Consider the following 57450-nt stretch of genomic DNA (forward strand, 5'->3'; position numbering starts at 1 on the left):
TTGTCCCAGTTTTCTTGTGGTTAGCCGTGCGATAAGCTAAAAGCCAACACAACGGCTTTACAATGCATTTACAAGGGTTAATTCAGGTTACCATATTCATGCTTCTCTGTATTACATTTCAGTCGAATCTTCTATTCCGCAAATGCCATTGACACAATAGTCCTTCTCTCATAAGACACGGACAAAAGAATCTGCGATATGCCGTTTTTATCTGCGATCTCTTTTATTCTTCCATACAGAGAAACAAATAGAATACCATTTGAGTCTGTCAAGATTTCTATCTCTTGAAAGCTTCGTATACCCTCAAATGTATGTAAACTTTTGTATACTGCTTCCTTTAATGAAAACCTCTTAGCAAAAGCAATATACTGATTTTCCTGTTTCAGAACTTCTTCAATTTCCTTTTCTGTAAACTGTCTTATGAATCCCCGCATTTGACTATCTACCATTGGCTCTACTCTTCCAGTTTCAAGAATATCAATTCCTATACCCTTCATGCCAAATTAACTATCATCATATCTACATACATGTTAATCTATTGCTTATTGTATTTTAAATACCAAAAAAGGCCCCGGGAGCATTCATCTCCCAGGGCCAAGGCATCTATTTCTCACGCCCTGAAAAACACCCATTTCCAGGCCGTGATTCCACTCAACTTTCCTTCAGAAACCACCACATCCTGTGGTCTTTTTCATCATATCCTCTCAAATACCACAACCGGCATCTAAACTGCCGCAGCTTAATGCCGGTGCATAGAAAACGCATCCATGGGATACTTTTTCAGATTCTCCAGCACATTCCTCTCCTCAGCTGAACCAATCAGCTGATCCCTGGCTTTCTTGGCTTCTACCTCGGTTTTGTGTCTGCTGGGACCGCCTACGCAGCCTCCCACACAGGCCATTCCCTCGATAAAGTCCTCGGGAAGCCGTCCTACCTTTAAGAGCAGCAGGGCTTTCTTGCACTCTGCAGCGCCGTTGCATCGGTTTACCTTGATATCTGTGTTTTCATCCATCTCCTTCAGGCACTGAAGCACGGCTGCGGTAACGCCTCCGCCATTGCCAAAGCGCTTGCCGAATACGGAGCTCTCCTGATAGTCGTTCTCCGCCGGCTGAAGTTCCACGCCCTTGGCGCGCATCATGGCGCGGATCTCGCCAAAGGTCATGGCATAGTCTGCATTTCCCTTAACATTAAGGTCCAGGCTCTCACTCTTCTTTGCAATACACGGTCCGATAAACACAGTGATGGACTCCGGATCCTGGCTCTTGATCATTCTGGAAACCGCACACATGGGGGAAACCGTTGTGGACATGTTCTCCAAAAGCATGGGGAAATGCTGCTTGATCATGTTCACAAATGCAGGACAGCAGGAGGTGGTCATCTTTTTGCCTTCCTTGTGTGCCTCAGCCCACTCCTCGGCCTCGTAAGCAGCTGTCATATCGCCGCCCAGTCCCACTTCCACCATATCCGCAAAGCCAAGCTGTTTTAAGGCGATCCTCCAGCTGGCCATGGTCACATCCGGGCCAAACTGGCCTTCCGTGGCAGGCGCCACCATGGCCACGACCCTCTTGCCGGCCTTGATCAGGCGGATGACATCCACCATAAACGTCTTGGAGCCAATGGCGCCAAAGGGGCAGCTGTGGATACAGGCGCCGCACTGGATACATTTCTTCTCATCGATCACACAGATGCCGTACTCATCATAAGTGATGGCATCCACGGGGCAGATCTTCTTACAGGGGCGCTCCAGATGTGCGATTGCATTATAGGGGCATGCCTGTGAACACTTTCCGCATTCCTTACACTTTGTCGGTTCAATGTAAGCGCGCTCCCGCCCCATGCTGATGGCACCGAAATTACAGGAATTCTGACAGGCCTTTCCCATACACTTGCGGCAGTTGTCCGTCACTATGTAGGAAGCAATGGGACACTCCTCACAGGCTGCGTTGATGACCTGCACCACATTGGAAGTGTCCTTTCCTGCCGGACATTTCCCCTCTGCAAGGCGTACCCTCTGCTTGATGATCTCCCTCTCCTTATAAATACAGCAGCGGTAGGTTGCCTGGGGTCCGGGGATCATGGTATAGGGAATCTCCCCGCGTTTTTCCTCAAGATTCCCTTCCCATGCAGCCTTGGCCACTTCGTACAGAACATCATGCTTCAAGCGCAGGATCGTTGCATCATTGGTTACCATTCTCTTTTCCTCCTCGTTATGAGCACTTAGAGACCGTATTTGGGTTTCTTACGTGCGATACATGTCATCTCCACTTGGTGAGGTCCTAAACGAACCTAGTGGAGTGGCTCGTTATGAGCACTTAGAGACCATATCTGGGTCTCTAAGTGCAGTGAAATACACCTCTATATCCATTCCATCCATGATTGTTAATAATATATCAACAACTGAAAATCTACTATATTTATGCGGAAAAAGCAAGTATTTAATGAGATACAAAGTTAATAATATGTAACGACCACTTTTTTACCCATCTCTTCGATCACACGTCCCAGCTGTTCCACAAGGTTCTGGCGGATACCCAGATCAAAGGGAAGGCCCGGGTTCTGATAGGCGCTGTTGATCGCTTTTCCAACATATAAATGCACTTCCGTACAGTCCTCGATCAGCACTTTGGCTACCATGGAACCGCCGTTGGGCTTATCCAGCTCCTGGAAGAATTCCTCGGACACGGTTTCATTCTTCACATACCTGCGCAGCAGCTGCAACACCCTGTTCAGGGTCAGTACACCCTCTGTCACCAGGTCCACGCCGTCCATATAGGCGATAGGCGGGATCTCCGGATCCACATAATCCAGGGAAACATCCAGCTTTTTCCCCAATACCCTGGACACAATCGTGGCGCTGGTTCCGCCGCACACAATGGTCTTGGCATTGGGATCATCCAGGAATTCATGGACCATGCGTACATCATCCTCCGGGTTGCGGGCAGGTCCGGTCATAAGGTGCACCGGCTTGCTGTCAATGATCCGCATGCATGCAACCGTGGTATCATCCCCCGGCCTGAACTGATAAAGCTCATCACAGGCCCTGCTGATGGATGCGGCCAGACGCATGGCTGACACGGTCATGGCATACTGGCGCACCGCATAGTCCGCAATGTCCTGCCACAGCCATCCAAAGTTTAGAAGCTCTCCCACTCCCGCATGGATAGTACCATCGCTCATAAGGATCAGGGCATCTCCCTTTTGGACCTTAAACCTGTACTCATTGATCTCCTTGCCCTGGATGACGCGGACATTCTTAGGAATCTTCATGAGCTTGCCGTCACGTATGAAAATACACCCCGGATTGTCATACTCCACCAGATAAGCATCGCCGTTGTGGTATACCTGCAGGATGCTGAAGGTGGAATATGCCACCTGCCGCACCTGGCAGATGGGCAGTGTCTCACTGATGGTGTCCACGCACTCTTCCAGGGTAGCGCCGTTTAAGAACATGGTTCCCAGTATCTTGGACGTCAGGGTGGAAAGGATATTGGCCTTGACGCCGCTTCCCATGCCGTCAGCCAGAATCATGATGTTGGAATCCGCGGTCTGCAGCAGTTCCACCTTGTCCCCGCAGAGGATCTCGGTGTATTTATTCAGGCTTTTATAAGCAACATCCACTGTAATTCCCATTATCTACCTCCGCTGCCGCCTGGTTTTTTCAAATCAGAACTGCTCAGATGGACATACCCCGTCTTTTTGCCTGCGGGAGCAGCGCTTCCTATATGGACATACCCTTTGGAGGCTTTCTCCTTAGGTGCCGCCCCGCTGCTGACTCCGGCTTCAGAGGCATTTCGGGCATCAGCTGCTGCAGGCGTCCCGGACGGTGTCCCGGATGTTGTACCGGACATTGTCCCGGATGTTGCACTGCCTGGGCTGGTACTTCCCGCGCCTGCACCGCCTCCCAGGTTTCCGGGTGTCATGACCCCGCTCAAAGGCACTGCGCCGCTTCCCAGCTGCACATTGGGGATATCCCGGTCCTCCTCACCCCCTGCATATCCTGCATCCGCCCCATCCTCCAACAGGGAATGGCACAGCTTGGTCAGGGTGGTCTTTGTCTCAGCCGTTGTCTCGCCTAAAAGTCCGGCGATCTCCTGGGCCACCATCATCTGCTTGTGGATGATCTTCTGAGCCAGGTCAATGGTCTCCAGCTTTTTCTCGTACTCTTCCTGAGCCAGTTCTTCCTCCCTTGTAATGTCGATAAAGGTGGCCAGAACTGCATTTTCCTTCTCTATGTATACAATATTCTGAAGGGTGGACAGCTTGTACTCAGGATAATTCACCCTCTTGCCGTGAATGTTCTGGTGTGTGTCAAATACCCACTGGAAATTCACTGGGTCAATGAGTTCGTACAGGTACATCTGCAGTGCCTCAGACCTGGTCTTTCCAAAATACTTCTCCCCCACATCCGAATATTCCAGAATGCGCATATCATCCCCCACGATCAGCACAATGTTAGGGGAGGTCTCCATTACCAGGTTGGACATGGACTCCGCCTTCTCATGCATGAATGGAATACACATGCTCACCTCTGCCTTGTGCTGGAATACGGCGATCGCCTTCTCCCTGCAGGTAGGATAACCGCAGGCGCCGCAGTTCAGTTCGTCCTCGGGTTTTAACTTGTTGGTCATGCGCAGGATCTCACGTATCTGGTCTTCGGTAGGCTGCGGATCCTTTGGCGCGTGGTCCTCAAACCGCTTGCCAAAGTTTACGTTCTCCCACACAGGCTGCATCCGGCTGGCCTCTGCCGGCTCCCTGCCTATGGTCTCCTCCATATCCAGCTTTACCTTGAATCTGGAAATAAATTCATCATTCACAGTCGGCCCCTTGATACAGCCGCCGGAGCACATATTCATCTCAATAAAACAGCCCTTGATCTCACCCCGGGACATGCTCTTGCACAGATCAATACAGTTGGCCACTCCATGGACATAAAATTTCCTGTAGCCATCGCTCTCCTCCTCGGTGGCCAATACGGAGTTCACCACGCCGTTGGTCACGGGATAAAGGCGGTTGACCCTTGGGTCAAATGCTGTAAAGGGCTGGTCCTCACAATCCTCAATGACTATGTCCTCTTCCTCCAGCCACTTGTTGATATCATTGAAATTAAGCACCGCATCGATATAGGTGTCATGCCTTGGATCCCTGGATTCTTTTTTCTTTGCAATACACGGTCCCAGGAACACCACCTTCACATTCCGGCCCAGCTCCTCCTTCAGAAGCTTGCCATGGGCGATCATGGGCGATACCACGGGAGCCATGTAAGGCACAAGCTGAGGATAATATATCTCGATCAGGTCATTGACGCTTGGGCAGCAGGTGGTTATGATATTGTCCATCCTGTGCTCTTTCAAAAGCTTTGCGTATTCCGCTGTCACGAATGCGGCCCCCTCTGAAGTCTCCCTTACATCCTCAAAGCCAAGGCGCATAAGCGCCCCCCTCACCTGGCCGATCGTCTTATATTTTAAAAGTCCCATGTAAGCCGGTGCAATGGACACCACTACCCGCATGCCTTCTCTTATAAATCCCTTCACCATATCCAGATCGCTTCGCAGCGTTTTGGCTGACTGGGGACAGATCTTCAGACAATGTCCGCAAAGGATACATTTGTCCGACATGATCACCGCCCGTTCGTCCTTGACCTGGATGGCTTTAACTTCGCAATAACGGACACACTTATAGCAGTGTTTGCACTTTGTGGCTTTGAAATCTATGATTTCCATGCCCATAATCAAAGTCTCCCCTTAATCTCATTTTCAAAGAATTCTTCTGTGTCTTCCGGTCTCAGGGAATACAGCTCGCCTTCCACCGTCACGCATACCCCATGGTCACAATTGCCTGTGCAAAACGCACCGTTTAAGTCTACCTTGTCGGACAGTCCGTTCTCATCCACCAGTTTCTGAAGCTTGGCGATAATCTCACGAGACCCCTTTAAATGACAGGCACTTCCAATACAAATCGTTACTTTCATCCTTATTCCTCCACTATCTGCGTGTATTATGGGCTCACCCCAAACCATGCCTCCATTATCTCATATTGTGATATTTATATCAATAATATTTCTCAAATATTTTATAGAAAACAAGGGCTTGTTGTGCTATAGTAAAGGATATTTATGAGAGGAGCGAATGTATTATGAAAAAGTCGATTTTGTTACTGATCACAGCCGTTATGGGTGCATCTCTGGCCCTTGGAGGATGCAGCGGCGCCTCCGGTTCATCCCCTTCCGCAACAGCCGGCCAGGCGCAGACGGAGGCCCCGGCCTCCACGGAGATTTCCTCCCAGTCTGCCGAGGAATCAGCCGCAGCCGAAGAAGGATCCACGGCCGAGAGCGCATCCGGCCAGGAGGATCCGGAGCTCACCTGCCAGGCCGGCGTCCGTGTGGGCTCCCTGAAGGGACCGACCTCCATGGGTCTGGTATCCCTGATGGACAAGGCCTCCAAGGGAGAAACTGCCAATGTCTACGAGTTTACCATGGCCGGCAAGGCGGATGAACTGGTGGGCAAGATTGCAAACGGAGACCTGGACATTGCCCTGGTCCCGGCCAATGTGGCAAGCGTCCTTTACAACAAGACCCAGGGAAATGTAACGGTCCTGGACATCAATACCCTGGGCGTGCTGTACGTGGTGGCATCCGATGATTCCATCACCTCCATGGCCGACTTAAAGGGCAGGAGCATTTACATGACAGGAAAGGGCACCACCCCCGAGTATGTAATGAATTACCTGTTAAAGGGAAATGGACTTTCAACCTCTGATGTGGACCTTCAGTTCAAGTCCGAGGCCACTGAGGTGGCATCTCTCCTGAAAGAAGATTCAAGCGCCATCGGCGTCCTTCCGCAGCCATTTGCCACTGCGGCCTGCATCCAGAACCCGGATCTAAAGACAGTTCTGGACCTGACAGAGCAGTGGAACCTGCTAAACAAGGATACCGGCAGCATGCTGGTCACCGGCGTCACTCTGGTTCGCAGCGATTTTCTCAGGGAGAACCAGGCGCCTGTAGCTGAATTCCTGGAGGAGCATGCCCAGTCTGCCCTCTTTGCCACAGAGCATGTAGAGGAGGCCGCTGAACTGATCGCGGCACAGGGCATTGTTGAAAAGGCCCCCATTGCCCAGAAGGCCCTTCCCTATTGCAACATTGTGTGCCTCACCGGTCAGGAGATGAAGGATGCCCTAAGCGGCTATTTATCCACCCTGATGGAGCAGGATCCCAAGTCCATTGGCGGACAGCTGCCAGGAGATGACTTTTATTACATGCCATAATTCGGCATTCCGGAGACACGGTTCATGAAGCAGAATACCCGATTAAGAAAATATCTCATATGGCTGTTCTGGATTGCAGTATGGCAGGCCGCCAATATGCTGATACACAATAACATCATATTTGTAGGACCCATGGACATGATCCTGGCCCTTATGGAGCTTGTCCGGAACAGCTCTTTCTGGGCCTCCATCTTTAATTCCTTTGCCAGGATCAGCATCGGATTCCTGGGCGCATTTGTCCTGGGGATCCTTCTGGGAAGCCTGGCCTATGTGTCCGGCCTGGTAAAGGAACTGCTGGAGCCCATCATGCTGTTAATCAAATCCGTGCCTGTGGCCTCCTTTGTCATTCTTGCTCTGATCTGGATCGGCTCCCATAACCTGTCCGTGTTCACTTCCTTTCTGGTGGTAGTACCCATGATCTATGTGAGTACACTCTCGGGCCTGGAACACACGGACCGGAAGCTGCTGGAGATGGCCAGGGTCTTTTCCATGCCCCTGTACAAGCAGGTGCGGTATATCTACATTCCCGGTCTTCTTCCTTACCTGATCAGCGGATGCAGGACCGCCCTTGGCATGAGCTGGAAATCCGGCGTGGCCGCGGAGGTGATCGGTATCCCGGAAGGCTCCATCGGCGAACAGCTCTATTACTCCAAGCTTTATCTGGACACTGCAGGTCTGTTTGCCTGGACCTTTGTGATCATCATTGTCAGCGCACTGTTTGAGCACCTGTTCCTGTATCTGTTAAAGAAAGTACGGCATTAAAGGAAAATGCGCGACAAGGAGGCAACAAATGAAGATCGAACTAAAGCATATAGCAAAATCCTTCAACGGGCTGCCTGTTCTCCGGGACATCAATCTGACCTTCAGGGACGGCGGCTGTTACTGCCTTATGAGCCCCTCCGGTTCAGGCAAGACCACCCTGCTGCGCATCCTCATGGGACTGGAACAGCCGGATGAGGGAACACTGGAGGTTGACATTGAACCAGCCGCCGTATCCGCCGTATTCCAGGAGGACAGGCTGTGTGAGTCTTTCTCGCCCGTGGAAAATGTAACCATGTGCACAGGCCGTTCCATGAAAGCATCCCGCGTAAGATGGGAGATGGCCAAACTGCTTCCCGAGGAATGCCTAAGCCGCCCGGTATCCACTTTAAGCGGCGGTATGAAGCGGCGGGTGGCAGTTCTCAGGGCTTTGCTCACCCCTTCCCATGTCCTGCTGATGGATGAACCCTTTACCGGAATGGATGAAGATTTAAAGCGCAGCGTCATCGCCTATATCAGGGAAAAGCAGAATGGCCGTATCCTGATACTGTCTACCCACCAGGAGGAGGATGTGGAGCTGATCGGCGGGGAACTGGTACGGCTGACGTAGGAACAGTGCAGGTAGCGGATACCTGCACTGTTTTTGTGTTCAATGGATTTCTTTCAGCAAATCTACTGCTGGCAGGGATTGGACTGCATATCAAATTCAGGGTTAAATGCATAGAAATTCCTGCTGTCCAGCTTATCCTGGGTAATCCTCAGACATTCACCAAACCGCTGGTAATGGACCACTTCCCTGGCCCTGAGGAACTTAATGGGTTCACAGACATCATAATCCTTCACAACGCGCAGGATGTTGTCATAGGTACTTCTGGCCTTCTGCTCAGCTGCCATATCCTCGTGGAGATCCGTGATCACATCGCCCTTGGACTGGAATTCGCACGCATTAAAGGGGATACCGCCTGCTGCCTGGGGCCAGATACCTGTGGCATGGTCAATGTAGTAAGGGCCGAAGCCCTGTTCTACCAGCTGGTCTGCCGTCAGGTTCCTGGTAAGCTGATGGACAATGGTTGCAACAATCTCAAGGTGGGCCAGCTCTTCCGTTCCAATATCGGTGAGGGCTGCCTTGCACTCCTTGTAAGGCATGGTGTAGCGCTGGGACAGGTAACGCATGGACGCGCCCATCTCGCCGTCAGGGCCGCCGTACTGGCTCATTATAAACTGCGCCATCTGAGCATTGGGTTCTTTGATATTAACAGGGAACTCCAGTCTTTTTTCATATATCCACATATCAGCACCCTCCTTCCCATGGCCATGGATCATTGACCCAGGACCAGTACGCAGTATCATTGTTAGCGGATGCGGTCAGCGGCCCGAACTGTGCTTCAAAGGCATCTGCCGCACTCCGGTATGCCTGTGCCATCTGATTATAATAATCAATGGCTGCAGCATCACAGGGGTGGGTGTCTAAATAGAGGTTTGCATCAACCACGGCAAAACCAGCCTCGTCTACCTGACGCAGCATGGCTTCACGGGAAGTTCCAAAATCAAAGTTTGTCATCTGCTGCACCTCCCGTAGTTAAATTGAAGATCCAGGTCAGGGAAAATCGTTCCCTGTACCAGCCCCCTCTCCGGGGCGTAGGTGGTCTGCCACTGCTGCCATGGCACATATGCCATTGCAACCGGGAACTGCTGTTCCAGACAGCCCGGCTCTGTAGAAACACATACCATCTGATTCATATTAGGATATGTCTGATCCATATCCGGATATGTCTGATCCATATATGAATATGAAGGTACGGTGTTGTTGTCGCTGACGGCCCAGGGTACTGTATTCATATCCGGATAATCCGGCTGCCAGTAAGAGCCGCTGTCATTTTGGCTGGAAGTGTTACAGGACACATGTCTGCAGCCGCACCCGCAGCACTGTCCGCTTACATCTGTATAGGAATCCATAGGATGGATACTCCTTCCAATATCTTTTCTTTTATTATAGTTTATGACACAGCCAACAGCCCGTGACAGAAAAGTCATGAAAGAAAAACAGTAACACTTTGTCTGCGCGTCCCATATGATATAGTACAAACCAATAAAAAAGGAGAGTGCGATATATGTGTTGCTTTAGATTTGGATGTGGATGTGGTTGTAGATGTAATCGTTGTTGTTTTGGCTGCGGCGGTTTTGGCTGCGGATGCGGCAACAATAGCTGCGGCAATAATAACTGCGGCAATAATAGCTGTGGTTGTGGAAACAGCGGATGTGGATGCGGCAATAACAGCAATAGCTGCGGATGCCGTGACATCTGTGCAGGCGCCAGGCGCCAGGCATACCGCGAAGGCTTCCGCAACGGATACTGGCAGGGCTTTAATGATGCCAGCTGGGGCAGGCCAGGCGGCTTTCCTCAGCCCCGGGCTGCGGAAGCAGAATCCGATGGCTGCGGCTGCGGAAATTAAATTATTAATATAGATCAGGCAGGACCCCAATGGGCCCTGCCTTTTTCTTTTCCACCATTGACAACCTGTATTTTCCTGTTATATAGTGTTTACATGCTAACAAACAGGAGGGACCAGCCATGAACAACCCGCAGGAACTGGAACAGATTCGAGAATTTTTTGCAAAGGACCGATTTGCCACGGACAATGGGGCCACAATCGAGGAAGTGGATGACGGATATGCAAAATGTTCGTTGGAAATACAACCCCACCACCTGAATGCAGCCAATACTGTCATGGGCGGAGCCATCTTCACCCTGGCAGATTTTGCCTTTGCAGTTGCATCCAACTGGAATAAACCGCTTCATGTATCCACCACCTCACAGATCACATACCTGGGAGTTGCCAGAGGCAGCCGCCTCATTGCCCAGGCACACAGGGTAAAGGAAGGCCGCAGCACCTGTTACTACCTGGTGGAGGTGACCGATGACCTGGGCAATGCGGTAGCCCATGTCACTGCCAGCGGATTCTCCAAGGGATAGGGAACGCGCCAGGTGCACATACAAAGGATAACTATACAAAGGCCAGCTATACAAAGGCCAGGCACCGCGCAAAGGGCCGGGTATCAAAACCCCGGCCCTTTTTGTATATCCGTTTACCAGCACATCTCCTCATTGCTATAGAGTACCAGCCCGCCATCTGTAATGGCCTTTGCGGCTGTCTCACCATCGGAGGCTTTTACGATCATAGCCCTTCTGTTGGCAGAAGCCAGCGCGTACATATACTCGATATTAAGTCCCTGGCCGCACAGGGTGTGGGTCATCTTGTGAAGCTCACCCACATGGTCCTCCAGCTTCACGGCCAGAACATCTGTCAGCATGGCGGAAAAACCTTTCTCCCTCAGACCGTTCCTGGCCTTTTCCGGATCGGATACGATCATTCTCAGCATACCATATTCCGTGGTGTCAGCCATGCTCAGCGACAGGATATTAATGTTCTCCTCCTTCAGCACTTCTGTTACCTGCTCCAGCCTTCCCTCACGGTTTTCGATGAATACAGACAATTGCTTTACAAACATAAATGTACCTGCCTTTCCTAAATCAGTGTCCTTTTATCAATCACATGTTTTGTCTTGCCCATGCTGCGCTCAATGCTCTTTGGCTCCACCAGCTTCACCTTCACTGCCAGGCCGATGGCCTCCTGGATCACGTGTGCGATCTTTCCTGTCAGATTCTCCAACTCACGGATCTCATCGGAGAAGAATCTCTCCTCCACCTCCACCTGCACCTCCAGGGTATCCAGGTTGTTGATCCTGTCCACAATGAGAAGGTAATGGGGGGTGGTCCCTCCCATTTCCAAGAGAGCCGACTCGATCTGGGATGGGAATACATTGACGCCGCGGATGATCAGCATGTCATCCGTTCTTCCTGTGAACCGTGCGATCCTGGCCGTGGTCCTGCCGCATTCACAGGGACCGTGCTCCAGGCTGGTCAGATCCTTTGTGCGGTAACGGATCAGAGGCAGTCCCTCCTTGGTAAGCGTGGAGATAACCAGCTCGCCTTCCATACCGTCCCGCAATGGCTTTAATGTGTGCTGGTCCACGATCTCGGGAAGGAAATGGTCCTCATGGATGTGGAGTCCCGTGTGGTACTGGCAGTCCGTTGCCACGCCCGGCCCCATGATCTCGCTGAGGCCATAGATATCGTGGGCATGGATTCCCAGCTGACGCTCGATCTGGGCCCTCATCTTATCGGTCCATGGCTCCGCACCATTGATGGATGCCTTCAGCTTGATCTGATCCCTTACCCCCATCTCCTCAATGGTCTCCGCTATATGCAGCAGGTAGGAGGGGGTGCACATGATGCCTGTCACTCCGAAATCCACCATCATGGTAACCAGCTTCTTTGTATTTCCAGTGGACATGGGAACCACAGTGGCCCCCATCTCCTCCGCCCCGTAATGGGCTCCCAGGCCGCCGGTGAACAGACCGTATCCGTATGCCACCTGGATGGTGTCATCCCGGCCCAGGCCCGCCATGGTGATACACCTTGCCACACATTCGCTCCAGACATCGATGTCCTTGCGGGTATAGCCCACCACAGTTGCCTTTCCCGTGGTGCCGCTGGATGCATGGATACGGGTGATCTGTGAATTGGGCACTGCAAACATACCGAATGGGTATGTATCCCTCAAATCGTCCTTTGTGGTAAACGGCAGTTTGTCCAGGTCCTCGATCCCCTTGATATCACCTGGCTCCAGACCCACTGCCTGCATTTTCTTCCTGTAATATTCCACATTGTGGTATACCTTATCCACCAGCTTTGCCAGCCTTGCGCTCTGCAGGTTTGTCATCTCATCCCTGCTCATACATTCCTTTGTCTCATTCCATATCATCTGACTGTAAACCCTCCGTATCTATAAAAGTCCTTCTTACAGTGAAAGCGCGTATCCGATCTCAAATGCCTGCTTATTCACCTCTATGGTCTTAGGCGGAACCGTTGTTTCGATCACGCTCAGCCAGTCCTGTTTTTCAAAGCCCATGTGCCTGGCCGCCGCCCCCAGCACTATGATGTTAAATGCCTTGGGAGCCCCCAGCTTCTTGGCCTCGGCCGTGGCTTCCACCACAATGGTCTTGCGCATCTCTTTTAAAGTATCAAGCACATTCTCGGGATAGGATGCCACTCCTGTAACCACTGTGATCGGGTCAATACGCCAGTCATTGACAATGACCACCCCGTCCTTTTTAAGGAAATGCAGATACCGCAGTGCCTCCAGACGTTCAAATGCAATGAGCACATCCGCCTGTCCTTCCTCCACAATGGGTTCGCTTACCTTTTCCCCATAGCGGACAAAGGTGACCACGCTTCCGCCTCTCTGGGCCATGCCGTGGACTTCGGACAGCTTTACATCATATCCCGCGCCTGTTGCAAGCTTTCCAAGGATACGGCTGGTCAGAAGGGTTCCCTGTCCGCCCACGCCTACGATCATAATATTCTTACAAGTCATCTTATTCACCCACCTTTATCTGCTCAATGGCATCGAATTTACACAGCTGCATGCACAGGCCGCAGCCATTGCACATGGTCTCGTCAATGGACATCAGTCCGTCCTCATTCTTTGTAAGGGCAGGGCATCCGGGCCTCAGACAGGCGCCGCACTTTTTACATTTATCCGGAACCGGTCTGCATTTGTTGGGGAACTTGATCCCTTTAAGCAGGGCACATGGAGCTTTTGTGATGATAACGGAAACAGCCTCCCTGGCCACCTCCTCTTTGATCACCTTCTCCAGCTCTGCCTGGTCAAATGCATCCACCTCGATCACATGCTCAATTCCCAGGGATTTACACAGGCCGAAAATGTTGATGGCCGGCACTACCTGCCCCTTTAATGTCTTACCCGTTGCTGCATGCTCCTGGTGTCCTGTCATGCCGGTGGTGGAGTTATCAAGGATGATGACGGTCCCCGTGGCCTGGTTATACACCATGTTCATCAGGGAATTGATACCTGTGTGCATAAAGGTGGAATCTCCGATAACAGCCACCCAGTTATGGATGTAATCCTTTCCCTTGGCCTTCTCCATTCCGTGAAGGGTGCTGATGCTGGCTCCCATACAGATGGTGGTGTCTATTACGCTTAAGGGTGCAACCGCGCCCAGTGTATAGCAGCCGATATCTCCTGCCGCATGGATCTTTAATTTGTTCAGCACAGTATACACACTTCTGTGCGGACATCCGGGACAGAGAATGGGAGGCCTTGCAGGTACTTGGGCAGCCTTATCCATTTCCGGAGTCTGTCCTAATACCCGTTCACGAATAAGGTTGGCGCTGTATTCGCCCTGTACCGTGAATATTTCCTTGCCCACTGCCTTGGTGATCCCCCATGCCTTTACCTGTTCTTCCACCACCGGCTCCAGCTCTTCAAATATGTAAAGCTTATCCACCTTTGACGCGAATTCCTCGATCAGTTTTCTTGGAAGAGGATTGACAAGGCCCAGCTTTAATACGGATGCTTCCGGCATGGCCTCCTTCACGTACTGGTAGGCAATGCCGTTTGTGATAAATCCCACGGACAGGTCGTTGTATTCCACCCGGTTGATGGGAAGTTCGTTGGCGTCCAGGGCCAGCTGCTTCATGCGGGCTTCCACCACCAGATGGCGTTTGATGGCATTTCCCGGCATCATCACGTATTTGGCAACATCCCTTTCATATGGAATGTCAAACGGCTCAGCCCGCTCCTCCAGTTCCACCACACCCTGTGAGTGGGATAATCTGGTGGTACTTCTTAAGAGGACCGGGGTATCGTATTTTTCGCTCAGATCATAGGCATATTTCATGAATTCCTTGGCCTCTGCGCTGTCGGAGGGTTCCACCACAGGAACCATGGCTGCCCTTGCAACCATACGGCTGTCCTGCTCATTCTGGGAACTGTACATGCCTGGGTCATCCGCGACCACAAGCACCATTCCGCCTCTCACACCAGTGTAGGCCGCGGTATAAAGGGGGTCTGCCGCCACATTCATTCCCACATGCTTCATCACGCACATGGAGCGCACCCCTGCAATGGATGCTCCGATGGCAACCTCGGTGGCCACCTTCTCATTGGGCGCCCACTCCGCATAGATTTCATCATACTGAACAAGGGCCTCGCTTACCTCTGTACTGGGTGTGCCAGGATATGCGGCTGAGACCTTTACGCCCGCCTCATATGCGCCTCTTGCAATGGCTTCATTGCCAAGTAATATTTTTTTCTCGGACACGTTTATCTTCCTTCCTTTGCTATCATATAGTTTATCTGGGAGTCCCAGAGTATTAAACCTCGTTTTTTCCAACCCTTAAGTCAGTCACCCGCTTTGCTTTTCCTTCAAACCGCTGCAGGGTGTTGGGGGAAACAAGCTGTATCTTTGCATCCAGGCCAAGCATCATGCGCATCTTCTCCCTGAGGCTCTGGTCCAGTTTTTCCAGGGCGGCGTAGGAGTCCATCATGCTCTCCGCCTCCACTTCTACCTTAATGGTGAGAAGGTCTGAATGGTTCTTCCTGTCCACCAGGATCTCATAGTTAGGCCCAATCCCATCCGTGTTGATCAGCACTTCCTCAATCTGGCTTGGGAATACATTGACGCCGCGGATCTTCAGCATATCGTCCGTGCGGCCTGACAGGTTCTCCATCCTTGCAGTGGTGCGGCCGCATGGGCATGGCTCATACATCAGCCTTGTGATATCCCTTGTGCGGTAGCGGATCAGGGGCAGCGCCTCCTTTGTAATACAGGTAATGACCAGTTCGCCCTTTTCCCCTGCCGGAAGCACCTGACCTGTCTTGGGGTCTATGACCTCGGCGATAAAATGGTCCTCATTGATATGCATTCCGTTCAGCTCAAGACATTCCCCTGAGACGCCAGGCCCCATAAGCTCACTCATGCCGTAATTCTGGGTCAGGTTCACATCCTCTCCCCATACCTTGTAAAGCTCGTTCCTCATGGCCTCCGTCATCAGCTCACTGCCCAGCACAAGGCTCTTTACCTTCAGATCCTTTTTGGGATCCAGGCCCATCTCCAGTGCCACCTCCGCAATCCTCATGGCATAGGAAGGGGTTGCCACCAGAAGGGTGGTTTCAAAATCCTTCATATACATGAGCTGCTTCTGGGTGTTGCCCGTGGATGAGGGGACAATGGCTGCTCCCACCTTTTCCAGGCCGTTGTGGAGGCCCAGGGCTCCGGTAAACATACCGTATCCAAAACAGATCTGTGCCACATCCTCATCAGTGGCGCCGCCTGCCACAGCAATACGGGCCACACATTCCCTCCACACATCCAGGTCATTCTGGGTATATCCCACAACCGTGGGTTTTCCCGTGGTCCCGCTGGATGCATGGATCCTGAGCAGTTCCTTTCGCGGGACCGCAAACAGTCCGTACGGATAATTATCCCTCATATCCTGTTTGATCGTAAATGGAAGTTTCTGCAGGTCCTTCAGGGTCTGTATGTCATCCGGCTGAATGCCGGCTGCTTCCATCTTAGCCCGGTACGCGGGCACTTTTTCATAGGCCCGTTTCACCGTATCCTTTAAGCGGGTTAACTGAACGGATTCAATCTCCGCTCTGGACATCGTTTCTTCTTTTGCCCATATCATCGTTCGTCTGACCTCCTTTTCCCCGCCTGCCTTTTCTGTCACACTTTGACGTGTCAACGAATTGGCGCAGCGTAATGTCTGGCGACATTATACCATCTTTTTATAAGTTTGTCTGCTGTTTTCATGCAAATTTCATGTCAACTTTGGCAGATGAGGTCAGACGGATTTATTTTTTGCACAATTATTTCCATTTGTTACATGACGCAGCCGCCTTGTATTTCCCTTCCATGTGTGCTATGATTTTGTTAGCCCACTCTAACCGTTCACATATTATCCCCAAGGAGTGATACACATGCAAGAACCTGATAACAAAACTTATTGGCAGAAAGTCTCAAAACTATATGCCCCGTTTATGAAAAGCAACTCCGGTCTTTACAAGGATATCTGCCTGCGCATCAGGCCGTACCTTTCAAAAGATATGAATGTGCTGGAACTGGCATGCGGCACCGGGCAGCTGTCCTATCCCCTTTCACGCCAGGTCCGGCTGTGGGAAGCCACCGACTTCTCAGAGGCCATGATCGCCCAGGCAAAAAAACATAACCGTTCCTCCCGCCTGCATTTTTCCGTGCTGGACGCAACGTCCCTGCCCTATGCGCCGGGAACATTTGACGCAGTAGTCATTTCCAACGCCCTCCACATCATGCCCTGTCCCCAGCAGGCCCTGGCTGAGATCAGGCGGGTGTTAAAGCCCGGCGGCCTGCTCTTTTGCCCCACCTTTGTACACGGGGAATATACAGGTTCCCGGATTCGGATGAAGCTTATGGAAAAGACCGGATTTCGTACCTATCACCAGTGGACCCAGTCCCAGTTTCTGAAATTCCTTGCCGATCATGGATTTTCAGTTGCGGAATACCGCACCCTTGACAGCGGCCGGATCCCTCTGTGCTTTGTTGTCGCCAAATAGGAAAAACCGATGGTCCGGAACTGGTACACTTTCCGGATCATCGGTTTTTTTACATTCTTCACATATGGCTGATCCTTCCTATACAAAAGCGCCTTCCTGGCTGCGCAGCTTTACCACGGCTGACAGATCCGGCTTTTTCTGCTCCCCGCCGTCCTGCTCCAGACACTTCTTGGAGCGCTCCTTTACAGTCTCACACTTCTGATAGAAATACTTGATAATATCCTTTCTGGTAATGATCCCGATAAAGCACTTCTGATCATCCAGAACCGGCACAAAGTTCTGGTTCAGGGCCTTACCGATCAAATCCTCCATATCTGCATCTGCCTTCACCGGACGGTTGTCACACCGGCGGCGGATTGCGGTCACAGGTATTCTCTCCGCCCCCTTAAGGTCCAGATTAAACTGATTCTTGATCCCCCATAACAGGTCCCCCTCTGTCAGCGTGCCCACATACCTGCCGGTCCTGCTGACAATTGGTACAGCGGAATACTTATGGTGTTCCATCTTCTCCAAAGCCTGTCTCAACGTATCATCTTCACTTATATACGCCACGTCACTTTTAGGAGTCAGGAAAAATAATATATTCATATTTTCACTCCTTCTTCCTGTATTCTCCTATTAGTATAGAATGTGGCTCTGAACCGAATGTGAACAAATTATTATAAAAATCTGAAATTTCTTAAGAAGTTAGACTTTTATAAAATCAACTTTTCCCTTAATATATAAGTAGACTATTTATGGCCGTCATTTTCAGGGCCAAAGAAGAGGTAAATATGATAACAGGATCTGCTGCAACCAATTTTATACCGTCCGTCTCAGCGCCGGTCAACCGCATTATTCCCTCCTCCCTGGTGGACGGGCCGGGCAACCGTGTGGCCATCTTTCTTCAGGGCTGCGGATTTGCCTGCAAATACTGTCACAACCCGGAGACCATCCACCTCTGCTGCCACTGCGGCACGTGTGTGGGCGTCTGTCCCACCCATGCCCTGACAGCGGAGGAGGGAACCGTCAGATGGGATCCCGCCCTGTGCTGCGGCTGCGACCAATGCATCCAGGCATGTCCCCACAGTTCCAGCCCCAAGACCAGGTACATGACGCCCAACCAGGTACTGGAGGAAATAAAAAAGCCCCTTGCATTTGCAAGAGGGATCACCACTTCCGGAGGGGAATGTACCCTGCACAGCCATTTTCTGGCGCAGCTCTTCGCCAAAGTCCATGAACTGGGAAAGTCCGCATTCATAGACACCAACGGCCAGGTCCCCCTCAGGGACCTGCCGTGGCTGATGGAGGAGACGGACAAGGCCATGCTGGATATTAAGTCCATGGACGAAAAGGAGCACCGTATGCTCACAGGCAGTTCCATGGACCTGGTGTTAGATAACCTGGATTATCTGTTGGAGGAGGATAAGCTTTTTGAGATCAGGACCGTGGTGATACCCGGATATTTGGATAACGCACACACAGTGGACGCTGCCAGCCGGATCATTGCCCGGGTCCCCTCCGTCCGCTATAAGCTGATCCGCTTCCGCAACTGGGGCGTCCGGGGAGAGCTGGCGGACCAAGTATCTCCCTCCATGGACCTGATGGAAACACTGGCCTGCATCGCCCGCTCCAACGGGGTGGAGGATATTGTGATCATTTAAGTTGCAAACAGGAGATATGAATAAAACCGGCTGGTTTCCCGGCCGGTTTTCTGCTCGCATCCATTTTTATCCACAGGCAATTTATTCCATATAACTCAGGGGATCGACCGCCTTGTCCTGGTGCTTCATCTCAAAGAATACATTGACGCCTTCTACGGAATAATACTTGGTAGGCTCCGATACATAGCCCAGGGTCTGTCCCTCTTTCAGGTATTCTCCCTCTGCCACGCATACTTCCTTAAGCTGTCCGCAGGTTGCTGTGTATTCGTTGCCCAGATCCATAACCACATAATTTCCGATCTCCTCGTTGGAGCCAACTTCCAGGATCCTGGCATTGGCAGGTGCGGCCACCGGTGTGCTTACATCGGACTGGATGATGATTCCAGGGTTGCACTTATACTGGTCGAGGGTGGGGAAATAGATGGTCTGGTCCATGCTGTAGTCCAGAAGCACATTGCCCCTTACAGGCCACTGCATTTTGCTGGCGTCCGTAAAGTTAAGCACAAGAGCGTCCGCCGCGTCTTTTCCTGCTCCTGCCTCTGCTGCCAGGTCATTGCCCTGGTTTTCGTTCTTTGCCACGGCTGCCTGGGTAGGAGCCGGGGTAACCTTTTGTGTGTCTTTTACTGCCTCGGAAGCGCCTGCTACCTGAGGTGTCTCCGGAGCTGTTTCCTGGGCAATCATTTCTGGCTGCGGCATTTCAAGGTATGGATTTGTCTCAGTACCTTTTCCTCTTTGTACGGTAATGACACCTGCTGCGGCTACAATAGTCAGCAGGCCTAACACTAGCATGACAAGAAATAACTTATCCTTGAGCATCTGGTTTACTTTCTCTTTCACGTTTATCACCTCGGTACTATTCTTACCAAACCAAAGCGACTTATTCAGAAATGAAAGTAATATTTTTATAAAAATAACCCAGGATTTCTTCCGCCTTCCACCCCGCCTTTGCCTTCTCATTGGCAGTGGCCTGGCTCAGTCCATAACCATGTCCGATCCCCTTTGCCACCGCCCTTATGCCATCCTCATAGGACTCCATGGTAAAGCAGGCGGACTTAAGCCCCAGGGCATATTGTATCTCCTCCCCGGAGTAACCTGCATTTCCTATCTGAACCTGGTCCACATAGCCGGATTCATCCCTGGAAACAATTTGTACCGTACCCGGGACCTGGGAAATATCCACCTGGCGCGTTCCTGTCTCCCCCTCCGGAATACCGTTGATTGCGGACACAAAATCCTCCTTTGAAAATACGGCGATCTGCATGTATCCCTCCGCCTCCACATCCCCTGGACAATCCACCGGTTCCAGATAGGGGTGGGTGAAATCCCCTTTTCTTGTCATCCCCGCCGTGGCACGGCAGAACATGGGGTCTATGCATCTGTTTTCGTAGGTCATCACCACACCGGATGTGGCCTTTACCGCATCTTCCAGTTTTTTATAATACTGGGGAAAACGGCTGGATCCCCACAGGCTTTTTAGCTGCTCCGACTCCACATAATCCATGTCCAGGGCTGACTCGGCAATCTCATTTTCCTCCCCTGCGGCCTCCATCTGACGGCAGATATAGGTGCGGGCAATAATGGCCTGGGCTTTTAGTGCCTCCGGTTCATATTCCACCGGCATCTGTCTGGCGATCACACCGGGCAGGTATTCCTCCATGTCCATATAATAGGAGCCATTGCTTCTGTCAAGGAGTATCCTGCGCCTGCCGGACACCTCCTTCTGCTGCTCATACCGCAGCTCCTCCCCCCTGATGGTGCCTGTCCATGCAAGGGTTCCCACATAGGGCACCATAAGTCCTGTGACGGCTGCCCAGATAATGCGTTTGTTCACACGATCACCTCCCTCCTGTACCGGACGATCTGCCCTGCAGCGTGTTTTAAAACCCGCCTTGGGACACGTTTGAAATGCCTCTATCATCAATATATGTCCTGTCCTCCCGCCCTATGTGTCGCCTTTTCTGCAATCCAAAAATATCGCCGCACCGGCCTGGGCCAATGGGCGATATTTAGAAAATTATATGGTTTTAACCCGCTTACAGGCGGACACGCGGGCTGCTGAAGATACAGCGTTCACAAAAGCTCACCCCAGATATGCCTGGATCAGCCTGAAGGTGTTCTCCACCCCGTCCCGGTGGCTTCTCTCATAACCGTGGGATGCGTAAACACCGGGGCCGATCAGGGCGTGGCGGATATCGTGGCCTGCTTTTAATGTGGTTTCCACATCAGAACCGTAATGGGGGTATACGTCCACCGCATATCCGATCCCCTTTCCCTTGGCCAGTTCTATAAGCCTGCAGACGATCTCGTAATTGTACGGACCCCCGCTGTCCTTGGCACAGATGGACACCTGATGTTCCGTACACTGGAGCCCTTCACCCACACATCCCATATCCACGGACCAGGCCTCGGTAACGCCCTCCGGCACCGGGGATGAACCTCCGTGCCCCACCTCCTCATATATGGTGAAATGAACGTAAACCTTGCGTTCAGGAGTCACGGATTCCTCCTTCAAATATCTGGCATATCCCATGAGGATCGCGGCTGAGAGCTTGTCATCCAGAAAACGGCTTTTAATGTAACCGGATGCAGTCACCCTTGTCCTGGGCTCAAAGCACACATAATCCCCCGGCATGATACCAAGGGCAGCTGCCTCCTCCCTGGAACTTACCTTTTCATCAATAAGGATTTCCACCGTATCCCAGGTACGTGTGGTCTGTTCATACTCCCCGTTCACATGGACCGAGGCGTTGACCAGCTGGCAGGTACCCTCGTAAATACCATTGGACTTTGTGATGATCCTTACATTCTCAGCCTCCCCGTTGGCCGGCTTCATACCGCCTATATTGGTCAGCTGAAGCCTTCCGTTCTCCTTGATCCTGGCCACCATGGCCCCCAGCGTATCACAGTGGGCCTCTAACAGGACCGCATTCTCCGGATCCCTTCCTCCCAGGTCCGCAAGGACGCCGCCCTTTACCGTAGGCCATGCAGTGATCCCCAAGGCCTCGCATTCCTTTAACAGATATTCCCTTACCTCCCTGCCGTAGCCGGAAGGGCTGTCAATGGCAAGCAGCTTCTGCGCCTGCTCCATTATGTACTCCACATATTTTCCAGAATCTGTCATCTCATTTCTCCTTTACCTGTCCCCTTCTCCTTTACTTGCCCCCTATGACCTGAGGTTTTTCCATGAACACATGAAACCATTTTATCAGAAATACGCTGCAACAACAAGAGGCAGGGCGGGAGCATGCGCGGACATGTGCTCCCATCCTGCCTTCTGCATCTTTTTACTGCGGATTTATACTGCGGCTTTTTACTGCAGCTTTATACTGTGGCATTACACTGCAGATCCGCACACGTTCAGTCCAGTGCATAGATCTTTTTATATTTCTCCTTCAGATACCTTACATAATATTCAGGATTAAAATCTTCCCCGGTGATATCCTTTAAGAGCTGGCGGCTGGTCTTCAGCTTTCCGTACTGGTGGATGTTCTCCCTCAGGTATTCACGGATAACGTCCACCTTTCCATCTTCCAGCAGGCCCTCAAAATCCATGGTCTTTTTCATATGGTAATACAGCTGCGCCCCAAAGGCGCTGCCCAGGGCATAGGAGGGGAAGTATCCAAAGGATCCCTGGGACCAGTGGATGTCCTGGAGCACTCCCTGGGCCGGATTCTCAGGGCGTATTCCCAGATATTCCTCATATTTGTCCGCCCAGATCTCAGGCAGTTTTTCCACGTCCAGGTTTTCCTCGATGAGCATTTTCTCAATCTCATACCGGATCAGCACATGAAGGCTGTAGCTCAGTTCATCCGCCTCAGTGCGGATCAGGCCGGGCGTTACCTTGTTGATGGCTTCCACAAACCGGTCCAGGTTCACATCCCCCAGCTGCTCCGGGAACATTTCCTGTACCTTCTTATAGATAGGTACCCAGAAGGCCCGGTTGCGGCCAATGATATTCTCAAAGAACCGGGACTGGGATTCATGCATTCCCATACTGGCTCCCTGCCCCGCCGGGGTCAGGGTCAGGTCATCCCGGATTCCCAGTTCGTAGATACCATGGCCTGCTTCGTGTATGACGGAAAAAAGGGAGCTGTCCATGCAGTCCGTATAATGTGTGGTGATCCGCACATCCTTATTGTGAAGATTGGTGGTAAAAGGATGGGCGCTGACCGCCATGACGCCCCGGTCAAAGTCAAAGCCCACATACGCTGCCAGGAAACGTCCCAGCTTTTCCTGCTTCTCCTCAGAATAATCACCTGTTAAAAAGCTGTCGTCAATCTGTTTTCCATCATCCACCACCTGCTTTAGGAAGGGAACCAGTTCTTTTTTCATCAGGCTGAAAAATTCGTCCAGATTCTCCATGGAGAAGCCCTTTTCATAATCATCCAGCATGACATCGTACAGCTTTTTCCCGTTCTTTTTGCGGTAGCCTGCAAATTTCTTCTGATAATCGATCACCTTTTTAAGTGTGGGGGCAAATGCATCAAAGTCCTGTTCCTGTTTTGCCTTTGCCCACACGCTGGTGGCCCTGGCCGTCAGCCGGGCAAAGTCCTGGTATTCGTCCTGGGGGATACATTCGATCTGCTCCAGCTCCTGGGAAAGTTCCCGCACATTGGCTGCCTCCGCCTGTGAAAGCCCGCCTTCCTCGCCGCACTGCTTCAGCAGTTTTCTCATCTCGTCACAGGTGACTGCCTGGAAATATTCCCCGGACAGCACACCGATCACATGGGACGTCAGTTCTCCGGCCTCCTTGGGCGCCAGCGTCTCATTGTCCCACTCAAATAAGGTCATGGCAGTCTTGATGGCCATGGCCTTGTCCATGTATGTTTTTAACTTGTCGTATGATTTTGCCATTGTAATGCTCCTTTCCGCTTCCTGTCCGCTCCTGTACTGCAAAAGGACACTCACAGAGAGTGTCCCCGGCAGACCGCGTATTTATGCATAGATGCAGGGTTGATAGTATATACGCTACCATATATTTCCATGGGTTGCAATATAATTCTACCATCCGCGCAGCTTCCCCGCCACCTCGTCCCCCGCCTGCTCCGTTTCCGCCCTGCCGCCCAGATCAGGTGTGAACACCTTTTTTCCATCAATATCTCTTCAATAATATGGATCAGCCTGGCTCCCCATCCCAGCTATTTTGCCTGCTCTACACCCGCCATTGTCTCATGCTTCATCTCATAATGGATCAGAAATGATAACAGATGCCTCCTGGTTCCGTTCACATCAAAAAAATGGATATAAACTGTGCCGATAATACAACAAATATAAGGGCAACCGGGTAGGTAGCTGCATAGGAAGCCGCCACTGCTTCTGTCTTTGTTACTGCCAGCAGTGTGCCAAGGGCCGGGGTGCTGGTCATGCCTCCGCATATGGAGCCCAGGGAGTTCAGAATGTCCATGGAGAATATCCTGGTTGCCAGCACATAGCCGATCACCATGGGAAACAGCGTCATCAATGCGCCCAGGAAAAACAGGGCCACACCGTACTGGGCCAATATTTCCACAAAGCCTTTGCCCGCATTGGTTCCTGCTCCCATTAAGAACAGCACCAGGCCGAACTCACGCAGTGTCTCCAGGGTGGGCTTTGGTACAGAGATGGAAATGGGCCCCATGTGCATAAAATGTCCCATCACAAGACCTGCCAACAGCGGTCCTCCCGATGTTCCCAGGGTAAAGCTGGCGCCTGCCGGAAGAGGAATGACGATCTTGCCCATAAGTATACCGGCAATGGTAGCGATCATAAATGGGAAAAAGCCAAATTCATCCAGCTCGATACGCTTTTTTGGGGAAGTATCATGATGTATGTTCTTTTCCATAGATTGGTTTAATCGGCTCACTTCCTCCGGGATATTGACATTTAACAGCTTTGGCACCATCTGTACAAACAGCACTACCCCAATCACGCCAAAGGGATAAGCGATCCCGTAGCCGATGGAGGCCATGGAATCCCCTGTAGCATCAATTGCGGCCGCCAGCCCCGGCGTGCTTGTAAGCGCCCCCGTCATCATTCCCACTGCCAGCGGCGTGGGGATCCCCCCGAGGGTAATGACCAGAACACAGCTGCCTGCTCCCGCAATAATGATCAGTATACCGATCACCACATAAGACAAAGCCTTGCTCTTAAAATTCCGGAAAAATACAGGTCCTGCGATAAAGCCCACCGCGGTGACAAAACAGATCAGGCCGAACTCACGGATCACCGATGGGATCTCCATCCCGTAATGTCCGAACAGAAGCGCCACGATCAGCACTCCGGAGGTTCCCAGCGACAATCCCTTTACCTTGATACTTCCTAAAAGATAACCTAACACACCGATTATAAAAACCGTTAACAATGGATTCATCCCAATCCCTCCAACTTTTATATTCATGAACGCAAAAGGATGCGCCTCTCCTCCGGAGGATTTTTGAGACGCACCCTTTTATCCGCTATGTTATACTAGAATGTTATACTAGAATTTTATAAGATGATACTCCGCCCTACACGGATTGCCGGGTGCAAAATACATTTCTTCCCGTTCCAGGTCCATGATAATACTAAAGATCGTCCCGAGACGTTTACCGGCCGGCTCCAGCTCATCTTCATGTCGACAGATACTGTCGGGATAGCTTGTATGATCGCTCATCATTTCCTTGATATCCGACACTCTTACCTTGCGGTCCAGTCCACGCACCATGGTCCTCATCCTTCCAAGGCGCAGGAAGCTGTCCGGAAGAGAGATTCTGGTGGTGTCCTTTACATACATAAGCCTTGGGGTGATAAAATGATTGGTATGGGCAAGCCACCCTTCCTCTGCATACAGTGCGTCAAAGTCGCCGGGGCCTACCTCAAGGCTTACGCCCTCCCCTTTGGAGCTGCCGATCATATAGTGGGCACAGCAGGACAGGTTCATGCATGTGGTTGCCCTAATCATATCCGAGAGGGACTGGCTGTCCAGCATTCCCCTCATAGCTATATGAAGGGGCAGGGCTTTGCCTTCCACCTTCTGGTTGGATGCCAGTGCGTTCAGGGTAACACCGATCCCCGCACTGTTATATCCAATCTTCCCAATGATCCCGGCCTCTGTGACCATGGTTATATCAGGCTTTGTCTGCTGTTTGATGTGCATGATGATGCACCCTGCCTGCTCCGTCATTTTCCAGTCCCAGTTTTGGCCTAGGAGCGTTGTCCCCGTCTCCGTCACCATAGGGGTAAACACAAACGTGGTGCATCCATCGGTATTGCTGCTGATCTGGCCGCCCTGCAGTACGATCTCACTGCGGACATTGAGGGCCAGGATTTCATCGGTCCCATAGCCTGAACCGTCCGCAATGCCCCTGATCTCTTCCATATAATCAGGATCATATTCATTGATGGTGGAAATAAAAGTCCTTGCATAGCTGCATGCGTCCTCCCACCTGATATGGGAGTAATCCCAGAACATTGCCTTGTAGGTATTGATACTGATCTCCACCTGTTTCTTTGCTTCCCGCCCATGGATCAATCCGATCTCGTAGGGCGTTCCCGAAGCGGTAATAATAGGAAATAAATCCTTGTTGATCACATTCTCACTCCTTTCGCTGCCCATTTCCCGTGTTTTACGGACTAATCAGGGATAAAGCTGGCTCCAATCTCTGCCGCTGTGGCGAACCAGGCTCCTCTTTCCGCCATATAGTTGATCAGCTGCTCGTACATCTGGATCATGTGGGCGCGTCCAATGGTCTGTGGATGGGTGGTCAGGATATAGCAGGCGCCCTCCAGTGTACAGGCGTAGTCAAAGATGGAAGCCCATCTGTCATAGATATCCTGGGCCGGGCGCTGTCCCTCCTGCCCTCCGGTCATATACTCTGTCTGGGGGAAATCATCCAGGAACCAGGACACGGGCAGTTCCAGGATCTTAGACGGCTCACCAAACTCATTGGCACGGTCTGAGTGCGGGGTTACCGGCCTTGGGTAGTAGGGATGCAGGTCGTTGCCCATCAGGCTGCTGTCATACAGGAACCCGTTTTCCTCCAGAATCTTAATGGTGTTGGGGCTGAAGTCCCAGTACGGGGAACGGTATGTGAGCGGCTTGGGAGCGCCGATCTTATCCAGGGATTCCAGGGCCATCTGCATTACCTTTGTCTCCTGCTCATATGTAGCTTTTGTGGGGTTTTCATGTACATAGCCATGACAGCCTATTTCGTGGCCCGCGGCAAGTACTTCCTTACAGATATCCGGGAAGGTGTCGGCCGTATGGCCCGGTATGAACCAGCTGGTTTTAATATCGTATTTCTTAAACAGTTCCAACAGCCGGGGAGCGCCTACCTCTGCGCCAAATTCTCCGCGGCTCATATATGCCGGTGAAAGGAGATTAAAGGAACCGTCCCATATACTCTGGGCATCAAAATCACATCCAAGATTAACCGCAACTTTTTTTCCGGGCGGCAATTTAACTTTTCCAGTTTTCTGCATAAATCATTTCCTCCTTAAGATACTTGGACTTTGTTGGTTTCGATTGGTTTCACGTTCTATTTCCGACAGATCACCGTGCACTGGTTCCTTGTCAAGTTATAACGGTTCCATGGCCCTGGAATAATACTACTGCAGCTATTGACATAACTATAAAAATGTGGTAGTTAAGAAAGTAGATTCTATCCCTATGTTCGTTCTTTATTAACAACTTCTTTACGCTTAAATCATAGCATGCTTTCCTGATTGGAAGAAGAATAAATATACTATGTCCATGTACAGGAAAAGCTTACACCCAGCCCCCTTACAGGAGGTACGAACCCATGTATGATAAACATCTGGATTCATTTATCGTCATTGCCGAATCAGGCAGTTTTTCGTCCGCTGCCGACAAGCTGTTCATATCCCGCACCGCCCTGATCCAGCAGATCAATCTTCTGGAAAAGGAACTGGGGTTCCAGCTTTTTAACCGGCACAATAAAGGCGTTTGCCTTACGCCTTCCGGTGAATATTTTTATCAGGAAGCCAAAAAGGTGATACACATATCCAATACCGTACTGATGCGCTGTAAAGAATTAGAAGAAAGATCCAGGGAGACCATACGGATCGGCACGCTGCCAAATTTTACAGCAGAACTTCTGCCCCAGATCTGCCGTAAGTTTACGGAGCAGTATCCAAATATCAACCTCCAGTTTATAGAATATCCCCTGGAACGATACTTTAAGAATTTTCTGAATAACAACTTTGACATTACCACAGAATATATGTGCGGGTATATGTTTGAAGATCACGGTTACAGCTTTGTAAAGCTGATGGAGGACAAGCACTGCTGCGGAATGTCCCCCAGGCATCCCCTGGCCAGGAAGGAACGCATTACCGTTCATGACCTGCACGGCCAGAAAATCATGATGTACGCAAGGGGGATTACCCGGGCGGATGACCGGCTTCGGGATTACATAGGCGCGGTTGCCCCGGATGTTCAGATTATTGACATCCGCCACTATGGCAGCTCCCTGCCCCTGAAATGTGAATTAGATAATCTGATCCTGATCTACTACTCCATGTACTGGAAAAGTTTTCCATCTCTCGCCACCCTTCCCATGGACATGACCATGGATTTTCCCATTGACATCGGCCTGGGATACAGGGTTGATTCAAACAATGCGGTAAAACAGTTTATTGGTCTGGCAAAGAGTATGTATCCTTTTAACAAATAATACCGCTTATCCTTTACAAATGGGATGATATGATACCTCTTAAGCAGACAAGACAAATAACCAAAATCTACTTAAGGGGTATTTTCATGTCTAAATCACCGTATACGCCAGGGTTCAGAGCAATGGTTTCTCAAGAGTATCCAGACGGTTTAGGCTCATATGAATATCTGGCAACTAAATATCAAATCGGCGGAACACAATTAAGAGAATGGATTGCCAAATATAGGCAGTATGGTTTGAATTGAGGACTATATACGATTTTACAGTAAAGAACGTCCCCTTGAACGATATCAGTGCAAATCACCTCTGGAAGTACGGATTGAAGCACTGACTTCGGATGAACCAATAGAATATCCTATAGCTAAGAACAAGCGAATTGAGAAATATAGAGAGAAATGATGTGCATAGAAAAATGACCACACTTGAAACGGTGTGGCCATTCATCAGCACTTAATTTTAGATATTTTATTTGTTCTTACAGGTCTTTCTTTATAAAATCCCCTTCCTTCATAATCACATCCATGGTGTCCACGGTGAGTTCACGGATGTTTCTGAGAGGATTGCCGTTGATCACCAGAAGGTCCGCGCTCTTTCCCGCCTCAAGTGAACCGGTGACCTTATCCACCCGCAGCACCTTGGCTCCGTTTAATGTGGCGGCAACAATGGTATCCATCTCGCTGATCCCGGCGCATTCCACAAAGGCGTGAAGCTCTCCCACCGTGGTTTCCCCGTAAGGGGTCATCTGGGAATTAAAGGAGTCGGAACCAGTGGTCAGAAGGATTCCTCTCTCCTTTGCCTTTTTCAGGTTTGCGTAAATACGGTTTAGATCCTTCTGGGCAACAGTTTCACCCGGGTACTGATCATGAAGGGCCGGATCATACCTGGGAGGAAATGTGGTCAGCCAGGCCGGCATAAAGTTGATGGTTGGACAAAGGGCGATCCCCTTTTCCGCCATCAGATCCAGTGTCCCGTCATCCAGCGACTGGCCGTGGATGATCAGATCCACGCCTGCCTTTACGGAATTGGCCGCGCTGCCAAAGCAGTGGGACCAGACAGGGACATGGCGCATCTTACATTCATCCACAACGGCCTGAACCTCTTCCATGGTATAGTGCTGGTCCATGGCAGTCTCCCACCTCCAGATTCCGCCTCCGGTTGCCCATATCTTAATGGCGTCCGGATCCTCCCGCAGCCTGCGGCGGACCGCTTTTCTCAGATCCCAGGGACTGTCCACACACTCGCCCCATGGATGTCCCTCTCGGTTCCTCTCAATGGACACCTTGTGGGAATCTCCGTGGGAGCAGGTGGCGCAGAATCCGCGCCCCGTTGCAACCACCCGCGGGCCTTTCATTACCTTTTGTTCGATCATGTTGCGGATATGGATGCCGAACAGCGAAACCTCCCCAACGGTTGTAAGGCCTGCCTCCAGGCACTCATGGGCCTGCTGTACGGCTACCACTGCCTTCTGAAGGTTATCCTCCGTGGGCCAGTCCGTGTCATTGTCCGTCAGGTTCCCGGAAAAGTGCAGATGGGCATCGATCAGGCCCGGCATGATCGTCTTACCGCTAATGGTATGTACCTCATATCCGTCCGGAACTGCCTGATCCCCGCCTGCATAGGTGATCTTGTCTCCGTCCACAAGCACAAGGCTGTTTTCCACTGCCTGTGCCCCTGTCCCATCGATCAGCAGCCCGCCCTGAAATGCATATTTTTTCATAATTTCTCTCCTTTAATACTTTTGCTTATGCCCAGATATCACCGATCGTAAAGCCCTCGGTAAAGGGATCCGTTGGGTCCAACACCAGGTTTCCGTATCCGTAGATCCAGGATTCACCGGCAATGGTGGGGATCACTGCCTTATGTCCGCCGATCTCCGTCTCCTCTACCAGCTCCCCTTTGTAAACAACTCCAAGTAAGCCCTGATGACGGAACGGTTCATTCAGCTTTAATTCTCCCTTGGCGTACATGGCAGCCATTCTGGCACATGTGCCGGTACCGCATGGACAGCGGTCCAAGGCGCCGATCCAGGTGGAAGGATTGTCAAAATCCACTGCGCCGCTGGCTACCGTAACTGCATTCCGGATATCGGCCCTAGGATCATCCGTTGGCCCGAACAACTGGGAAATGGTAATACCCACGCCTGGATAGCTGGGATGCTCCACGGGCAGCTGATCCTGGGAAGCCTTTAAGATCAGGGAGGAAACGCGTGTAATCTCGCGCCCCATTTCAGGTGTCAACTCAATCCACGGGAACTGCCGTACATCCGCCATTGCATAGAACATACCGCCCCACGCAACGTCCACCTTTACCTTCTCAACGCCATGGCCAATATGGGGAACCGCAATCTCAACATCCGTATATACAGCAAATGCAGGTACATTTTTAAAAGTCACCTCAGTTACCTTGCCGTTTTCACATTTTGCCTTGATCCCGATCAGGCCTGCAGGCGCTTCCAGCTGGAACTCCGTATAAGGTTCCTTCATCTCGATCATTCCTGTTTCCAAAAGGACGGTGGCGACAGAGATAACATTGCCCCCGGACATCATGGGATACTCGGTCTGTTCCATGATGATAAAGCCGGCAGCGGCATCCGGATGCTTTGGGGGAACGATAATGTTACAGCACATAGGGGGATATCCTCTGGGCTCACGGAGCAGGAATTTACGCAGCCCATCGTTATACAGCCTCAGATACTCCTCCATCTCATAGACACTGTTGCCTGGTATATGCCCAACACCGCCGGTCACAACACGCATGGGTTCCCCATCATGAGTCTCCACAACATTGATCACTCTTTTAAAACTCATTTCTCTTCCTCCTTTAAATTATTATAGTCTATTTGATTTATATCCTAATAATAAACATGGATCTCATCCCTGTCAGCAAAGAATTCCACTTCCTTTGCACCCTCAAGCTTTGCGTAATCCTCTTCGCTTATATTGACCACCGGAATATCCACATTATAGAAGCGTTTGGCAATAATGGGTCCGGTAAGAACCACGGGATCACTGCGCAGGTTAATGATGGCGGCCGGAGCACACCCGATGCGGATCTGCTCCAGAATGATCAGTCCGGTGCCGCTGCTGCCCTTGGGGGTGGTAAATGCCAGCACCTTGCCGGACATGTTCTTCTGATACAGGCTGTGGCGGTTGTCACGGATCACTCCGCTCCGGGGATCCACGGTTCCCCAGAAACTCATGGGCTCATTGGCCCAGAGCAGCTCAGCTCTGACATTACCATAGACCGCGGTCTTACATTTTACCGTTATCTTCTCCATGGCTTCTCCTCCTTTACAACCTTGCCGGCCACTGCGGATTCAATACATTCCTTCATGCTGCCAAACACAGGCTGCAGGCCGCGCATGGAGAAACAGTATGTGTCAAATTTTCCCGAGTTGGACATCATGGTCTTTGTACCCAGATTCTTATTCCTGTATTCCAGAATACAGCCATCACAGTAAATCTCCACTCCCAGCCTGGTCAGGCGCTCGTACAGCCCGCTGTCCTTTAATCGGTCATTTACACTTCGTGGCGTGATCAGCCAGAAATTCACATTGTCATGTACCCTCCTGCCCCGGAACAGTTCTTCAATCCTGGCACATTCATTATAAGAGCAGTGGGGACATCCCAGCACCACCGCATCAATATCCGTCACATCCGGATTGGTGATCTGCCGCTCCGCCTCAGCCAGGTGGGACAGATGGATTTCCACCACCTCCTGGGGCTCTTTCCCATTAAATGCCTGCTCTTTTGTCTGAGCCTCAGGCGTAACCCCGATCATATGGAACAGTGCGATCCCGCCGGAAGATGCGGCCGTGGCACTGAACTGTTTTAAAATTTCATTGGTAATGCCCTTTGAAGGCATCCCTTCCAGCGCCCAAATCCTGTCAGCCACAATGGAGCCATAGGCATAGGAAACCAAATTAAATATATCTTCCTCCTCAAAATACTCAGGCCTGATGTCATCTCCCAGCTTCACAAGCCCCTGGGCGTACCGGTTCTCCGGCACATGAAGTCCAAAGTACGGGACACGGCCTGCTATGCCGCAGAGCAGTTCCAGCGGACCTGCGTAACGGTTAGTGCGGGCCCCGATGATGGAGTTGTAATAACAGATCACATTAGATTCCGCACTGGCAAACTGCTGTCCAAAGGAGGGCGCCATCCCCACATGGTAGGGAGCGCAGGACCATGTGGGGATGGCTCCCATTTTCACATGGGCCGCTTCGATCCTGCGGGTTGCCGCCATGGTCTCCACTTCATGCTTCTGTCTGTCCCAAAGGTTGATATCACATGCTGTTGCATTGGTGGTAGTGGGAACAGCGAACTTTGCCCCATGGCCGGCCAGGTGTTCTGCAAAGGCTACCTGGGCCTCACCTGCATATACGGTGCTGTCATCATGACATCCAACCACCTCTACGAACTCTTCCACATCATAAAACCGTGCCAGGTCACACAGTGCCTCCATGGCCTGACGGCGCATTTCTCCCTGATCGCCGTTTAACATTGACTTTTCATAATCAGTCAGCCTCATTCCTGCCCCCTTTCTTCCGGGACTTCAAGATAACCGGAGTTTGGCAGATAAAAACATTTCTTCGCATATCTGAACAGAACAATGGCACACATGATCAACACAATGCTCTGCAGCAGTCCCACCAGTGTAAACATTCCCTTAACTGAATTAATACCGCCGGTTGCAACCAATGTATACGCGGTTCCTCCCAGAATACATCCAACCAGGATCTTCTGCCTTCTAGGCGCCTCATCTTCAGCAGAAAGGCCATTGACAGACAGGGTTGCCGCCACGGACGCCATGGGATCTGCCAGCGTACAAAAACTCAGTGTTACCGTACACAGGAACATAACCGTTATGATCTTGCTGAAAGGAAGTGTTCCAATGATCTGGAATACTGTGGCCTGCATACCTGCGCTGCTTACAGCCTCCCATACGTCCAATGTTCCGGAGGTCTGCAGATAAATGGTCTGGCCGCCGAAAACACCGATCCAGAGAATACAGAAAAATGACGGCACAAGGATCTGTACCAGCATAAAGGTCCGCACCGAGCGGCCTCTGCCCATACGTGCAAGGAACATTCCGATCACTGGCGCGTATACGATAAAGGACGCCCAGTACTGAACAATCCAGTCCGCGAACCATTTATCATCAGCAGCCATTGCGTTGGCCATGGTGGTCTGTGTGCCCCAGTTATCCACAATAAAGCCAATGGATTCCGATGTGATCTTTGTGATGAATTCGGTATTTCCAAATATGAAAACATATGCCAGCAGGAAAAAGAAAAAATACATACAGGCGGAAGATACCAGCTTAAGCCCCTTTCCAATACCGGAAACACAGGAAAGGACAAAGATCGCAGTGACAAAGACCGCTGCAAACAGCCAGGTCACGGCTGACTGGGGAATGCCGAATGCGGCTTCCAGCCCTGCTCCGATCTGCATCAGGCCCACACCCATGGAATTGGAAGTGGCTCCCATGAGACAGAAGATAACAACGGCGGTGACCAATGTATTCAGCCATCCGATCTTTTTTCCCGTAGCGCTTTCCACAATGGAGTTAAAGGACAGATTCTTCTTACGGTTGTAGCAGATGATTGCAAAGGCTGCCCCGCAGATGGCATACATGCAGTACTGGACAAAACTCCAGTCCCACATAGCCTGGGCCACTGCAAAGATGCCCGCCCTGCGGCTTCCTGCCTCCCCCATGGCTGCGGGTGTTGTCATGAAATGGAAGATCGGCTCGCCCATTGCCCAGAACAGAAGACCTGTGCCAATACCGGAACAGATGGACATCGCACACCAGGATGCCATGCTGTATTCCGGTTTTGCATCCTTGCCTCCGATGATCACATCTCCGTACCTGCCGATCAGAAATACCACAGCAAGAAAAATAAATACAAGCGATAAAAGATTTATGTAAGCCCCGAAATAATCCGCCATTCCATAGAGAAGTTTGGTCATGACCGCTCCCACCTCCTCTGTCCATATTACACCGGACAAGATAAAAGTGATCAGGATGACAATCGCCGGCCAAAACGCCCACTTATTGATCTTCCGGTTATCCGTAGTTTTATTATCCAATTTAATTACCCCCTCCTGGTTTAAAAACCTATGTCTTTGTTTGCACTGCCCCTTTATATGAATATATCATATCAATTGCTTTTCCATGAGAATCTCATGTTCCGCTTTCTGCAAAGGCAATCATGGACGCTTCCAGAGGCACGTCTTCCGGAAGCGCAGCCACCTGTACACAGACACGGGCAGGCCTGTGATTCCCAAAGAATTCTTTGTACGCCTCATTGATCTGTGCAAAATCCTTTAAGTCCCTGATATACACCTCCACTCTGGCAACGCTCTCCTTACATCCTCCTCCGGCTTCCACGATACTTAACAGGTTCCCCAGAACCAATGCAGTGGCTGCCTTGACCTCATAGACATACTCACCATTCTTTGTAAGGGGAATCTGGCCGGAGGTGAGGATCATATCTCCATACTTACGTCCGTGGCAATAGGGGCCTAATGCCGGCGATGCTTCCACGCTCACAAGTTCTTTTGGTTTCATTTTCATCTCTCCTTTCTTCATTTTTTATTTATTTTGTTTCACTTTTTTATTATATATTTCATTTTTTATTTTATATTTACATAATAAAACCAATTATCTTGATTGTCAACAATTCGTTTCAATAAGATTTAATCTTCGTCATATTTACTAATGCACACTAATGATTTTTGTGATAATAGCCAGTGGCTTGTAAATATGCTGTTAAGACCATAAAATATTTAGTGAAAATGCCGGAAAGCAAAACAAGTACCCGTGTTATAACAAACCACAGATACCTGCTCCTGAGTTATGATCACAGGGGATTACTATTCGGGTCAGTCATCATAGACAACCAACAGCGCATCTGCAATGGCTGCTCCGTCTTCCGTAATAAATACAGGATTTATATCCAGCTCTTTAACCGTATCCTTTCCCTCTGATGCCATCTCGCTGATTTTTACAAGAAGGTCAGCCAGAGCCTTTTTGTCACAGACCAGTCCTCCTCTGTAGCCGTTAAGAAGGGGATAGGAAGCCAGCTTCCCAATCATGGCTTCAGCCTGGCTCATGGTAAGAGGTGCAGGCGCCAGCTGTACATCCTTAAACAGCTCCACAAATACACCGCCCATCCCCACCATGATCATGGGTCCAAAATCCCTGTCGTTGTTAACACCAATGATCATCTCCGTACCGGCCCGGAGCATGGGTTTTAGGAGAACACCTTCCAAAACCGCCTCCGGGGCATTTTTCCTGCAATTATCCATGATCAAGGCAAATGCCTCCCGCAGTCCGTTTTCATCCTTAATATTCAGTTTCACTCCGCCCACATCGGATTTGTGCTGGATATCCCTGGAATGGATCTTTACAGAAACAGGGTATCCCAGCTTTTGGGCTGCTTTTACAGCTTCATCAGCTGTGGCGGCAACTGCCTGGGGCGGAATGGGAATCCCGTGTCCGCTGAGGTAATTCAGGCTCTCAAACTCACTGAGACTGTGTGACAGCGTATGCTTTTTCTCCGGAATGGCCGGCACTACGGGTTCAAATCCGCCGACTGCAAAATCCAGGATCTTTTTAAGGGCATTACAGCCGTAACGTCCCGTGGGGAGCAATGGGGTGCCTGCTGCCTTTAAGATATCCGCACTCCCCTGATGCCTGGTATGCTCGATAAAAGGAATCCAAAACACTGGCTTTAAGTCTTTATTCCCACGGGCAATGGAAACCGCCTCCACCATATGGGAGATGGTATCATCCCAGATCTCAGGCGTGATGGTATAAGCCACCACAATGGCATCCACGCCGGGGTCTTTGGAAATAGCCTCCATGGCCTGCACCATGACCGGCGTATTGTAGCCGATCCCTGCCGTCATGTCAAAAGGGTTGTTGACAGAACCATAATCCGGCACCAGGGTCTGCAGGTATGCCTTTGTCTCCTGATTCATCTCTGCCAGAGGGATTCCATATTCTTCCGCCAGATCCGCCATGACGCCGGCCTCCCCCCCTGATACATTCATAAATACGCAGCGTTCACCCTTTGGAAGATCTTCCAGCCAGGAAAATGCCGCTGCCAGGCCCATCAGTTCCTCCAGATCACCTGCTTCCACCACACCGTACCGCTTAAACACGGCCCGCAGCACCTTATCCGCCCCTGACAGGGATCCGGTATGGGACCGGGCCAGTTCCTGGGACTTGCTGGAACGGCCGGTTTTTAACACGACCACGGTTTTCTTCTTTAGGGCTGCCTTCTGCAGGGTGTCCACCAGCTTCTCAGGCCTGGTAACCCCTTCCATGTATGCTGCCACCACCTTGGTATCCTCATCATCCACCAGGAAATCCAGATAGTCCTCCACTTTTACATTACACGAATTTCCGGAGGAGATTACATGGCTAAAGCCCATACCCGGACTGTCCAGCCCTCCAAGGACGATCTGCCCGCTCTGGGAGACCATGCCGATATTTCCCCGGCGCTCCCGCTCCTCTACCAAAAAGGCAAAGGCAAAGATCCCATCCACAAAATTCGCAAATCCCGCGCAATTAGGTCCCATGACCGCAATCCCAAGACGGTCCGCTGCCTGGACCAACTCCTGCTGCAGGATCTCTCCTTCCTGTCCCACCTCGCTATAGCCGCTGGCAAATACAACCGCTCCTCCGCAGTTTTTCCCCGCTGCTTCCTCTAACAGGGGAATGATCGTCTTCTGAGGCGTACAAAGGATCACAAGATCCACATCCCCCTCTATCTCAGAAAGGGAATGGTATGCCCGGTGCCCGAATATGGTATCCCTGCCCGGATTCACCAGATACAGACGGTCCAGGTTTTTGGAGAATTTAAGATAGTTTCTGGTCGTGTCGCCGCCGAATCCGGCCTTCTCACTTGCCCCAACAATGGCAATTGTCTTTGGTTTTAATAGCTTATTAAGATCCATGGCAAAACCCCTCTCTCATCTTCAGATCCTATATTCTATTCAATCCGCCTCAACGGATCCTGAATGTGATATCTTCTCAGCTTTTTCATATCCTGCTTCAAAACTCTTTACATTTTTCTCACTGGTTTTCCCCTTATGCTCAAAATAATCCCGCAATGTGTCAGAAAACTGCTGCTTATCCAGCATATGGGTGGCCGCGATCATGGCTCCCATCATAACCAGATTCGCTCCTCTGGCATTATCAAGGTCCGCGGAGATCCCCATTGCATCCACTCCAATGACTTCCAGGTTGTCAGGATACTCCCTGTTGCCAAACAATGATTTGTTGATGATCACTTTGCCTCCGTCAGCCACCTGGCCGACATATGTATTGTAGGCGTCCTCGTTCATGCAGACCAGGACATCCAGGTTATCGGGATAGGGACTTCCGATCTCTTCATCTGAAACCACTACACGGCAAAGGGCGATACCGCCGCGCATCTCAGCGGAGTATTCACTGGTCCAGCTTACATTTTTACCATTCTCAGCAGCGATCTGGATTAAGATCTTACCGGCCGTCAGCACACCCTGACCACCAATTCCCGCAAACATAATATCAGCCATTTGCTTCACCCCCATTATCTGTATTGTCTACATAAACTTTTACCGGGAATACCGTTTCATTTTCCTCTATCAGTTTTTTCATGGCGTCCACCGGAGTCATCTTCCAGTTGGTGGGACAGGGAGACAGTACTTCTATTATGGAAAATCCCTTGCCTTTCCGCTGATTCTCAAATCCCTTTTTAATCATCTTCTTTGTCTCATTGATATGCTGAGGGTCATACAGGGCGCCCCGGGCCGCGTATGCGATGGGGTACTGGCTGATAATATTCAGCATATCAAAGGGATCTCCTGCCACCCGGTCATCCCTTCCGCTCTTGCTGCTTGTGGTTTTGTCTCCTACCAGTGTGGTGGCAAGGCACATCTGGCCTCCAGTCATGCCAAAGATTCCGTTGTTCACCACGATCATGGTGATGGGGACATTTCTCTGGGCGGCAAAACATGTCTCGGAAAGTCCGATCACATAGGAACATCCATCACCTGCATGTACGTATACATTGGCTTCGGGACGCACCTTTTTAATACCCGTGGCAACGGCGGCGCATCGTCCATGGGGACCTGCGATCCCATCACAGTTAAGTGTGTCAATGGACCAGTAGGCGCAGGCAATGTCCACCACCTGTACGGTTCTCTCCACCATTCCCAGTTCTTCACAGCACTCCGCGATCAGGCGCTGGATGATGCCGTGTCCGCAACCGCCGCACCAGCCCACCTGCTGATTGATCATTTTCGGTTTTGTTAATTTCACAGCCATATTAGTAAACCTCCAATTCCTTTTCTTTTCCTTCCAGTACACGGTAACAATAATCTACAATCCCCTGGGTCTTGGGTACATACTTGGATGTGAGATATGCATATACAGGTACAGAGAATCTTGTGGCCAGACATATATCCTGCCCCATCTGGGCCGACAGGCTCATCTCCACGGAGACAAGTCCTTTCACGGTTTCAGGCAGGTTCTTAAATGCTTTTTCCGGGTAAGGCCATGCGCTGATCAGACGGATCAGGCCCAGCTTAAGCCCCTGGGTCCTGGCACGGCGTACAGCTGATTTACATACCCTGGAGGAGATTCCGTATGCCACAAGAACCAGCTCGGCATCCTCTGTCATAAATTCCTCCCAGCGCTGCTCATTGTCATGCATGGTTTTGAATTTATCCCTGACCATGCGGTCATACTCACCATAGTCCATGGAACGGTCAAGGTTGGTCACCTTTACTTTTGGCTCATCCGGTTTCTTATACCCCTTAATTGCCCAGTCAAATTTATCTTTGTCATGTTCCCTTGCTTGCGGCAATACTACCTTTTCAATCATCTGGCTGATACCGCCGTCACTTAAGATAATGACCACGGTGCGGTACTTCTCGGCCAGGTCAAACGCCAAATATGTAAGGTCCGCACACTCCTGGACGGATGCAGGCGTGAGAACGATCTGCCTGGAATCCCCATGGCCGCCTCCCCGGACCGCCTCCCAGTAGGAATCCTGTCCTTCCGTTATCTCTCCATCGCCAACCCCGTACCGCATTACATCAATCAGGACCGCCGGCAGGTTGTAGGATGCCAGATAGGAGATCCCTTCCTGCTTCAGATCATATCCCGGTCCCGAGGAGCTTGTCATCACACGCTCTCCGCAGGCGGCTGCTCCCCAAAGCATACTCATGCTTGCGATCTCGCTTTCCCCCTGTACAAACACGCCGCCCCTGGAAGCCATATTAGCTGACATATATTCCAGGATCTCACTTTGTGGTGTGATGGGATAACCGGCATAGAAGCGGCATCCTGCCCTCAGTGCAGCCTCCGCAATGGCTTCATTTCCCTTCATTAGCTTAAATTTTTCACCCATGTCTCTTCTTTCCTCCCCTGCTAATCTACGGTACTGATGGTAAATACATAATCCGGACATATGGTATAGCAGCGTCCGCAGCCAATACACACATCCTTATTGATACCAATAATCTCATAACCCTTTTTGTTGATCTCCTTCAGGGGTTCGATCGCCTGAACCGGACAGGCCCCCACGCAGAGACGACATCCTTTGCAGAGATTTACATCTGCCGCAGCTTTTGCTTTTGCCATTTCTACCTCCTATTATTTGTTTCATTTTTCTTTATTGTATTTCACTTTTTATTTTGTAATTTCATAATATCATCATAAGTATTATTTTTCAAGTGTTTTTTATATGAATTGTACAAATCGATTTCATTTATTTTTTTATGCTTGCTAAATTCGATACTTTCTTCTATAATAATACTAAATATTGTAACGCACGTATCAGAATACGTTTTTTGTATAGGAGGATAATCAATGGCAAAGGAAACACCAAAGACTGATACAAAGATAGAAACCATTCAGGCCGTGGACAGGGCTTTACAGATCCTGGAAACCATCGGACGGGTAAACAGTATGAGCCTGGCAGAGTTGAATAAGGAAATAAAGGTAAATAAAGCATCCCTTTCCCGTCTGGTCTATACACTGGTACAGAACGGTTATCTGGCAAAGAATGAGAAGAACGGGGATTTTTCCCTGACCTTAAAAACATATGAGGTGGGACTGAACGCGGTCCAGAACTTGGATAAACTGTCCCTTATCAATTCCACTCTTGTGGATCTGAATAACCGGTGCGGACGGATCGCCCAGTTCTCCGTGGAGGACAACAACCAGCTTCTGTGCCTGCAGAGTATCGGCAAGGAAGCCATGAGTTTTTCCGTATACACCAGTGTGGGGCACCGTTCCCCGCTCTATAGCACCAGTGCGGGCAAAGCCCTGTTATCTACCTATTCTAATGGGGAGATCATTGAAAAGTGGGACAAGATGAACATCCAGTCCCTGACTGAGAATACCCTGACCGACCTGCAGCTATTTCTGCAGGATATCGGATTGACCCGGCAGAGGGGCTATGCCCTTGACCGGGAAGAAAATGAATATCATGTGTTTTGTTTGGGAACCGTTATCATGGATTTTTCCAACAGGCCCATCGGCGCCATCAGCGTCAGCGGAAGCAGTCTTTCGGAACAGGAAGAAAAGGAGATCAGCAGCCTGGTACTTACATCCAGCCGCAAGCTCTCCAATCTTTTAGGATATGCGATCCGGTAGCCTTTTCCGTTATATTCCAGCCCCTGCAGGAATCACCTTCCTCTGCCACAGGGGGCATACCTCCATTTTTCATATTATCTAAGAGTTACCCTCAGTGGACAAGGGGACACACGGTTTTGCACCACAGATTTGCGATTCTGCGGCGTTACTGTCGCTGGGCGTACGCCGACTGACGTTAACGCGGCCAGCCGCCAAAAAAACGGCGGTTGGGGCGTGTATCCCCTTGTCCACTGAGGGTATCTTGCCATGAGAAAACAGCCTGTCATGCATCATGCATAACAGGCCAAATCCATCTTTATTACTGATCCAATATCTGCTCCGTATTGCGCTTACTATAGAGAATCCTTCGTACTTCCATTACATCCTCTATAACCACATAATAAATCGTATAATTTCCCACATAAATCCGGATTTTTAAAGTTAAACATAAAATAATCCAGAATTTCCTCCATATCGGACACAAACAACGGAAGATACCGAAGCTTATACACTCTATTTCCCATGAATCCTCTCTTTCAGGCTTCCAAACACATCTTCATGTGTATACCGGATACTGCTCTGTTTTGCCTGCGCATCCGCCTCCTGCATCTTCATCTCCACATCACCGGTCAGCCTGGAATATTGCTCCAGACTCAAAACCACCATGCTCCCATAGCCGTTTTTGGTCAGGTATACCGGTTGATTCTCCTTAACAAGTGCTTCTATTTCGGGGAATTTATTTCTTAAATCTGATACAGGCCTTATCTCAATCATAATATTTGCTCCTTCCATCTGATATCATAATATTATCATTATTTTATCTCAATTTCAAGTATGGCCTGTTTTCTTTTTTAACGCACACCAGGGCCTCCTCTCATATCATGCCGCCTCCGGCCCCATATCCGCAGGGATACAGACATTGCGGATCTCGCTCATGTCCACATCTAACGGCAATGATTGGTTGATATTGATTCAAAGAAAATTAATAAAACCAAGCTCTTCTACGGCTTATAAAATGATTCGTAATGGCACCTTACCCGATCCGAAAAAAACGAAAGGACATAGATGCCCATTTTCTCATTTGGTGTAAATTGGTGTCAAATTGGTGTCAAAAGGGCGTCCTGCCTACGCAGAACGCCCTCATATACGTACTTATTTACCTAAAAATACTTCTTGCTTCCCCAAAGATTACTCTTCTTTAAATCCAGATACTCATTATAAGCCTTTTCCAGTATCTGCTTCTCATTAGAAAACTTCAGCAGATGGTATGCCTCATAAAATTTATAATATCCTGAATCCAGAAAGTATTCTTCCCGCTGTGGTTTGCTGTAATAGCTGTCGGCCATCATCAGATACCAGTGTACGTCCTTTTCCACCACATCCTGCGGGGTATTAAAGGAGTATTGGCTCTTGCCGATATACTTGATAATGGATGCACTGACACCGGTCTCCTCTTTCACTTCCCGGAGCGCCGTTTCCTTATATTCTTCGCCAGCTTCTACTGTTCCCTTAGGCAAAACCCATCCTTCATATTTATTCTTATAATTTTTGTAAAGGACGAGAATCTTCCCTCGAAATATAACCACACCGCCGCAGCTCGTTGCTTCAATCATTGCAATCCCTCCTGGTGTTGGTGTGAACCTGGTTGTAATACAGCCCTGATCATTCACAGGGCCGTGCTAACCATAACTGGTCTTAGTATACAACTTTTGGAAGGGATATGCAAGGTTTATCTGTGTTTTGAATTGGGAGGTAATTGGGAATTATACTTGGAGATTTTACATTTTTATTTATTTTTCCCCTTGTTGCCCCATCTGCTTCTTTCCGTTAATCCAGCCCATTCATACCATTAAACACCTTTTCCGCCGTAATGGGCAGCTCCCTGATCCGAACCCCCACTGCGTTGTATACTGCATTGGCAATGGCAGGTGAAGGCGTGTTGATCACGATCTCACCAATGGATTTGGCTCCGTAAGGCCCTGTGGGCTCGTAGCTGCACTCAAACTCCACCTGTACGTTTCCAACATCCTGGCGGCTGGGAACCTTGTACTGCATAAATGAGTTTTCATGCACTCTGCCTGTTTCAGAGTAAGTCACATCCTCATACAGGGCCATACCGATTCCCTGGGCCAAACCGCCCTCGGTCTGTACCCTTGCCAGGTTGATGTTCAGAGGAGTGCCGCAGTCCACGGCTGCCACAAAACGGATCAGCTTCACATCCCCTGTCTCCGTATCCACTTCCACCTCTGCGGCTCCTGCCATAAAAGGCGGCGGGGACACAGGTGAGGAATGGGACTCCGTGACCTGAAGGGCGTCCTCATTGCTGCACATAACTCGGTTTCCTATGTCTTTGATGGTCATCTCTTTCCTGGTCCCGTCCTCCTCGCAGGAAAGCTTGTATACGCGTTTGCCGTCAAACTCCAGCTCGTCCTCCCTGCACTCCAGGTACCTGGCTGCCTTGTGCAGGATCTTCTTTTTCAGGGCTTCGCAGGTTTTTACCACTGCCATACCGGTAAGGTATGCCGTACTGGAAGCATAGGAACCTGAATCATAGGGTGAGATGTCGGTGTCGGTTCCGTAGACCACAATGTCCTCCAGTTCACAGCCCAGACTTTCCGCAGCCACCTGAGCCAGGGTGGTGTCACATCCCGTGCCCATGTCCGCGGCTCCGATCATCAGGCTGTAGAAACCATCGTCATTGACCTTCACACACACGCTGGCCACATCCACGCCGGAGATGGCAGAGCCCTGCATGGCCATGGCAAGTCCCACGCCGCGCACCTTTGTACCGCTCACTGCCCTTCTGGGGTATTTCTCATCCCAGCCTATCATTTCCTTGACCTTTGCAACGCAGCGGTCCAATGCACAGCTGTTGGCCGGCTCACCGTAGTAAGCAGGCATAATGTCCCCTTCCTTTACCATGTTCAGCTCCCGCATGGCCACAGGGTCCATGCCCATCTGGGCCGCCAGCTCACTGACAGCTGACTCCACAGCAAAGATCCCCTGGGTGGCCCCGTATCCCCGGTATGCGCCTGCGGACATACGGTTGGTGTAAACCACGTCATAGGCAAACCGGAATGCCTTGGGTGTGCGGTACAGCGGAATGGACTTATGGCCCGACAGTCCCACTGTGGTCGGTCCGTGCTCACCATAGGCGCCTGTGTTGGACAGAGTGTACACATCCATTGCCTGCAGGACTCCTCTGTCATCGCAGCCCAGCTTTACCCGCACTTCCATCTCATGGCGGGGTGAGGATGCGATTTGGGACTCATAGCGGCTGTATATGATCTTAGCGGGCTTGCCCGTCTTCATTGTGACAATGGCGGGATAAACCTCTGCCACCACGGTCTGTTTGGCGCCGAAGCCGCCGCCGATCCGAGGCTTGATCACCCGGATCCTGGATTTGGGAACGTCCAGGGCATGGGCAAGGATACGCCTTGTATGGAAGGGCACCTGGGTGGATGCCACGATATTCAGGCGCCCGTACACATCCATGTAAGTGTATGCCCGGAATGTCTCCATCATGGCCTGCTGGTTTGCCTTTGTATGATACACGCGCTCAATGACATGGGTACACCCTGCAAACGCTTCCTCCAGGTCTCCATGGGTCTCCTTTCCCGAGGCGCACAGGTTCCTCCTGTTGTCGGCGCCCACATCGCAATGGCTCTCCCAGCTGTCCTCAGGGTGCACCAGGATGTCCCCATCCTTGGAGTCATGCATGTCCAGCACCGGCTCCAGCACTTGGTACTTCACACGGATCAGGCGCATGGCATGGTCCACGGCCGCCTCAGTTTCACCGGCCACAACAGCCACCGCATCCCCCACAAAGCGCAGGCGCTCATCCAGGATCAGCCTGTCGTAAGGGCTGGGCTCCGGATAGGTCTGCCCTGCCATGGTAAAGCGTTTCCGGGGCACGTCCTTATGTGTGATGATACACTCAATGCCCGGGATCTTAACCGCTACCGCGCAGTCGATCTCAGTGATCAGCGCATGGGCATAGGGGCTTCTGAGCACCTTTACCACCAGGCAGTCCTTCAGCGCCAGGTCATCTGTAAACACAGGCTTTCCTGTCACAAGCGCCTTGGCATCTTTTTTAATCACCGGCGCGCCTACGATACGGAAATTCCTCATCTGTAAATTCTCCATCAGACATCACCTCCCACGCCATTTTTCCTGTCCAGATATTGTTTCACCGCCCGCAGCTGGGACATGTATCCGCTGCAGCGGCACAGGTTGCCTGACAGATATTCCCGGACCTCATCCTCATCCGGATGGTCCAGCTCCTTTTCCATGGCCAGCACATTCATGATAAACCCGGGGCTGCAGAATCCGCACTGCTCCCCGCCCTCAGCTGCCAGGAACATGCCGAACTCCTCCGCCTCCTTCTGAAGGCCCTCCAGTGTGGTCACATGGCGTCCGTCCACGCGCACTGCCAGGGTGGAACAGGAGAGCACCGGCTTTCCGTCCAGCCATACCGTACACAATCCGCAGTTAGCTGTCTCACAGCCCCGTTTCACGCTGTAACACCCCAGTTCCCTTACCAGGTCCAAAAGAATTACATCCGGCTCCACATCCGCCTGCACATTTTTTCCGTTTAACCGAAACTGTATATTCATCCTATGGTCACACTCCTTCCTGTGAGACGTTCCATCAGGCGGCGGATATAGACAGATGCCAGCTGACGGCGGTACCGGCTGCTTCCCCTGGTATTAGTGCCATAGGTAAATGAATCAGCCGCCTCACGGGCCAGCTGGGCCAGGCTGTCATAACCGTCATCCGTGATGGTTACCACCTGGGCCTTGGACGGTCTGGCCCCCACAGCCACATACCAATTGCTGCCCCTGCGGGATACACAGCAGGCCAGAAGCGGAAAATCCGTACTGCTGTTCCTCTGTGTGGTATAGGCCGCCTTGCGCCCGTCCTTTTTTATGATCACGCGCACCAGGATATCCTTGTCATCCCTGCGCACCGGTCTTTTTGCAAACTCGGACAACGGCATGATCCCTCCGTGGTAAAGCTCCACATAGGTGTCCAGAGCCATCATGCATGTAAGAATGTCTGAAAAACCGAAGCGGCTGTAGATACTTCCTCCCACAGTTGCACAGTTGCGCATCTGCACTCCCACAATGTGACGGGTACATTCCCTGAATATGCCGCCAAAATACTGGTTCAGCCCCTGGTGTGTCTCTATCTGGCGCAGGGTGCTCATACATCCGATCCTGAATTCCTCCCCTGTCTCCTCTATCTGATCCAATCCCAGACCTGACAGGTCCACGATCGTACGCTTTGTCACATTGGTCATCTTCAGCCAGACCATTCCGCCCACTACCAGGCTGCTGCGTTTCTGGCACAGCTCATAAGCTTCTGCCAGGCTGTCCACTTTTACATAATCTTCCGCTCGAAACACGCGCGTTCTCCTTTCTTGTCATAGACACTTAGCAAGATAATCGTGCAACACTTCCCTTTCCCTGGACCGGGTTTGAAAAAGCTCCGGTATATAAGGAGATAAAAGGGCAAAACAAACAGGGAGATTATAACATGAAATCTCCCTGTTTTCTACAAATATCGTTATTCTTTTACAAGATAAGACCGGTTTCACCGGCTCATATAAATATCAAACAATTGCCGCGCAATGGGCGCCGCCGCCCTTCCTCCGCTGCCGCCTTCCTCCACCAGCACGGTAACCACCAGCCTGGGTGACTCGGCCGGGGCAAATCCCGTAAACCAGGCATGTGTCTCCTTCCCGGTCTCAAACTCCGCCGAACCGGTCTTGGCCGCCACCGTATAGGCATCCGTGCGCACACCGGAACCTGTCCCCTCTGTCACAACCGCCCGCATCAGCTCCGTAAGTCCGGCCGCCTCCCCGGCTGTCATCAGGCTTCCATAGGCGGAGGGCATAAACCTCTTTATCTCCTCGCCCCCGGCCGACTCAACCGAACTCAGGAAATAGGGCTTCATCAGGGTCCCGCCATTGGCAATGGATGCTGTTATCATGGCGTTGTGAAGAGGCGTGATCTGGGTGGTTCCCTGCCCGATGGATGTCTGGAGTATTTCCCAGGTATCGGCCCCCGGCCCCATTTGGAAGGAGCTCTGTTTATAGGGCATCCCTGCCACAGGAAGGGGCGAATCAAACAGCAGGCTTTTTGCTGTTTCCCTGAATTTTCCCAGGTTCAGGTCCAGCCCCAGGCTGGAAAATGCACCGTTGCAGGAATTTGCAAATGCCAGGGTGAAATCCTGATGGCCGTGGGCCGTGCTGTGGTAGCATTTAATCCTGTAATCCCCATTCTCGTACACGCCCCTGCAGTCAAACTGATAGTCCCTGTAATTGTCCGGATGCTCCCTCATATATTCCAGGGCGGTCACGATCTTAAAGGTGGAGCCGGGCGGGTACAGCCCCTGGGCCGCGCGGTTTAACAGCTGGCCCTCCCTATTCTCCCCTGATGTCAGAACATCCCAGTCCTGAAGCAGCGTATTGGGGTCATAGCCCGGTTTTGAAACCATGGCCAGGACCTTGCCCGTATCCGGCTCCATGGCGATCACAACGCCTTTCCGGTCCCCCAGGGCAGCGTAAGCTGCCTGCTGTAGCTGGGCATCCAGAGTGGTATAAACATTATCTCCCAGGTTCTTGTGGCCTGCCAGTTCATTGGCCACCTGTTCCACCAGGTTCACATGGGATGTGAGCAGGTAAAAGTTAGCCATGGCCTCAATGCCGGTTTTTCCCTTGGTGGAATAGCCCACCACATGGTCAAAGACACTGCCGAAATCGTAGACCCGTGTCTCATTCCCCTCCCCATCCACCTGGGTCTGAGCCAGAACAGTGCCGTCCGCTGCCAGGATCTTCCCCCTGACGATCCGGTCCGAAAAACTGTCCAGGCGGGCATTGTACGAGTTATTGATCACATCCTCGCTCCTGACCTGGAGAAAATACCCCAGATACACGGCCAGTCCCAGGAACACGGCCACCATGAGATAAGTGACCCCCAGAATGTTTTTATTAGCCCTTGGATTGGGATTTGCTTTTTTTGCCATGGTTCCATCTCCTTCCTTTGAGCATATCCGAATACCGGCCTGCCGCCGCGGACCAGGTTCTAGCCTTCCTCCAGCTCCTCCTGGTCATTGCGCTTCAATATATACAATCCCTGGATCATGCCAAACAGGATAAATGTGCTGAGTATGGAGCTTCCCCCATAACTTACAAAGGGCAGGGTCACCCCGGTGGAGGGAATGAACTTTGTCACGCCGCCCACGGTCAGGAATACCTGGATTATATATTCCATCCCCAGGCCAAAGGCGATCAGTTTATAGAATACAGCCTGCATGCTGGTGGCGATCATCATGAACTGGATAAAACATCCCAGGCAGATGAGGAGCACACAGATGGCAAAGATGCCTCCCATCTCCTCGGACACAGCGGAAAAGATAAAATCCTTTTCCACCACAGGGATCTTTCCCGGCATCCCCTGGCAGAGTCCCATGCCGAACCAGCCGCCCGTGCCAATGGCAAACAGGGACTGGGTGATCTGATACCCCTTGTTGTCAATGTCCGCCCAGGGATTGCTCCAGGCCAGGACCCTGCGCTTAACATGGTCAAACAGCTGGTAGGCCCCCACGGACGCACCCGCTCCCAGAATGGTTCCCGCCCCCAGATAAAACCAGTTATTGGTGGCCACAAACAGCATGAGCAGGTAGGTGATAAAAAAGATCAGAGCGCCCCCAAGGTCCTTGGACAACACCATAATAAGCACATGGGCAGCCGCCACAGCGGTTGCTGTCACAACTGTCTTAAAGTCCGTGGACTGGTAAAACATGGAGGCTGTAAAGAGCACAAAGGTGAGTTTCACAAACTCGGAGGGCTGTACGGAAAATCCTCCAAACGTCAGGGACAGCTGAGCGCCAAAGCTTTCATTTCCAGTCAGGTATACAATAAGAAGCACCAGGATCCCGGCTCCCGCGTACACCCACTGAAGCTTATACAGCTGCCACACCCGCTCCATCACATAGGGGACCAGCCAGGACAAAGCCGCTGATATGACCACGATCACAAACTGGCGCACCGCCTTATCCAGCCCCTTGTCCAAGGACAGCCTGGTGAGCATGATAAAACCCACGCAAAGCAGCATGCACGTATTGTTCACCAGCAGACGGGAGACATTCCGGTACAGGAAACGGTACATATAGATATAGCACAGAAAGAACACCACCTGGGCCACGTAAAATGCAATGAGCATCATCTTAACGCCTTCATTCCCGGTCTTTAAGTACATGACCAGGTACGCCAGAAAATGGATGGAAAACATGGCCCGGTTCTGTCCGCCGCACACCCTCCGCTTCTTTTCCATATCCTGAAAGGAAAAAAAGCGGAAGTTGGCATAGGTGTAAACCGCCATCAGCAGTATCATCAGATATTTTGAAACCTCAACGATCAGATTGGTCATAAACGTCACTCCACTCCGCGCTTAAAATGTCCCCTGGTAAAATCCTTAAAGGGAGGTTCAGCCGTTTCCCCGCCCATAAAGGCCTTGGAAAACGCTTCCAGTACCTTACCTGTCTGCTGCCCGTCCTCCACTGTAAACTGAAGACGGACACGAGCTGTACCCATGTGCCGGATCAGGCCTTCATTTCCCAGCAAAGACAGGGGGGACGGATTGTAGATGGTATTGTAACAGAAATGGCAGTGATTTTTCACCATCAATACTGCCCCGGTCCGGTCCTTCATCCTTAACAGGCCGCGTTTATGGGTACATGACTTAACGGTCCTGGTTATGCATTGGGCCGACACCATCATGGGCGCATATCCGTATACCACCAGTTCTCCCGGCACCCCGGCACGGCTGCAGGCCGCAAGCACAGGCTCCAGTTCCCGGCTGTTAAGCTCCCACGGCATGGTCACTGCCCGGGGTTCCCTTGAAGCCAGTTCGCCAATGGTCCTGCTGTTCCAGGCGTAAACAGACGCGTCCGTTATAAACGGCAGGGCGATCTGCTGGTCCTCCAGCCACCGGATCTCTTCCAGGGCGCGGACCACCACTCCGTCAAAGCCTGCATGTTTAAGTTCCGTCATATGGTCTTTAAAAAACACAAGGGCATGGCTCCTGAAAATATGGGGCAGGGTGAGATAACAGGATTTCCCCCTCTTATGACACCGGTCCGCCGTACCCTTCCATGTGTCCGGACCGAACCCATCCGCATCCACATACACATCGGAAACCTCCTGCTGCCTCAGTGCGGGTTCCAGCTGGCAGGGCTCCTCCAGGGAAACGGCAAGGATCCAGGGTTGGGCTGCCGGCTTCTCTGACGGATCAGTCCTGTCTTTGTTTTCAGACAGCACTCCCTCTTTAGACATCCCCGGCCCGCGTCTATACTCCTTCAGTATGGCGGACTGCAGGGATTCCAAGCCGGATCTTCGCAGTTCGTTCAGGGCCTGCACAGGTAGGAACAGATCTCCCTTCAGCTCTGCGCTCAGACGTTCAAAGACAAATGGCGTGTTGCCTGTTTTGTTCAGCTGTTTTAATACTTTTTCCTCTGTCATGGGCTGCTTCTGTGCCGCCTCGGGCGCCTGCCCGCTGACAGCCGCCTTAACACCGCCACAGCTTAGGGTCATGACAGACGGCTTTCCTGTCTCCAGAATCACATGGCCGCTGACAGGCTCCTTTTGCTGTGCGGTCACATAGGTGCGGTCCAGATAATCAAAAAGCTTCTGGTTCCCCTCCCTGAATTCCGGCTTTTCCTTAAGTGCCACCATATCCCGTCCATTGTGGGCTTCATAATACCCTGAGGTAAACCCTCCGCGGTCGAACAGGTCCAGAAGCATCTTCCGGTCCGCCTCCTCTACTCGGTACCCCCTTCTTCCCTGTTCCAGGTAGAGGTCCACGTACCTGCGGTAAACACTCACCACCCCGGCCGTGTATCTGGGACTTTTCATCCTGCCCTCTATCTTCAGGGAATACACGCCGGAATCAATGATATCCGGCAGTATGTCCAGGGTACAGAGGTCTTTCAGGCTCAGGACATGCTTTTCATTCTCCCGGTTCAGGGCGGCAGATTTACCCTCCCCGCCCTCATACACCCGGTAGGGAAGACGGCAGGGCTGGGCGCACCTTCCCCTGTTCCCGCTTCTTCCTCCGATAAGGCTGCTCATCAGGCATTGGCCTGAATAGCAGTAACACAGGGCGCCATGGACAAAACTTTCAATCTCCACATCCACCTGCTCATGGACGCGGCGTATCTCATCCAGGGACATTTCCCTGGAAGTCACCACCCGGTTGCAGCCAAGGTCTCTTAGCATTCTGGCTCCATACACGCTGGTGATGGTCATCTGGGTGCTGGCATGCAGCTCCAGGCCGGGGAAATTCTCCTTCATGACCTGTAACGCTCCCAGGTCCTGCACGATCACTCCGTCCAGTCCCTGATCATAGTAGGGCTTCATGTATGCCGCCAGCTCTTTTAGCTCCGATTCCTTAAACAGGGTATTGACCGTCATATACAGCCTGCGTCCGTGCAGATGCACATGATCAATGGCCTCCACAAGCCCCTTTTCATCCGGATTATCCGCATAGGCCCTGGCCCCGAACCGGCTGCTTCCCATATAAACCGCATCTGCGCCAGCCGCCACAGCCGCCTTCATGCTCTCCCATGAACCGGCCGGCGCCAGTATTTCCACCTGTCTTTTTTCCATATTCCTACAACCTTTCCTGAAAGAAAAAATGCCTCACGTATCCCCATGAGACATCCCCCTGTATCTGTCACAGCGTCCGGGCAAAAGCCCGTGCTGCCTTATCTGCGCCCGCCCCTGTGTGAATTGGCCTTCTTAGCTGCCTGCAAGGCCCTTTTTGCAAGCTCCTCATCGGAAATGCCTGCGGTCTGTGCGGTCTGTAATGTAGCTGCAGCTTCAGCTGCTCCGGTCTGCTCCGGTCTGCTGCCTGAACTGCTTTCCCTTTTGTCTGTCGTGTCCTGTGCCCTCTGTTCCCGGGCAGCCTGTCCCTGTGCTTCCTGCTCCCGCATCCTGTCTTCCTGCGCCGGGTCCGGCATCTCTGCACCCCCTGCATCCGCAGTCTTTGCTGCCTGGGTCACTGCTTCCACCGTCTCCACCAGCTCTGCCTCAGAGACAGTCTTAACATCTGATACCATTCTTACCTGAGAGAGTTCTCCTTCCTCCCTGCTGCTCTTAAGGGCTTCGTACTCCTCCCTGACTTCCTTTAATTCCCCTTCCATCTGGGCTATGGTCCTGGTAAAGCGGTCCAGCTCCTTCTGCCGTTCCTCCAGGTCCTTTAACACTGCCTCCAGCTTCATCTGGGTGCTTACCAGCTCATGCTTTAAGCTGTATGTTTCTTTCTCCATGTCATTCTTCTGGCGTTCCATGCCCTCGCCCCATTCCATGGCTTTGAAATAGTCATCGGCAATGTTCAGTTCCGTCATGACCATCTGATAATCCGCGTTCTGCTTTGTAAAACCGGGCAGTCTGCGCATCTGGGCGTTCTTGTCATTTACATAGCTGGCAGCCTTCTGAAGGTATGCCTCCTCCTCGATCCCGCCCAATGTATATATCTTTCCATCTATTAAAACCTGTGTATAATTCTTAGAATCCATTCTGCTCTCCTGTTTTTCGTGACACCGATCCGGTGCCGTATCATGTCTGACGACATTATACCATATCATATCCAAAGCCTCAAGACCGTGTATACAGCGTTTTTCTACATTTTAAGTCCCAGATGGTGATAGGCCGATTCCGTTGCCATGCGGCCTCTTGGAGTCCTGTTGATCAGGCCGTTCATGAGCAGGTACGGTTCGTACACTTCCTCCAGCGTGCCGGAATCCTCTCCCAGGGCGGCTGCCAGGGTATCCAATCCCACCGGACCGCCGGAAAATTTTTCAATGATCATCAGCAGGATATTCCTGTCATTCTGATCCAGCCCCAGCTTGTCCACGTCCATGATATCCAGCGCAAAATCAGTTACTTCCTTTGTGATCACACCGTCATATTTGACCTGTGCAAAATCCCTGACCCGCTTTAAAAGACGGTTGGCCAGCCTGGGGGTACCCCGTGACCGTCTGGCTAACTCCAGGGCCCCCGACTCCTCGATCTCCACCCCCAGCACACGGGCTGAGTGAAGGATGATGGTGGTCAGCTCCCCGGGAGAATAAAACTCCAGCCTCTGCACTACACCAAACCGGTCCCGAAGCGGCGCTGTGAGAAGGCCGGCCCTGGTGGTGGCCCCCACCAGTGTAAAATGAGGCAGGTCCAAACGTATGGACCTGGCAGTGGAGTCCTTTCCCAGCATAATGTCAATGGCAAAATCCTCCATGGCCGGGTACAGCACTTCCTCCACCTGCCGGTTGAGGCGGTGGATCTCATCCACAAACAGCACATCCCCCTCCTGGAGATTGTTGAGGATGGCGGCCATCTCACCCGGCTTCTCAATAGCCGGCCCGCTGGTCACCTTCATATTGCTTCCCATCTCATTGGCAATGATCCCCGCAAGGGTGGTCTTGCCCAGCCCCGGAGGGCCGTAAAACAGCACATGGTCCAGGGCCTCATTCCGGTTCCTGGCCGCCTCTATATATACATTCAGGGTGGACTTAAGCTTTTCCTGCCCCACATAATCCTTAAGACACTGGGGGCGCAGGGTAACCTCCATGCGCTCTTCCTCCGCCGTCACTTCCGTTGTTATAATTCTGCGTTCCATACACACCTCAACCAATCATTATCATCCGCCCTTGCCCTCAGCGGCCAGGGGGACCTTTGTTTTCCCTTGCCCACTGCAGATATGCTTACAGGAAAGACAGATGCTTTAAGGATGCCTTTAACACATCCTCGGATGTCATCCCATCCACGATCTCCACCTGTTTCACAGCCCTTGACGCCTCTGAGTTGGTATACCCCAGGGCCACCAAAGCCTGGACCGCCTCCTTAGCCGCTTCCGCCAGCCCGGCCATGGCGGCCGCACCGGAACCTGTCCCCAGATCCGTCCCTGAAGCCATGGACCCCAGCACATCATCCATGGATATCTTGTCCTTCAGATCCAGGATCATCCTCTGGGCTGTCTTGGTCCCGATCCCCGGAGCCTTTGCCAGGGCTTTCACATCCTCGCTCACAATGGCAAGCCTCAGGTCATCCGGCCTGAGCACGGATAAGATCCCCAGGGCGCCCTTTGGCCCGATCCCGTTTACCCCCAGCAGCTGCCGGAACATGTCCCTGTCCTGGGGATGGAGAAAACCATACAGCGTCATGGCGTCCTCCCTCACCTGAAAATATGTATAAACCGTCACTTCCTGCCCCAGCCCCGGCAGTTCCGGAAGCAGGGAAACAGGCACATGGACAGCCAGTCCCAGGCTGCCGGCCTCCACCACGATCACATCCTCTTCAATGCCCATAAGAGGCCCTTTTACGTATGAAATCATATCTTGTTCCCATTCTTTCTCTGTTTCATTTCCTGCCATTCATCATAACATACCCCTTATCCCAATGCAAGCGGGTCGAACAAATATTCTGTTTCGGCCACTTGCATCAGAAGGGATTATGGGTTAAACTACCTTCAGTATACAAGGAAAACTGACAAACCACAGATCACAAAGGAGTGATACCCATGATAACCATCAAGCATCCCGTTGACCTGCCTGATACATATCCCCTGGAGCGGATCGGCGCCCTCCGGGACCTGCTGTTTTTTGACATTGAGACCACTGGATTTTCCGGGGACACCTCACAGCTCTACCTGATCGGCTGTACCTACCATGACGGCTTTGGCTGGAAGCTGGTCCAGTGGTTTGCGGACACCAGGGAATCGGAAGCCCAGCTGCTGACCACATTTTTCACATTCATGGAACGGTTTAAGGTGCTGGTGCATTTTAACGGAGACGGGTTTGATATCCCATACCTGCTGAAATGCTGCAGACGGCTGGGCCTGGATTACAATTTTGACAATATTGCCAGCGTGGATATTTACAAAAAAATAAAGCCCTACCGCAAGCTTTTGGGCCTTGAGAATATGAAGCAGAAATCCATCGAGCAGTTCTTAGGCGTATCCCGGGAGGACAAATACTCCGGCGGACAGCTCATTGAGGTGTACAGGGATTACCTGGTCACCCACGAATCCTTTCTGTATGACCTCCTGATCCTGCACAATGAGGATGACTTAAAGGGAATGCCCTCCATCCTTCCCATCCTCAATTATGCGGATATGATGGAGGCGCCCTTTGCCCTGGACTCACAGCAGCTCTACTGCGCGGACGGCATTCCCGGTCCCTTTCTGAACCTGACCTGGAAAAGTCCCTATTCCATCCCGGTTCCCCTGGAATACGACACCGCCCCGGTGAGCCTGGAGCTCCACCGGGACGTGCTGACATGCAATATTGCCCTGTATCAGGGTGAACTGAAGTACTTTTATCCCAATTACAGGGATTACTACTACCTGCCCTTTGAGGACACGGCGGTCCACAAAAGCGTGGGCGAATACGTGGACAAGGATGCCAGGAAAAAGGCCACTGCCCGCACCTGTTATTCAAAGAAGTGCGGCCTGTTCCTGCCCCAGTTCGGCCCGCTGTGGTCCCCCTGCCTGAAGGAGGATTACAAAGCGCCCCTGGACTATGTGGCATATTCCCCGGACCTGCTCTCCGACTCAGATTCAGCGGACTCATATGCCCGCCAGATACTGGACTACATAAGCCATAAGCGGGAAGCATAAGTTCCGTTCTCCAAAAGGCCTTGAGGGGAACAAACGCACCTTACCGTACCTGTGCGGTTTAGGAATGCTGCACAGGAGGCCTTCCATGTATCAGCTTTTCCAGAAGCATGGCTCCGGCTCCCACGGTAAGGGAGTTGGAAAAGCTCCCCAGGCGCTGGAAGGTCACATCCTGATTGCCGGTAAAGCCAAGGCGTGCCCGGGCTGTTTTGACCGCCGTATCATAATACAGTTCCGACTCCTTGACCATAAGCCCTGCCAGGATGACCTTGTCCGGGCAGATGATATTGATGTAATTGGCCAGGGCGATCCCCAGCATATGCGCCTTATCCGTAATGGCATTCACTGCGGGAATGTCATTGGCACGGGCAGCAGCGCACACCTGCTGGATTGTTACATGGTCCACATCCCCCCCAATCATGGTGCTGTGGCCCCGTTTTACCTCTTTGGAAAACCCTTCCAGGACAGCGGGTATGGCCGCATAGCAGTTAAGGCACCCGTATTGTCCGCACTGGCATAGGGGGCCATCGTAGTTGATGACCATATGGCCAAAGGCATCCTCGAAAAACGGGGAGTTCCCTGTGATATGTCCATTCTGTATCACAGCGGACCGGATATTCATGGCACACAGCACATAGATGATGTTGCTGCTGTCCCGCGCCTTTCCGTGATGATATTCCAGCATGGCGGCTGCGTTGATCCCTTTTTCCGCATACAGTGTCAGGGGGATCTCCTCCTGCAGCCGCTGCAGGATCGGGTAGCCGTCCCACTGCTCATTCATGTACTGTATAATGGGCTTATAGAGCACACCCTGCTCATTCTTGATGGCGCCGAACACGCTGACCCCCATCCCCAGGAAGCGATTCTCATCCGCCCCCAGAAAAGCAAGCTGATTCCGGTAGGCCTGTCCAATGCGGGCGATTATTTCATCCGGCGTATCCTTGGCTCCTATGGAAATGCTGTCGATCTTCAGCACATGGAGCGCCATGTCCGCCACTGCGACCTCACAGTAGATGGTGGATATATTGACACAACAGATCAGATAGCTTTGGCTGTTGATGGAATATAGGACGGGTTTTCTCCCTCCGGAAGAATCCGCCACACCGCTTTCCAGGACCAGCCCCTTTTCACACAGCTCAGTCATATAGCGGTTAACGGTGGAGATCCCCTTGCCCATACAGCGGCAGATATCCGCCTTGGTGGCAGGATTGTTGCGCAGTACATAAGAAAAAGCATCCAATGCCCCCTCTGAGAGCTGTAATGAATCCCACTGCATAACATATTCCCCCATTTCGTTAACTTTCTTTTTCTGCAACCCAACTTGATCATTGTCATCATTATATCGGACTTCAAAGGATTT

At 51.4% G+C, this 57450-nt stretch carries 54 protein-coding genes; 10 read left to right on the forward strand and 44 right to left on the reverse strand.

What is annotated here, in order from left to right:
- Positions 1–131 precede the first annotated feature (131 nt).
- The 5 genes from HMPREF9469_RS14560 to HMPREF9469_RS14580 all read right to left on the reverse strand — a co-directional run bounded on the left by HMPREF9469_RS14560 (position 132) and on the right by HMPREF9469_RS14580 (position 5968).
- Positions 132–497, reverse strand: a complete 366-nt coding sequence (locus HMPREF9469_RS14560) for a holo-ACP synthase (RefSeq protein WP_007863145.1) — start codon at positions 495–497, stop codon at positions 132–134.
- A gap of 242 nt (positions 498–739) precedes the next feature.
- A complete protein-coding gene (locus HMPREF9469_RS14565) occupies positions 740–2191 on the reverse strand; it encodes a 4Fe-4S dicluster domain-containing protein (RefSeq protein WP_007863166.1) in 1452 nt (483 codons plus the stop codon).
- A 260-nt stretch (positions 2192–2451) separates the two neighbouring features.
- Positions 2452–3630, reverse strand: coding sequence for a SpoIIE family protein phosphatase (locus tag HMPREF9469_RS14570; protein ID WP_007863167.1), 1179 nt, complete (start codon positions 3628–3630; stop codon positions 2452–2454).
- Positions 3630–5726, reverse strand: a complete 2097-nt coding sequence (locus tag HMPREF9469_RS14575) for a [Fe-Fe] hydrogenase large subunit C-terminal domain-containing protein (protein WP_007863168.1) — start codon at positions 5724–5726, stop codon at positions 3630–3632. The genes HMPREF9469_RS14570 and HMPREF9469_RS14575 overlap by 1 nt, the downstream gene beginning before the upstream one ends.
- Before the next feature lie 2 nt (positions 5727–5728).
- Positions 5729–5968 carry a (2Fe-2S) ferredoxin domain-containing protein gene (locus tag HMPREF9469_RS14580; RefSeq protein ID WP_007863169.1) on the reverse strand — a complete coding sequence of 80 codons (240 nt, stop codon included), beginning with the start codon at positions 5966–5968 and terminating at the stop codon, positions 5729–5731.
- A 164-nt stretch (positions 5969–6132) separates the two neighbouring features.
- Between HMPREF9469_RS14580 and HMPREF9469_RS14585 the strand changes: the two genes are divergently transcribed.
- Genes HMPREF9469_RS14585 through HMPREF9469_RS14595 form a run of 3 tightly spaced genes read left to right on the forward strand, consistent with a single transcriptional unit; the run spans position 6133 to position 8629 of the window.
- Entirely contained in the window at positions 6133–7260 is a 1128-nt protein-coding gene (locus tag HMPREF9469_RS14585; protein ID WP_007863171.1) for an ABC transporter substrate-binding protein, read from the forward strand.
- Positions 7261–7284: 24 nt separating this feature from the next.
- On the forward strand, positions 7285–8022 hold the full coding sequence (locus HMPREF9469_RS14590; RefSeq protein WP_007863173.1) for an ABC transporter permease: 738 nt from the start codon (positions 7285–7287) through the stop codon (positions 8020–8022).
- 28 nt (positions 8023–8050) lie between these two features.
- The gene (locus HMPREF9469_RS14595) at positions 8051–8629 is read left to right on the forward strand and encodes an ABC transporter ATP-binding protein (protein ID WP_007863175.1); all 579 of its coding nucleotides are present in this window, start codon (positions 8051–8053) and stop codon (positions 8627–8629) included.
- 62 nt (positions 8630–8691) lie between these two features.
- Here the strand turns inward: HMPREF9469_RS14595 and HMPREF9469_RS14600 are convergent, their stop codons facing one another.
- The 3 genes from HMPREF9469_RS14600 to HMPREF9469_RS14610 are packed head-to-tail and all read right to left on the reverse strand — an operon-like array spanning position 8692 to position 9975.
- The gene (locus tag HMPREF9469_RS14600) at positions 8692–9309 is read right to left on the reverse strand and encodes a manganese catalase family protein (RefSeq protein WP_007863177.1); all 618 of its coding nucleotides are present in this window, start codon (positions 9307–9309) and stop codon (positions 8692–8694) included.
- Position 9310: 1 nt separating this feature from the next.
- A complete protein-coding gene (locus tag HMPREF9469_RS14605) occupies positions 9311–9580 on the reverse strand; it encodes a spore coat protein CotJB (protein ID WP_007863179.1) in 270 nt (89 codons plus the stop codon).
- Positions 9577–9975, reverse strand: coding sequence for a spore coat associated protein CotJA (locus tag HMPREF9469_RS14610; RefSeq protein WP_007863185.1), 399 nt, complete (start codon positions 9973–9975; stop codon positions 9577–9579). Before HMPREF9469_RS14610 ends, HMPREF9469_RS14605 begins: the two co-directional genes overlap by 4 nt.
- Positions 9976–10158: 183 nt before the next feature.
- Between HMPREF9469_RS14610 and HMPREF9469_RS14615 the strand changes: the two genes are divergently transcribed.
- Positions 10159–10485 (forward strand): hypothetical protein, encoded by a 327-nt coding sequence (locus HMPREF9469_RS14615; protein ID WP_147329430.1) that lies wholly within the window; start codon positions 10159–10161, stop codon positions 10483–10485.
- 106 nt (positions 10486–10591) lie between these two features.
- Positions 10592–10993: a PaaI family thioesterase gene (locus HMPREF9469_RS14620; RefSeq protein WP_007863187.1), complete on the forward strand. Its 402-nt coding sequence runs from the start codon at positions 10592–10594 to the stop codon at positions 10991–10993.
- A gap of 113 nt (positions 10994–11106) precedes the next feature.
- Here HMPREF9469_RS14620 and HMPREF9469_RS14625 read toward each other — a convergent pair whose 3' ends face one another.
- The 5 genes from HMPREF9469_RS14625 to HMPREF9469_RS14645 are packed head-to-tail and all read right to left on the reverse strand — an operon-like array spanning position 11107 to position 16576.
- Positions 11107–11529, reverse strand: a complete 423-nt coding sequence (locus HMPREF9469_RS14625) for a hypothetical protein (protein WP_007863189.1) — start codon at positions 11527–11529, stop codon at positions 11107–11109.
- A gap of 17 nt (positions 11530–11546) precedes the next feature.
- Positions 11547–12845, reverse strand: coding sequence for a phenylacetate--CoA ligase family protein (locus tag HMPREF9469_RS14630; protein ID WP_007863191.1), 1299 nt, complete (start codon positions 12843–12845; stop codon positions 11547–11549).
- Between the two features lie 36 nt (positions 12846–12881).
- A complete protein-coding gene (locus tag HMPREF9469_RS14635) occupies positions 12882–13457 on the reverse strand; it encodes an indolepyruvate oxidoreductase subunit beta (protein WP_007863193.1) in 576 nt (191 codons plus the stop codon).
- 1 nt (position 13458) lies between these two features.
- A complete protein-coding gene (gene iorA, locus HMPREF9469_RS14640) occupies positions 13459–15207 on the reverse strand; it encodes an indolepyruvate ferredoxin oxidoreductase subunit alpha (protein ID WP_007863195.1) in 1749 nt (582 codons plus the stop codon).
- A gap of 52 nt (positions 15208–15259) precedes the next feature.
- A complete protein-coding gene (locus HMPREF9469_RS14645) occupies positions 15260–16576 on the reverse strand; it encodes a phenylacetate--CoA ligase family protein (RefSeq protein WP_007863196.1) in 1317 nt (438 codons plus the stop codon).
- A gap of 292 nt (positions 16577–16868) precedes the next feature.
- Between HMPREF9469_RS14645 and HMPREF9469_RS14650 the strand changes: the two genes are divergently transcribed.
- A complete protein-coding gene (locus HMPREF9469_RS14650) occupies positions 16869–17480 on the forward strand; it encodes a class I SAM-dependent methyltransferase (protein ID WP_007863199.1) in 612 nt (203 codons plus the stop codon).
- 78 nt (positions 17481–17558) lie between these two features.
- Here HMPREF9469_RS14650 and HMPREF9469_RS14655 read toward each other — a convergent pair whose 3' ends face one another.
- Positions 17559–18068, reverse strand: coding sequence for a CBS domain-containing protein (locus HMPREF9469_RS14655; protein ID WP_007863201.1), 510 nt, complete (start codon positions 18066–18068; stop codon positions 17559–17561).
- A 185-nt stretch (positions 18069–18253) separates the two neighbouring features.
- On the opposite strand from HMPREF9469_RS14655, the gene HMPREF9469_RS14660 reads away from it, so the two are divergent.
- The gene (locus HMPREF9469_RS14660) at positions 18254–19123 is read left to right on the forward strand and encodes a YjjW family glycine radical enzyme activase (protein ID WP_117451607.1); all 870 of its coding nucleotides are present in this window, start codon (positions 18254–18256) and stop codon (positions 19121–19123) included.
- An 81-nt stretch (positions 19124–19204) separates the two neighbouring features.
- On the opposite strand, the gene HMPREF9469_RS14665 is transcribed toward HMPREF9469_RS14660, so the two are convergent.
- The 7 genes from HMPREF9469_RS14665 to HMPREF9469_RS14695 all read right to left on the reverse strand — a co-directional run bounded on the left by HMPREF9469_RS14665 (position 19205) and on the right by HMPREF9469_RS14695 (position 27562).
- A complete protein-coding gene (locus tag HMPREF9469_RS14665; RefSeq protein ID WP_007863204.1) occupies positions 19205–19960 on the reverse strand; it encodes a M23 family metallopeptidase in 756 nt (251 codons plus the stop codon).
- Positions 19961–20000: 40 nt separating this feature from the next.
- Positions 20001–20954: a SpoIID/LytB domain-containing protein gene (locus tag HMPREF9469_RS14670; protein WP_040416517.1), complete on the reverse strand. Its 954-nt coding sequence runs from the start codon at positions 20952–20954 to the stop codon at positions 20001–20003.
- A 249-nt stretch (positions 20955–21203) separates the two neighbouring features.
- Complete coding sequence (locus HMPREF9469_RS14675; RefSeq protein ID WP_007863210.1) at positions 21204–22244, reverse strand: M42 family metallopeptidase; 1041 nt, start codon at positions 22242–22244, stop codon at positions 21204–21206.
- 236 nt (positions 22245–22480) lie between these two features.
- Positions 22481–23977, reverse strand: coding sequence for a carboxypeptidase M32 (locus HMPREF9469_RS14680; RefSeq protein WP_007863211.1), 1497 nt, complete (start codon positions 23975–23977; stop codon positions 22481–22483).
- A gap of 370 nt (positions 23978–24347) precedes the next feature.
- On the reverse strand, positions 24348–25472 hold the full coding sequence (locus HMPREF9469_RS14685) for an aspartate-alanine antiporter-like transporter (protein ID WP_007863212.1): 1125 nt from the start codon (positions 25470–25472) through the stop codon (positions 24348–24350).
- Positions 25473–25580: 108 nt separating this feature from the next.
- Positions 25581–26672 carry a C45 family autoproteolytic acyltransferase/hydolase gene (locus HMPREF9469_RS14690; RefSeq protein ID WP_007863213.1) on the reverse strand — a complete coding sequence of 364 codons (1092 nt, stop codon included), beginning with the start codon at positions 26670–26672 and terminating at the stop codon, positions 25581–25583.
- Positions 26673–26713: 41 nt separating this feature from the next.
- Positions 26714–27562, reverse strand: a complete 849-nt coding sequence (locus HMPREF9469_RS14695) for a polysaccharide deacetylase family protein (RefSeq protein WP_007863214.1) — start codon at positions 27560–27562, stop codon at positions 26714–26716.
- A 320-nt stretch (positions 27563–27882) separates the two neighbouring features.
- Here HMPREF9469_RS14695 and HMPREF9469_RS14700 point away from each other — a divergent pair, with 320 nt between their 5' ends.
- The gene (locus HMPREF9469_RS14700; RefSeq protein WP_007863215.1) at positions 27883–28776 is read left to right on the forward strand and encodes a LysR family transcriptional regulator; all 894 of its coding nucleotides are present in this window, start codon (positions 27883–27885) and stop codon (positions 28774–28776) included.
- Positions 28777–29251: 475 nt separating this feature from the next.
- On the opposite strand, the gene HMPREF9469_RS14705 is transcribed toward HMPREF9469_RS14700, so the two are convergent.
- The 11 genes from HMPREF9469_RS14705 to HMPREF9469_RS14755 form a co-directional block, all read right to left on the reverse strand.
- Positions 29252–30493 (reverse strand): metal-dependent hydrolase family protein, encoded by a 1242-nt coding sequence (locus HMPREF9469_RS14705; RefSeq protein ID WP_007863217.1) that lies wholly within the window; start codon positions 30491–30493, stop codon positions 29252–29254.
- A gap of 25 nt (positions 30494–30518) precedes the next feature.
- On the reverse strand, positions 30519–31583 hold the full coding sequence (locus tag HMPREF9469_RS14710; RefSeq protein ID WP_007863221.1) for a proline racemase family protein: 1065 nt from the start codon (positions 31581–31583) through the stop codon (positions 30519–30521).
- Between the two features lie 44 nt (positions 31584–31627).
- The gene (locus tag HMPREF9469_RS14715; RefSeq protein WP_007863223.1) at positions 31628–32053 is read right to left on the reverse strand and encodes an aconitase X swivel domain-containing protein; all 426 of its coding nucleotides are present in this window, start codon (positions 32051–32053) and stop codon (positions 31628–31630) included.
- Positions 32041–33306 carry an aconitase X gene (locus HMPREF9469_RS14720; protein ID WP_007863225.1) on the reverse strand — a complete coding sequence of 422 codons (1266 nt, stop codon included), beginning with the start codon at positions 33304–33306 and terminating at the stop codon, positions 32041–32043. Before HMPREF9469_RS14720 ends, HMPREF9469_RS14715 begins: the two co-directional genes overlap by 13 nt.
- On the reverse strand, positions 33303–34868 hold the full coding sequence (locus HMPREF9469_RS14725) for a BCCT family transporter (RefSeq protein WP_007863227.1): 1566 nt from the start codon (positions 34866–34868) through the stop codon (positions 33303–33305). Before HMPREF9469_RS14725 ends, HMPREF9469_RS14720 begins: the two co-directional genes overlap by 4 nt.
- A gap of 94 nt (positions 34869–34962) precedes the next feature.
- Complete coding sequence (locus HMPREF9469_RS14730) at positions 34963–35349, reverse strand: RidA family protein (protein ID WP_007863229.1); 387 nt, start codon at positions 35347–35349, stop codon at positions 34963–34965.
- A gap of 314 nt (positions 35350–35663) precedes the next feature.
- Entirely contained in the window at positions 35664–37745 is a 2082-nt protein-coding gene (locus tag HMPREF9469_RS14735; RefSeq protein WP_007863232.1) for an acetate--CoA ligase family protein, read from the reverse strand.
- Between the two features lie 39 nt (positions 37746–37784).
- The gene (locus HMPREF9469_RS14740) at positions 37785–38348 is read right to left on the reverse strand and encodes a 2-oxoacid:acceptor oxidoreductase family protein (protein ID WP_007863237.1); all 564 of its coding nucleotides are present in this window, start codon (positions 38346–38348) and stop codon (positions 37785–37787) included.
- A complete protein-coding gene (locus tag HMPREF9469_RS14745) occupies positions 38341–39099 on the reverse strand; it encodes a thiamine pyrophosphate-dependent enzyme (protein WP_007863238.1) in 759 nt (252 codons plus the stop codon). The genes HMPREF9469_RS14740 and HMPREF9469_RS14745 overlap by 8 nt, the downstream gene beginning before the upstream one ends.
- Before the next feature lies 1 nt (position 39100).
- A complete protein-coding gene (gene vorB / locus HMPREF9469_RS14750; RefSeq protein ID WP_007863240.1) occupies positions 39101–40186 on the reverse strand; it encodes a 3-methyl-2-oxobutanoate dehydrogenase subunit VorB in 1086 nt (361 codons plus the stop codon).
- Between the two features lie 20 nt (positions 40187–40206).
- Positions 40207–40419, reverse strand: coding sequence for a 4Fe-4S binding protein (locus tag HMPREF9469_RS14755; protein ID WP_007863242.1), 213 nt, complete (start codon positions 40417–40419; stop codon positions 40207–40209).
- Between the two features lie 228 nt (positions 40420–40647).
- Between HMPREF9469_RS14755 and HMPREF9469_RS14760 the strand changes: the two genes are divergently transcribed.
- On the forward strand, positions 40648–41436 hold the full coding sequence (locus HMPREF9469_RS14760; RefSeq protein ID WP_007863244.1) for an IclR family transcriptional regulator: 789 nt from the start codon (positions 40648–40650) through the stop codon (positions 41434–41436).
- A 492-nt stretch (positions 41437–41928) separates the two neighbouring features.
- Here HMPREF9469_RS14760 and HMPREF9469_RS14765 read toward each other — a convergent pair whose 3' ends face one another.
- The 11 genes from HMPREF9469_RS14765 to ruvA form a co-directional block, all read right to left on the reverse strand.
- Entirely contained in the window at positions 41929–42189 is a 261-nt protein-coding gene (locus HMPREF9469_RS14765) for a type II toxin-antitoxin system Phd/YefM family antitoxin (protein ID WP_007863246.1), read from the reverse strand.
- A 386-nt stretch (positions 42190–42575) separates the two neighbouring features.
- On the reverse strand, positions 42576–43028 hold the full coding sequence (locus HMPREF9469_RS14770; RefSeq protein WP_002567924.1) for an NUDIX hydrolase: 453 nt from the start codon (positions 43026–43028) through the stop codon (positions 42576–42578).
- 214 nt (positions 43029–43242) lie between these two features.
- Positions 43243–45561, reverse strand: a complete 2319-nt coding sequence (locus HMPREF9469_RS14775) for a xanthine dehydrogenase family protein molybdopterin-binding subunit (RefSeq protein WP_007863248.1) — start codon at positions 45559–45561, stop codon at positions 43243–43245.
- Positions 45561–46031 (reverse strand): (2Fe-2S)-binding protein, encoded by a 471-nt coding sequence (locus HMPREF9469_RS14780; RefSeq protein ID WP_007863249.1) that lies wholly within the window; start codon positions 46029–46031, stop codon positions 45561–45563. Before HMPREF9469_RS14780 ends, HMPREF9469_RS14775 begins: the two co-directional genes overlap by 1 nt.
- Positions 46028–46822, reverse strand: coding sequence for an FAD binding domain-containing protein (locus HMPREF9469_RS14785; RefSeq protein ID WP_007863251.1), 795 nt, complete (start codon positions 46820–46822; stop codon positions 46028–46030). Before HMPREF9469_RS14785 ends, HMPREF9469_RS14780 begins: the two co-directional genes overlap by 4 nt.
- A gap of 188 nt (positions 46823–47010) precedes the next feature.
- A complete protein-coding gene (locus tag HMPREF9469_RS14790) occupies positions 47011–48444 on the reverse strand; it encodes a peptidoglycan D,D-transpeptidase FtsI family protein (RefSeq protein ID WP_007863253.1) in 1434 nt (477 codons plus the stop codon).
- 59 nt (positions 48445–48503) lie between these two features.
- A complete protein-coding gene (locus HMPREF9469_RS14795; RefSeq protein ID WP_007863255.1) occupies positions 48504–49850 on the reverse strand; it encodes an FtsW/RodA/SpoVE family cell cycle protein in 1347 nt (448 codons plus the stop codon).
- A 5-nt stretch (positions 49851–49855) separates the two neighbouring features.
- Positions 49856–52087: a U32 family peptidase gene (locus tag HMPREF9469_RS14800; protein ID WP_007863256.1), complete on the reverse strand. Its 2232-nt coding sequence runs from the start codon at positions 52085–52087 to the stop codon at positions 49856–49858.
- 98 nt (positions 52088–52185) lie between these two features.
- On the reverse strand, positions 52186–52998 hold the full coding sequence (locus tag HMPREF9469_RS14805) for a cell division protein ZapA (RefSeq protein ID WP_007863257.1): 813 nt from the start codon (positions 52996–52998) through the stop codon (positions 52186–52188).
- Positions 52999–53102: 104 nt separating this feature from the next.
- On the reverse strand, positions 53103–54095 hold the full coding sequence (ruvB, locus tag HMPREF9469_RS14810) for a Holliday junction branch migration DNA helicase RuvB (protein WP_007863258.1): 993 nt from the start codon (positions 54093–54095) through the stop codon (positions 53103–53105).
- 85 nt (positions 54096–54180) lie between these two features.
- The gene (gene ruvA, locus HMPREF9469_RS14815; protein WP_007863259.1) at positions 54181–54810 is read right to left on the reverse strand and encodes a Holliday junction branch migration protein RuvA; all 630 of its coding nucleotides are present in this window, start codon (positions 54808–54810) and stop codon (positions 54181–54183) included.
- A 185-nt stretch (positions 54811–54995) separates the two neighbouring features.
- Between ruvA and HMPREF9469_RS14820 the strand changes: the two genes are divergently transcribed.
- The gene (locus HMPREF9469_RS14820; RefSeq protein WP_007863260.1) at positions 54996–56093 is read left to right on the forward strand and encodes an exonuclease; all 1098 of its coding nucleotides are present in this window, start codon (positions 54996–54998) and stop codon (positions 56091–56093) included.
- Between the two features lie 58 nt (positions 56094–56151).
- On the opposite strand, the gene HMPREF9469_RS14825 is transcribed toward HMPREF9469_RS14820, so the two are convergent.
- Positions 56152–57366, reverse strand: a complete 1215-nt coding sequence (locus HMPREF9469_RS14825; RefSeq protein ID WP_007863261.1) for an ROK family transcriptional regulator — start codon at positions 57364–57366, stop codon at positions 56152–56154.
- Positions 57367–57450 lie beyond the last annotated feature (84 nt).

The organism is [Clostridium] citroniae WAL-17108 (assembly GCF_000233455.1).
Classification (GTDB): domain Bacteria; phylum Bacillota; class Clostridia; order Lachnospirales; family Lachnospiraceae; genus Enterocloster; species Enterocloster citroniae.

What these genes read in the sequence shown, in the direction of transcription:
- HMPREF9469_RS14560 (WP_007863145.1), bottom strand. Translation starts at nt 497, where the DNA reads ATGAAGGGTATAGGAATTGATATTCTTGAAACTGGAAGAGTAGAGCCA.
- HMPREF9469_RS14565 (WP_007863166.1), bottom strand. Translation starts at nt 2,191, where the DNA reads ATGGTAACCAATGATGCAACGATCCTGCGCTTGAAGCATGATGTTCTG.
- HMPREF9469_RS14570 (WP_007863167.1), bottom strand. Translation starts at nt 3,630, where the DNA reads ATGGGAATTACAGTGGATGTTGCTTATAAAAGCCTGAATAAATACACC.
- HMPREF9469_RS14575 (WP_007863168.1), bottom strand. Translation starts at nt 5,726, where the DNA reads ATGGGCATGGAAATCATAGATTTCAAAGCCACAAAGTGCAAACACTGC.
- HMPREF9469_RS14580 (WP_007863169.1), bottom strand. Translation starts at nt 5,968, where the DNA reads ATGAAAGTAACGATTTGTATTGGAAGTGCCTGTCATTTAAAGGGGTCT.
- HMPREF9469_RS14585 (WP_007863171.1), top strand. Translation starts at nt 6,133, where the DNA reads ATGAAAAAGTCGATTTTGTTACTGATCACAGCCGTTATGGGTGCATCT.
- HMPREF9469_RS14590 (WP_007863173.1), top strand. Translation starts at nt 7,285, where the DNA reads ATGAAGCAGAATACCCGATTAAGAAAATATCTCATATGGCTGTTCTGG.
- HMPREF9469_RS14595 (WP_007863175.1), top strand. Translation starts at nt 8,051, where the DNA reads ATGAAGATCGAACTAAAGCATATAGCAAAATCCTTCAACGGGCTGCCT.
- HMPREF9469_RS14600 (WP_007863177.1), bottom strand. Translation starts at nt 9,309, where the DNA reads ATGTGGATATATGAAAAAAGACTGGAGTTCCCTGTTAATATCAAAGAA.
- HMPREF9469_RS14605 (WP_007863179.1), bottom strand. Translation starts at nt 9,580, where the DNA reads ATGACAAACTTTGATTTTGGAACTTCCCGTGAAGCCATGCTGCGTCAG.
- HMPREF9469_RS14610 (WP_007863185.1), bottom strand. Translation starts at nt 9,975, where the DNA reads ATGGATTCCTATACAGATGTAAGCGGACAGTGCTGCGGGTGCGGCTGC.
- HMPREF9469_RS14620 (WP_007863187.1), top strand. Translation starts at nt 10,592, where the DNA reads ATGAACAACCCGCAGGAACTGGAACAGATTCGAGAATTTTTTGCAAAG.
- HMPREF9469_RS14625 (WP_007863189.1), bottom strand. Translation starts at nt 11,529, where the DNA reads ATGTTTGTAAAGCAATTGTCTGTATTCATCGAAAACCGTGAGGGAAGG.
- HMPREF9469_RS14630 (WP_007863191.1), bottom strand. Translation starts at nt 12,845, where the DNA reads ATGATATGGAATGAGACAAAGGAATGTATGAGCAGGGATGAGATGACA.
- HMPREF9469_RS14635 (WP_007863193.1), bottom strand. Translation starts at nt 13,457, where the DNA reads ATGACTTGTAAGAATATTATGATCGTAGGCGTGGGCGGACAGGGAACC.
- HMPREF9469_RS14645 (WP_007863196.1), bottom strand. Translation starts at nt 16,576, where the DNA reads ATGATATGGGCAAAAGAAGAAACGATGTCCAGAGCGGAGATTGAATCC.
- HMPREF9469_RS14650 (WP_007863199.1), top strand. Translation starts at nt 16,869, where the DNA reads ATGCAAGAACCTGATAACAAAACTTATTGGCAGAAAGTCTCAAAACTA.
- HMPREF9469_RS14655 (WP_007863201.1), bottom strand. Translation starts at nt 18,068, where the DNA reads ATGAATATATTATTTTTCCTGACTCCTAAAAGTGACGTGGCGTATATA.
- HMPREF9469_RS14660 (WP_117451607.1), top strand. Translation starts at nt 18,254, where the DNA reads ATGATAACAGGATCTGCTGCAACCAATTTTATACCGTCCGTCTCAGCG.
- HMPREF9469_RS14675 (WP_007863210.1), bottom strand. Translation starts at nt 22,244, where the DNA reads ATGACAGATTCTGGAAAATATGTGGAGTACATAATGGAGCAGGCGCAG.
- HMPREF9469_RS14680 (WP_007863211.1), bottom strand. Translation starts at nt 23,977, where the DNA reads ATGGCAAAATCATACGACAAGTTAAAAACATACATGGACAAGGCCATG.
- HMPREF9469_RS14685 (WP_007863212.1), bottom strand. Translation starts at nt 25,472, where the DNA reads ATGAATCCATTGTTAACGGTTTTTATAATCGGTGTGTTAGGTTATCTT.
- HMPREF9469_RS14695 (WP_007863214.1), bottom strand. Translation starts at nt 27,562, where the DNA reads ATGCAGAAAACTGGAAAAGTTAAATTGCCGCCCGGAAAAAAAGTTGCG.
- HMPREF9469_RS14700 (WP_007863215.1), top strand. Translation starts at nt 27,883, where the DNA reads ATGTATGATAAACATCTGGATTCATTTATCGTCATTGCCGAATCAGGC.
- HMPREF9469_RS14705 (WP_007863217.1), bottom strand. Translation starts at nt 30,493, where the DNA reads ATGAAAAAATATGCATTTCAGGGCGGGCTGCTGATCGATGGGACAGGG.
- HMPREF9469_RS14710 (WP_007863221.1), bottom strand. Translation starts at nt 31,583, where the DNA reads ATGAGTTTTAAAAGAGTGATCAATGTTGTGGAGACTCATGATGGGGAA.
- HMPREF9469_RS14715 (WP_007863223.1), bottom strand. Translation starts at nt 32,053, where the DNA reads ATGGAGAAGATAACGGTAAAATGTAAGACCGCGGTCTATGGTAATGTC.
- HMPREF9469_RS14720 (WP_007863225.1), bottom strand. Translation starts at nt 33,306, where the DNA reads ATGAGGCTGACTGATTATGAAAAGTCAATGTTAAACGGCGATCAGGGA.
- HMPREF9469_RS14730 (WP_007863229.1), bottom strand. Translation starts at nt 35,349, where the DNA reads ATGAAACCAAAAGAACTTGTGAGCGTGGAAGCATCGCCGGCATTAGGC.
- HMPREF9469_RS14735 (WP_007863232.1), bottom strand. Translation starts at nt 37,745, where the DNA reads ATGGATCTTAATAAGCTATTAAAACCAAAGACAATTGCCATTGTTGGG.
- HMPREF9469_RS14740 (WP_007863237.1), bottom strand. Translation starts at nt 38,348, where the DNA reads ATGGCTGATATTATGTTTGCGGGAATTGGTGGTCAGGGTGTGCTGACG.
- HMPREF9469_RS14745 (WP_007863238.1), bottom strand. Translation starts at nt 39,099, where the DNA reads ATGGCTGTGAAATTAACAAAACCGAAAATGATCAATCAGCAGGTGGGC.
- vorB (WP_007863240.1), bottom strand. Translation starts at nt 40,186, where the DNA reads ATGGGTGAAAAATTTAAGCTAATGAAGGGAAATGAAGCCATTGCGGAG.
- HMPREF9469_RS14755 (WP_007863242.1), bottom strand. Translation starts at nt 40,419, where the DNA reads ATGGCAAAAGCAAAAGCTGCGGCAGATGTAAATCTCTGCAAAGGATGT.
- HMPREF9469_RS14760 (WP_007863244.1), top strand. Translation starts at nt 40,648, where the DNA reads ATGGCAAAGGAAACACCAAAGACTGATACAAAGATAGAAACCATTCAG.
- HMPREF9469_RS14765 (WP_007863246.1), bottom strand. Translation starts at nt 42,189, where the DNA reads ATGATTGAGATAAGGCCTGTATCAGATTTAAGAAATAAATTCCCCGAA.
- HMPREF9469_RS14770 (WP_002567924.1), bottom strand. Translation starts at nt 43,028, where the DNA reads ATGATTGAAGCAACGAGCTGCGGCGGTGTGGTTATATTTCGAGGGAAG.
- HMPREF9469_RS14775 (WP_007863248.1), bottom strand. Translation starts at nt 45,561, where the DNA reads ATGGAGAATTTACAGATGAGGAATTTCCGTATCGTAGGCGCGCCGGTG.
- HMPREF9469_RS14780 (WP_007863249.1), bottom strand. Translation starts at nt 46,031, where the DNA reads ATGAATATACAGTTTCGGTTAAACGGAAAAAATGTGCAGGCGGATGTG.
- HMPREF9469_RS14790 (WP_007863253.1), bottom strand. Translation starts at nt 48,444, where the DNA reads ATGGCAAAAAAAGCAAATCCCAATCCAAGGGCTAATAAAAACATTCTG.
- HMPREF9469_RS14795 (WP_007863255.1), bottom strand. Translation starts at nt 49,850, where the DNA reads ATGACCAATCTGATCGTTGAGGTTTCAAAATATCTGATGATACTGCTG.
- HMPREF9469_RS14800 (WP_007863256.1), bottom strand. Translation starts at nt 52,087, where the DNA reads ATGGAAAAAAGACAGGTGGAAATACTGGCGCCGGCCGGTTCATGGGAG.
- HMPREF9469_RS14805 (WP_007863257.1), bottom strand. Translation starts at nt 52,998, where the DNA reads ATGGATTCTAAGAATTATACACAGGTTTTAATAGATGGAAAGATATAT.
- ruvB (WP_007863258.1), bottom strand. Translation starts at nt 54,095, where the DNA reads ATGGAACGCAGAATTATAACAACGGAAGTGACGGCGGAGGAAGAGCGC.
- ruvA (WP_007863259.1), bottom strand. Translation starts at nt 54,810, where the DNA reads ATGATTTCATACGTAAAAGGGCCTCTTATGGGCATTGAAGAGGATGTG.
- HMPREF9469_RS14820 (WP_007863260.1), top strand. Translation starts at nt 54,996, where the DNA reads ATGATAACCATCAAGCATCCCGTTGACCTGCCTGATACATATCCCCTG.
- HMPREF9469_RS14825 (WP_007863261.1), bottom strand. Translation starts at nt 57,366, where the DNA reads ATGCAGTGGGATTCATTACAGCTCTCAGAGGGGGCATTGGATGCTTTT.